The organism is Stenotrophomonas sp. RIT309 (assembly GCF_000632045.1).
Taxonomy (GTDB): Bacteria; Pseudomonadota; Gammaproteobacteria; order Xanthomonadales; family Xanthomonadaceae; genus Stenotrophomonas; species Stenotrophomonas indicatrix.
Map to the genome: position 1 here is coordinate 1 of NZ_JFYS01000020.1, position 54,788 is coordinate 54,788.

At 66.6% G+C, this 54,788-nt stretch carries 57 protein-coding genes and 2 tRNA genes (1 of these 59 running past the window's edge); 33 read left to right on the plus strand and 26 right to left on the minus strand.

Going from position 1 to position 54,788, the window contains the following annotated elements; all coding sequences use genetic code 11:
- Positions 1 to 467 precede the first annotated feature (467 nt).
- On the minus strand, positions 468 to 2,006 hold the full coding sequence (locus tag BW38_RS08615) for a GGDEF domain-containing protein (RefSeq protein WP_032976627.1): 1,539 nt from the start codon (positions 2,004 to 2,006) through the stop codon (positions 468 to 470).
- Between the two features lie 106 nt (positions 2,007 to 2,112).
- Between BW38_RS08615 and BW38_RS08610 the strand changes: the two genes are divergently transcribed.
- From BW38_RS08610 to BW38_RS08600, 3 genes are all read left to right on the plus strand, one after another.
- Positions 2,113 to 2,748: an NAD-dependent epimerase/dehydratase family protein gene (locus BW38_RS08610; RefSeq protein WP_032976628.1), complete on the plus strand. Its 636-nt coding sequence runs from the start codon at positions 2,113 to 2,115 to the stop codon at positions 2,746 to 2,748.
- Positions 2,748 to 3,455, plus strand: coding sequence for a YafY family protein (locus BW38_RS08605; protein WP_032976630.1), 708 nt, complete (start codon positions 2,748 to 2,750; stop codon positions 3,453 to 3,455). The genes BW38_RS08610 and BW38_RS08605 overlap by 1 nt, the downstream gene beginning before the upstream one ends.
- Positions 3,456 to 3,717: 262 nt before the next feature.
- Positions 3,718 to 4,104, plus strand: coding sequence for a VOC family protein (locus tag BW38_RS08600; protein WP_032976631.1), 387 nt, complete (start codon positions 3,718 to 3,720; stop codon positions 4,102 to 4,104).
- Between the two features lie 184 nt (positions 4,105 to 4,288).
- Here BW38_RS08600 and BW38_RS08595 read toward each other — a convergent pair whose 3' ends face one another.
- Genes BW38_RS08595 through pdhA form a run of 4 tightly spaced genes read right to left on the minus strand, consistent with a single transcriptional unit; the run spans position 4,289 to position 8,177 of the window.
- Positions 4,289 to 5,683 carry a dihydrolipoamide acetyltransferase family protein gene (locus BW38_RS08595; RefSeq protein ID WP_032976632.1) on the minus strand — a complete coding sequence of 465 codons (1,395 nt, stop codon included), beginning with the start codon at positions 5,681 to 5,683 and terminating at the stop codon, positions 4,289 to 4,291.
- Positions 5,680 to 6,033 (minus strand): SH3 domain-containing protein, encoded by a 354-nt coding sequence (locus BW38_RS08590; protein ID WP_025874583.1) that lies wholly within the window; start codon positions 6,031 to 6,033, stop codon positions 5,680 to 5,682. The genes BW38_RS08595 and BW38_RS08590 overlap by 4 nt, the downstream gene beginning before the upstream one ends.
- Position 6,034: 1 nt before the next feature.
- Entirely contained in the window at positions 6,035 to 7,102 is a 1,068-nt protein-coding gene (locus BW38_RS08585) for an alpha-ketoacid dehydrogenase subunit beta (protein WP_025874584.1), read from the minus strand.
- Entirely contained in the window at positions 7,095 to 8,177 is a 1,083-nt protein-coding gene (pdhA, locus tag BW38_RS08580) for a pyruvate dehydrogenase (acetyl-transferring) E1 component subunit alpha (protein WP_032976633.1), read from the minus strand. Before pdhA ends, BW38_RS08585 begins: the two co-directional genes overlap by 8 nt.
- A 325-nt stretch (positions 8,178 to 8,502) precedes the next feature.
- Here pdhA and BW38_RS08575 point away from each other — a divergent pair, with 325 nt between their 5' ends.
- From BW38_RS08575 to BW38_RS08565, 4 genes are all read left to right on the plus strand, one after another.
- A complete protein-coding gene (locus BW38_RS08575; RefSeq protein WP_032976634.1) occupies positions 8,503 to 9,378 on the plus strand; it encodes a tryptophan 2,3-dioxygenase family protein in 876 nt (291 codons plus the stop codon).
- Between the two features lie 179 nt (positions 9,379 to 9,557).
- Positions 9,558 to 11,057, plus strand: coding sequence for an oligopeptide:H+ symporter (locus tag BW38_RS08570; protein WP_025874587.1), 1,500 nt, complete (start codon positions 9,558 to 9,560; stop codon positions 11,055 to 11,057).
- A gap of 16 nt (positions 11,058 to 11,073) precedes the next feature.
- Positions 11,074 to 11,676, plus strand: a complete 603-nt coding sequence (locus tag BW38_RS0120750; protein WP_025874588.1) for a thioredoxin family protein — start codon at positions 11,074 to 11,076, stop codon at positions 11,674 to 11,676.
- A gap of 120 nt (positions 11,677 to 11,796) precedes the next feature.
- On the plus strand, positions 11,797 to 12,936 hold the full coding sequence (locus BW38_RS08565) for a hypothetical protein (protein ID WP_032976635.1): 1,140 nt from the start codon (positions 11,797 to 11,799) through the stop codon (positions 12,934 to 12,936).
- A 131-nt stretch (positions 12,937 to 13,067) separates the two neighbouring features.
- Here the strand turns inward: BW38_RS08565 and BW38_RS08560 are convergent, their stop codons facing one another.
- On the minus strand, positions 13,068 to 13,295 hold the full coding sequence (locus BW38_RS08560; RefSeq protein WP_025874590.1) for a hypothetical protein: 228 nt from the start codon (positions 13,293 to 13,295) through the stop codon (positions 13,068 to 13,070).
- Positions 13,296 to 13,836: 541 nt separating this feature from the next.
- Positions 13,837 to 14,331 carry a MarR family winged helix-turn-helix transcriptional regulator gene (locus BW38_RS08555; protein WP_049467584.1) on the minus strand — a complete coding sequence of 165 codons (495 nt, stop codon included), beginning with the start codon at positions 14,329 to 14,331 and terminating at the stop codon, positions 13,837 to 13,839.
- A gap of 129 nt (positions 14,332 to 14,460) precedes the next feature.
- Here BW38_RS08555 and hppD point away from each other — a divergent pair, with 129 nt between their 5' ends.
- A complete protein-coding gene (gene hppD, locus BW38_RS08550) occupies positions 14,461 to 15,573 on the plus strand; it encodes a 4-hydroxyphenylpyruvate dioxygenase (RefSeq protein ID WP_170919610.1) in 1,113 nt (370 codons plus the stop codon).
- A gap of 78 nt (positions 15,574 to 15,651) precedes the next feature.
- Positions 15,652 to 16,950: a homogentisate 1,2-dioxygenase gene (gene hmgA / locus BW38_RS08545; protein ID WP_032976636.1), complete on the plus strand. Its 1,299-nt coding sequence runs from the start codon at positions 15,652 to 15,654 to the stop codon at positions 16,948 to 16,950.
- A 124-nt stretch (positions 16,951 to 17,074) separates the two neighbouring features.
- Here the strand turns inward: hmgA and BW38_RS08540 are convergent, their stop codons facing one another.
- The gene (locus tag BW38_RS08540) at positions 17,075 to 17,611 is read right to left on the minus strand and encodes a hypothetical protein (protein ID WP_032976638.1); all 537 of its coding nucleotides are present in this window, start codon (positions 17,609 to 17,611) and stop codon (positions 17,075 to 17,077) included.
- Positions 17,612 to 17,735: 124 nt separating this feature from the next.
- On the opposite strand from BW38_RS08540, the gene BW38_RS08535 reads away from it, so the two are divergent.
- Together BW38_RS08535 and BW38_RS08530 are read left to right on the plus strand one after the other, a co-directional pair.
- A complete protein-coding gene (locus tag BW38_RS08535; protein WP_032976639.1) occupies positions 17,736 to 18,380 on the plus strand; it encodes a hypothetical protein in 645 nt (214 codons plus the stop codon).
- A gap of 73 nt (positions 18,381 to 18,453) precedes the next feature.
- The gene (locus BW38_RS08530) at positions 18,454 to 19,413 is read left to right on the plus strand and encodes a sodium:calcium antiporter (RefSeq protein ID WP_032976640.1); all 960 of its coding nucleotides are present in this window, start codon (positions 18,454 to 18,456) and stop codon (positions 19,411 to 19,413) included.
- 108 nt (positions 19,414 to 19,521) lie between these two features.
- Here BW38_RS08530 and BW38_RS08525 read toward each other — a convergent pair whose 3' ends face one another.
- The 8 genes from BW38_RS08525 to BW38_RS08490 all read right to left on the minus strand — a co-directional run bounded on the left by BW38_RS08525 (position 19,522) and on the right by BW38_RS08490 (position 27,732).
- Positions 19,522 to 19,908 (minus strand): Na+/H+ antiporter subunit G, encoded by a 387-nt coding sequence (locus BW38_RS08525; protein ID WP_025874597.1) that lies wholly within the window; start codon positions 19,906 to 19,908, stop codon positions 19,522 to 19,524.
- Complete coding sequence (locus BW38_RS08520; RefSeq protein ID WP_025874598.1) at positions 19,905 to 20,189, minus strand: K+/H+ antiporter subunit F; 285 nt, start codon at positions 20,187 to 20,189, stop codon at positions 19,905 to 19,907. The genes BW38_RS08525 and BW38_RS08520 overlap by 4 nt, the downstream gene beginning before the upstream one ends.
- Positions 20,186 to 20,692: a Na+/H+ antiporter subunit E gene (locus tag BW38_RS08515; RefSeq protein ID WP_032976641.1), complete on the minus strand. Its 507-nt coding sequence runs from the start codon at positions 20,690 to 20,692 to the stop codon at positions 20,186 to 20,188. Before BW38_RS08515 ends, BW38_RS08520 begins: the two co-directional genes overlap by 4 nt.
- The gene (locus tag BW38_RS08510) at positions 20,689 to 22,224 is read right to left on the minus strand and encodes a monovalent cation/H+ antiporter subunit D (RefSeq protein ID WP_032976642.1); all 1,536 of its coding nucleotides are present in this window, start codon (positions 22,222 to 22,224) and stop codon (positions 20,689 to 20,691) included. The genes BW38_RS08515 and BW38_RS08510 overlap by 4 nt, the downstream gene beginning before the upstream one ends.
- Positions 22,221 to 22,598, minus strand: coding sequence for a Na+/H+ antiporter subunit C (locus BW38_RS08505; protein WP_025874601.1), 378 nt, complete (start codon positions 22,596 to 22,598; stop codon positions 22,221 to 22,223). The genes BW38_RS08510 and BW38_RS08505 overlap by 4 nt, the downstream gene beginning before the upstream one ends.
- Complete coding sequence (locus tag BW38_RS08500) at positions 22,598 to 25,426, minus strand: monovalent cation/H+ antiporter subunit A (protein ID WP_032976643.1); 2,829 nt, start codon at positions 25,424 to 25,426, stop codon at positions 22,598 to 22,600. Before BW38_RS08500 ends, BW38_RS08505 begins: the two co-directional genes overlap by 1 nt.
- Positions 25,427 to 25,758: 332 nt before the next feature.
- The gene (locus BW38_RS08495; protein ID WP_025874603.1) at positions 25,759 to 26,244 is read right to left on the minus strand and encodes an Mpo1-like protein; all 486 of its coding nucleotides are present in this window, start codon (positions 26,242 to 26,244) and stop codon (positions 25,759 to 25,761) included.
- A gap of 561 nt (positions 26,245 to 26,805) precedes the next feature.
- The gene (locus tag BW38_RS08490) at positions 26,806 to 27,732 is read right to left on the minus strand and encodes a phosphoribosylaminoimidazolesuccinocarboxamide synthase (protein ID WP_032976644.1); all 927 of its coding nucleotides are present in this window, start codon (positions 27,730 to 27,732) and stop codon (positions 26,806 to 26,808) included.
- A gap of 144 nt (positions 27,733 to 27,876) precedes the next feature.
- Between BW38_RS08490 and BW38_RS08485 the strand changes: the two genes are divergently transcribed.
- The 5 genes from BW38_RS08485 to yegS all read left to right on the plus strand — a co-directional run bounded on the left by BW38_RS08485 (position 27,877) and on the right by yegS (position 31,280).
- Positions 27,877 to 28,206, plus strand: a complete 330-nt coding sequence (locus BW38_RS08485; RefSeq protein ID WP_025874605.1) for a DnaJ domain-containing protein — start codon at positions 27,877 to 27,879, stop codon at positions 28,204 to 28,206.
- 57 nt (positions 28,207 to 28,263) lie between these two features.
- Entirely contained in the window at positions 28,264 to 28,938 is a 675-nt protein-coding gene (gene rpe, locus BW38_RS08480; RefSeq protein ID WP_025874606.1) for a ribulose-phosphate 3-epimerase, read from the plus strand.
- 57 nt (positions 28,939 to 28,995) lie between these two features.
- Complete coding sequence (locus BW38_RS08475; RefSeq protein ID WP_032976645.1) at positions 28,996 to 29,475, plus strand: GNAT family N-acetyltransferase; 480 nt, start codon at positions 28,996 to 28,998, stop codon at positions 29,473 to 29,475.
- 26 nt (positions 29,476 to 29,501) lie between these two features.
- Positions 29,502 to 30,089, plus strand: coding sequence for a hypothetical protein (locus tag BW38_RS08470; RefSeq protein WP_032976646.1), 588 nt, complete (start codon positions 29,502 to 29,504; stop codon positions 30,087 to 30,089).
- A 258-nt stretch (positions 30,090 to 30,347) separates the two neighbouring features.
- Positions 30,348 to 31,280, plus strand: a complete 933-nt coding sequence (yegS, locus tag BW38_RS08465; protein WP_032976647.1) for a lipid kinase YegS — start codon at positions 30,348 to 30,350, stop codon at positions 31,278 to 31,280.
- 8 nt (positions 31,281 to 31,288) lie between these two features.
- On the opposite strand, the gene BW38_RS08460 is transcribed toward yegS, so the two are convergent.
- Positions 31,289 to 32,155 carry an ankyrin repeat domain-containing protein gene (locus BW38_RS08460; RefSeq protein ID WP_051585041.1) on the minus strand — a complete coding sequence of 289 codons (867 nt, stop codon included), beginning with the start codon at positions 32,153 to 32,155 and terminating at the stop codon, positions 31,289 to 31,291.
- 11 nt (positions 32,156 to 32,166) lie between these two features.
- A complete protein-coding gene (locus BW38_RS08455; protein WP_051585043.1) occupies positions 32,167 to 33,030 on the minus strand; it encodes an ankyrin repeat domain-containing protein in 864 nt (287 codons plus the stop codon).
- 323 nt (positions 33,031 to 33,353) lie between these two features.
- Here BW38_RS08455 and BW38_RS08450 point away from each other — a divergent pair, with 323 nt between their 5' ends.
- The 7 genes from BW38_RS08450 to BW38_RS08420 all read left to right on the plus strand — a co-directional run bounded on the left by BW38_RS08450 (position 33,354) and on the right by BW38_RS08420 (position 41,235).
- On the plus strand, positions 33,354 to 35,513 hold the full coding sequence (locus BW38_RS08450) for an XVIPCD domain-containing protein (RefSeq protein WP_235189960.1): 2,160 nt from the start codon (positions 33,354 to 33,356) through the stop codon (positions 35,511 to 35,513).
- Between the two features lie 176 nt (positions 35,514 to 35,689).
- Positions 35,690 to 37,165, plus strand: coding sequence for an anthranilate synthase component I (gene trpE / locus BW38_RS08445; RefSeq protein WP_032976649.1), 1,476 nt, complete (start codon positions 35,690 to 35,692; stop codon positions 37,163 to 37,165).
- A gap of 67 nt (positions 37,166 to 37,232) precedes the next feature.
- Positions 37,233 to 38,015, plus strand: a complete 783-nt coding sequence (locus BW38_RS08440) for an SIMPL domain-containing protein (RefSeq protein WP_032976650.1) — start codon at positions 37,233 to 37,235, stop codon at positions 38,013 to 38,015.
- A 2-nt stretch (positions 38,016 to 38,017) separates the two neighbouring features.
- Positions 38,018 to 38,605: an aminodeoxychorismate/anthranilate synthase component II gene (locus tag BW38_RS08435; RefSeq protein WP_032976652.1), complete on the plus strand. Its 588-nt coding sequence runs from the start codon at positions 38,018 to 38,020 to the stop codon at positions 38,603 to 38,605.
- 16 nt (positions 38,606 to 38,621) lie between these two features.
- Entirely contained in the window at positions 38,622 to 39,653 is a 1,032-nt protein-coding gene (trpD, locus tag BW38_RS08430; RefSeq protein WP_025874615.1) for an anthranilate phosphoribosyltransferase, read from the plus strand.
- A gap of 74 nt (positions 39,654 to 39,727) precedes the next feature.
- The gene (trpC, locus tag BW38_RS08425; protein WP_025874616.1) at positions 39,728 to 40,522 is read left to right on the plus strand and encodes an indole-3-glycerol phosphate synthase TrpC; all 795 of its coding nucleotides are present in this window, start codon (positions 39,728 to 39,730) and stop codon (positions 40,520 to 40,522) included.
- Entirely contained in the window at positions 40,519 to 41,235 is a 717-nt protein-coding gene (locus BW38_RS08420) for a haloacid dehalogenase-like hydrolase (protein WP_032976653.1), read from the plus strand. Before trpC ends, BW38_RS08420 begins: the two co-directional genes overlap by 4 nt.
- Before the next feature lie 151 nt (positions 41,236 to 41,386).
- Here BW38_RS08420 and BW38_RS08415 read toward each other — a convergent pair whose 3' ends face one another.
- On the minus strand, positions 41,387 to 42,148 hold the full coding sequence (locus BW38_RS08415) for a sulfite exporter TauE/SafE family protein (protein ID WP_025874618.1): 762 nt from the start codon (positions 42,146 to 42,148) through the stop codon (positions 41,387 to 41,389).
- A 137-nt stretch (positions 42,149 to 42,285) separates the two neighbouring features.
- Positions 42,286 to 42,975: a cAMP-activated global transcriptional regulator CRP gene (crp, locus tag BW38_RS08410; RefSeq protein ID WP_025874619.1), complete on the minus strand. Its 690-nt coding sequence runs from the start codon at positions 42,973 to 42,975 to the stop codon at positions 42,286 to 42,288.
- 150 nt (positions 42,976 to 43,125) lie between these two features.
- Between crp and speD the strand changes: the two genes are divergently transcribed.
- Both speD and sugE read left to right on the plus strand, forming a co-directional pair.
- The gene (gene speD, locus BW38_RS08405) at positions 43,126 to 43,920 is read left to right on the plus strand and encodes an adenosylmethionine decarboxylase (RefSeq protein WP_025874620.1); all 795 of its coding nucleotides are present in this window, start codon (positions 43,126 to 43,128) and stop codon (positions 43,918 to 43,920) included.
- A gap of 165 nt (positions 43,921 to 44,085) precedes the next feature.
- A complete protein-coding gene (gene sugE / locus BW38_RS08400; protein ID WP_032976654.1) occupies positions 44,086 to 44,406 on the plus strand; it encodes a quaternary ammonium compound efflux SMR transporter SugE in 321 nt (106 codons plus the stop codon).
- Positions 44,407 to 44,500: 94 nt separating this feature from the next.
- Here the strand turns inward: sugE and coq7 are convergent, their stop codons facing one another.
- Entirely contained in the window at positions 44,501 to 45,145 is a 645-nt protein-coding gene (gene coq7 / locus BW38_RS08395) for a 2-polyprenyl-3-methyl-6-methoxy-1,4-benzoquinone monooxygenase (protein WP_032976655.1), read from the minus strand.
- 196 nt (positions 45,146 to 45,341) lie between these two features.
- On the opposite strand from coq7, the gene rplM reads away from it, so the two are divergent.
- Both rplM and rpsI read left to right on the plus strand, forming a co-directional pair.
- Positions 45,342 to 45,770, plus strand: a complete 429-nt coding sequence (gene rplM, locus BW38_RS08390; RefSeq protein ID WP_025874623.1) for a 50S ribosomal protein L13 — start codon at positions 45,342 to 45,344, stop codon at positions 45,768 to 45,770.
- A 2-nt stretch (positions 45,771 to 45,772) separates the two neighbouring features.
- Positions 45,773 to 46,165, plus strand: coding sequence for a 30S ribosomal protein S9 (rpsI, locus tag BW38_RS08385; RefSeq protein ID WP_005411311.1), 393 nt, complete (start codon positions 45,773 to 45,775; stop codon positions 46,163 to 46,165).
- 302 nt (positions 46,166 to 46,467) lie between these two features.
- Here the strand turns inward: rpsI and BW38_RS08380 are convergent.
- Together BW38_RS08380 and BW38_RS08375 are read right to left on the minus strand one after the other, a co-directional pair.
- Positions 46,468 to 46,541: transfer RNA gene (locus tag BW38_RS08380), tRNA-Gln, on the minus strand.
- Positions 46,542 to 46,593: 52 nt separating this feature from the next.
- Positions 46,594 to 46,670, minus strand: a tRNA-Met gene (locus BW38_RS08375).
- A gap of 121 nt (positions 46,671 to 46,791) precedes the next feature.
- Between BW38_RS08375 and BW38_RS08370 the strand changes: the two genes are divergently transcribed.
- The 4 genes from BW38_RS08370 to bfr all read left to right on the plus strand — a co-directional run bounded on the left by BW38_RS08370 (position 46,792) and on the right by bfr (position 48,670).
- Positions 46,792 to 47,415 (plus strand): RNA pyrophosphohydrolase, encoded by a 624-nt coding sequence (locus BW38_RS08370; protein WP_025874624.1) that lies wholly within the window; start codon positions 46,792 to 46,794, stop codon positions 47,413 to 47,415.
- Entirely contained in the window at positions 47,412 to 47,714 is a 303-nt protein-coding gene (locus tag BW38_RS0120755) for a hypothetical protein (RefSeq protein ID WP_235189961.1), read from the plus strand. Before BW38_RS08370 ends, BW38_RS0120755 begins: the two co-directional genes overlap by 4 nt.
- A gap of 135 nt (positions 47,715 to 47,849) precedes the next feature.
- On the plus strand, positions 47,850 to 48,059 hold the full coding sequence (locus BW38_RS08365; protein WP_032951724.1) for a bacterioferritin-associated ferredoxin: 210 nt from the start codon (positions 47,850 to 47,852) through the stop codon (positions 48,057 to 48,059).
- Between the two features lie 140 nt (positions 48,060 to 48,199).
- Positions 48,200 to 48,670 (plus strand): bacterioferritin, encoded by a 471-nt coding sequence (bfr, locus tag BW38_RS08360; protein ID WP_025874625.1) that lies wholly within the window; start codon positions 48,200 to 48,202, stop codon positions 48,668 to 48,670.
- Between the two features lies 1 nt (position 48,671).
- On the opposite strand, the gene BW38_RS08355 is transcribed toward bfr, so the two are convergent.
- The 3 genes from BW38_RS08355 to BW38_RS08345 are packed head-to-tail and all read right to left on the minus strand — an operon-like array spanning position 48,672 to position 53,434.
- Entirely contained in the window at positions 48,672 to 50,876 is a 2,205-nt protein-coding gene (locus BW38_RS08355) for an ATP-binding protein (protein ID WP_032976657.1), read from the minus strand.
- Positions 50,877 to 52,772: an EAL domain-containing protein gene (locus tag BW38_RS08350; RefSeq protein ID WP_032976658.1), complete on the minus strand. Its 1,896-nt coding sequence runs from the start codon at positions 52,770 to 52,772 to the stop codon at positions 50,877 to 50,879.
- Positions 52,773 to 52,816: 44 nt separating this feature from the next.
- Complete coding sequence (locus BW38_RS08345) at positions 52,817 to 53,434, minus strand: DUF4126 domain-containing protein (protein ID WP_025874628.1); 618 nt, start codon at positions 53,432 to 53,434, stop codon at positions 52,817 to 52,819.
- Positions 53,435 to 53,612: 178 nt separating this feature from the next.
- Between BW38_RS08345 and BW38_RS08340 the strand changes: the two genes are divergently transcribed.
- Together BW38_RS08340 and BW38_RS08335 are read left to right on the plus strand one after the other, a co-directional pair.
- Positions 53,613 to 54,356, plus strand: coding sequence for a DUF6776 family protein (locus BW38_RS08340; RefSeq protein ID WP_025874629.1), 744 nt, complete (start codon positions 53,613 to 53,615; stop codon positions 54,354 to 54,356).
- A gap of 4 nt (positions 54,357 to 54,360) precedes the next feature.
- On the plus strand, positions 54,361 to 54,788 hold the 5' portion of the coding sequence (locus BW38_RS08335) for a polymer-forming cytoskeletal protein (protein WP_025874630.1). 37 nt of this gene lie beyond the right edge of the window; only the first 428 of its 465 coding nucleotides appear in the window; its start codon is at positions 54,361 to 54,363; the stop codon falls past the right edge of the window.

Sequence of the window (54,788 nt, forward strand, 5' to 3'; positions counted from 1 at the left end):
CGTGCCAACCAAGGTTGGCACCTACCCAGCGGTTTCCGGCGCCTTGCCCGGTAGAGGCCGACCTTGGTCGGCGGTTTGTTGCCCGTACGTGCCAACCAAGGTTGGCACCTACCCGGCGGTTTCCGGCGCCTTGCCCTGTAGAGGCCGACCTTGGTCGGCGGTTTGTTGCCCGCGCGTGTCAACCAAGGTTGGCACCTACCCAGCGGTTTCCGGCGCCTTGCCCGGTAGAGGCCGACCTTGGTCGGCGGTTTGTTGCCCGCGCGTGCCAACCAAGGTTGGCGCCTACCCAGCGGTTTCCGGCGCCTTGCCCGGTAGAGGCCGACCTTGGTCGGCGGTTTGTTGTCCGCGCGTGCCAACCAAGGTTGGCACCTACCCAGCGGTTTCCGGCGCCTTGCCCTGTAGAGGCCGACCTTGGTCGGCGGTTTTGTTCCCGCAAGCGCCAACCAAGGTTGGCACCTACCCGCGAGCTAGCCCGCGTGTACCCGGTTCTTGCCTTGGCGCTTGGCCGCGTACAGCGCGTCATCGGCGCGCCGCAGCAGCGTATCGGCATCGTCTCCCGGCTGCCATTGCGCCAGGCCCGCGCTGAAATGCACGGGGATGCGCCGCTCCTGCAGGGTCAGCACGCGATGCGCCAGTGAGCGCTGCAGCCGCTGCACCGTGGCCATGCTGTCCGCGCCGGGGGTTTCGGGAAGCACCAGCACGAATTCGTCGCCGCCCAGCCGGGCGATGCCATCAGTGGCACGCAGCAGCAGGCGGCACACCGCCACCAGGTGCTGCAGCAGCGCGTCGCCGCCGGCATGGCCGTGTTCGTCGTTGGTCTGGTGGAAATCATCCAGGTCGATCACCGCCAGTCCGAGCGGCGAGTGGTTGCGTGCGGCGCGGGCCAGCTCGCGCTGCAGCAGTTCATCCAGGCCACGCCGGTTCAGGGCCTGGGTCAACGGATCGATACGCGCCAGATCGCCGGCCGCGCGCAGATCCTGCTCCAGCTGGTTGATGCGCTGTTCGGCGCGTTCCACTTCCTGCCGCGCGCTGGCCAGGTGATCGCGCGCCTGCGCCGCCTGCTGCTGCACTTTGCCGGTGTCCTGCATCACTTCCTGCAGCAGGTGGTTGAGGTCGGCGATGCTGCGCGCCTCGCGCAACTGCAGCGCGTAGCTGCCGATGCGGTCGTGGTATTCACCGGTGCTGGCAGCCATGCCATCCATGCGCTCGATGAACTCGCCCATCAAGCTACGCATGGCCGCTTTCGAATCGTCGATTCCCTGCCGCAGCAGGCCCTGCTTGTAGATCACCTCGCGCAGTTCGGCGCGGGTGCGCTCGACCGATTCGGCTTCCAGCGGCCCGGCCAGCAGCTGGCGCACGGCGGCGATCTGGCCCTGCAGCCAGCTGCGGTCATCCAGCAACTCGCTGACGTTCTCCAGCAGCAGGGCGAACAACTCAAGCAACAACGCCTGCTGTTCCTGCCAGCTTTCGGCGCGCACGCCGATCTGGTGGCCCAGCTCGCGCGCGCCCTGTTCGATCGGTTCCAGTGCCGCGCCCGGTTGCCATTGGCGCAGGCGTACGGCCAAGGCCTGCGCCTGCTCGCGCAGGTCGGGATCGTGCTGCAGCAGCGCGACCACCGCGCCGCCCAGCAGCAACCGCAGCTGCTCGGACAGGCGCAGGCTGTCGGGCTGCCCATCGGGCGAGTGCTGGTCGATGGTGCGGATGTATTTATCGATCAGCTGCCGCATCGCCCGGCCATAGCGCGGCCAGTCGGCACTGGCCTGCGCCGATTGCAGGCGATCACCCATGTCGCCCAGCTCACCCGGCAGGGTGGCCATGCCATTGGCGAAGGCGGCCAGCAGCGGCTCGGGGGCATCGGCCCCGGCAAACAGCTGCTGCAACGCCACGCTGCTACCGCCCTGCAGTACCACCCGATCGCCGCGCCCGTCATCGACCACCGCGCGCACGCGCGCAGGCGGCCCGATGGCGGTGCCGGGGGCAGGGCGGGGGTCGGGCTGGTCCGTCATGGAACGCATCCTGGGATGGCAGGGGGGCTGGTCACAGCATATCGGCGCAACCGGCGGTGGCTTGAACCGATAGGATGGGCGACAGGATGCCGCAGTGGAGGTGGGTATGCGTGTGATGTTGCTGGGGGCGACGGGACTGGTCGGAGGCCACGCCCTGTCGCAGCTGCTGGCCGCCCCCCGCTGCAGCGCCGTGGTCGCGCCCAGCCGTCGCCCGCTGGCTGCGCCGCACGGGAAACTCCACAACCCGGTGCTCGACTTCGCCCGGCTGCCCGATGCGCCGGACTGGGCCCGGGTGGACGCGGTGGTCTGCGCCCTGGGCAGCACCATCGCCCAGGCCGGCAGCCGCGAGGCGTTCCATCGCATCGACCACGACTATCCGCTGGCCTTCGCCCGCCTGGCCCTTGCGCAGGGTGCCCAGGCCTTCGCGCTGAACTCGGCCGCAGGCGCCAACCCGCGTTCGTCGATCTTCTACAGCCGGGTCAAAGGCGAGCTTGAGCGCGACCTGCGCGCGCTGGGTTTCCCGTCGCTGACGCTGGTGCGGCCGGGGCTGATCGGCGGTGAGCGGCAGGAGGTCCGCCGTGGCGAACACTTCGCGCTGCAGGTGCTGGGTGTGCTGGGGCCGGTGTTGCCACGTGCGTGGCGGATCAATCCGGCACCGGTGATTGCCCACGCGCTGGTGGATGCGGCGCTGGCGGCAAAGCCGGGCGAGCGCGTGGTGCCGTCGCGCGATCTGGTCGGCTGATGTCCCGCGCGCTGCGCCTGAACCAGCTGCTGCAGGTGCTGCGCCGCCATCGCCGGCCGGTGGCCGGGCAGGCGCTGGCCGAAGAACTGGGCATCAGCCTGCGTACGCTGTACCGCGATATTGAAACGCTGCGCGAGCAGGGCGCCGATCTGCGCGGGGAAGCCGGTGTCGGCTACCAGCTGGAACCGGGCGATGTGCTGCCGCCGCTGACCTTGCCACCGGCCGAGATCGACGCGCTGGTGCTCGGCCTGCGCTGGGTGGCGGCACGCACCGAGCCGGCCTTGGCCGAGGCTGCACGTGATGCCCTGGCGCGGATCGCGCACGTGCTGCCGGCGGCGCGACGCGATGCGCTGCGTGACAGCGGCCTGCGGGTGGGGCCATCGCGAACGACGGCCAAGGTACCCCCGGCGCGGCTGCAGGCCGTACGCGAAGCGGTGGGCACGCAGCAGCGGCTGCAGTTCGCCTATGAAGATGCGCAGGGCCGGCGTACCGAGCGCGTGGTCTGGCCGTTCGCACTGGGGTACTTCGATGAAGTGCCGATGCTGGCGGCGTGGTGCGAGGGCCGCGAGGACTTCCGTCATTTCCGCCTGGATCGCATTCGCCATGTGCGTGCGTTGGAAGAGCACTACCTGGTGCCACGCGCGACCTTGTTGCGGCGCTGGCAGAAGGCGCAGGGCATCGCTCCGGATTGGCTGGACCTTTCGTGACGAGGCCGAGCTTGCTCGACCGCTTCTGGTCGTTGCTCTGGCTTTGGTAGGTGTCGAGCTTGCTCGACGCTCTTGCTCTTCGCTCTCTGCGCTCGGTAGGTGTCGAGCTTGCTCGACGCTCTTGCTCTTCGCGGAGAGCAGTCGAGCAAGCTCGACATCTACCAAAGCCAGAGCAAAGGCAGTCGAGCCTGCTCGACACTGCTGACAGGATCTGTCAGCAGGGCAGGGCCACCATGACCGCTCCCAACCACGGAGCTTTCCCATGTTCAAGCCAAGCACCCTGCTGCAGTACGTGCGCGACGTTGCCACCAGTGCCACCTTCTACAGCGGCATCCTCGGCACGGCACCGGTCGAACAGTCACCCGGCTTTGCCCTGTTCCTGCTCGGCGATGGCGCCGCACTCGGCCTGTGGCAGCGCGATGACGTGCAGCCGCCGGTGGATGCGGAGGGCGGTGCAGCCGAGCTGGCGATGGTGGTGACCAATCCTGATGAAGTGCGGCAGTTGCACGATGCCTGGCGCGCACTCGGTGTGCAGATCGCCCAGGCGCCGGTAACGCTGGAATTCGGGCACACCTTCGTCGGTGTCGACCCCGATGGCCACCGCCTGCGTGTCTACAGCCGCGCCGAGGGCATGGTCGCGCGCGATTGATCCAGGAATTTCGTATAGCAGAGCCCAAGCTCGGCTTGTTTCATGCCTTCATCCACGCATGGCGTGGATCTACTGAAAAGCAGCCGAGCATGGCTGGGCGACATAGTGGAGCAGGCACAAAAAAACGCCGGGCAATGCCCGGCGTTTTTCAACTCATGTGCCAACCAAGGTTGGCACCTACCGGTCAGCTGGCCAGCGCCAGATCGTCCATCATCGCGCGCAGGAAGCGGGCCGCTTCACCGCCGGTGGCGGCGCGGTGGTCGAAGGTCACCGACAGCGGAATGACCTTGTGCGCTTCCACGCCGCCCATCACCGGGGTCATCTGGTGGCGGGCACGGCCGGCACCGACGATGGCCACGCACGGTGGCACCACGACCGGGGTCGCGTAGCGGCCGGCGAACATGCCGAAGTTGGACAGCGAGATGGTGTAGCCGCTCAATTCCGAGGCCGCGATCGAACGCGCTTCCACCTGCTCGCGCAGACGGTTCACGCCTTCGCGGATGCCACGCGCGTCGAGCATGTCGGCGTTGCGCAGGGCCGGTACGAACAGGCCGTCGTCGGTATCCACGGCGATGCCGATGTCCACCTGCGCGTGCAGGGTGCGGGTCAGCGCTTCACCGTCGAACCAGGCGTTCATCGCCGGCACCTTCTGCGCGGCGACCACGATCGAGCGCACCAGGCGCGCGGTGACGTCGTTGCCCGGCAGCCAGGCGTGGATGTCGGCGTCGTCGTTCAGCGTGGTCGGCACGACCTTGCTGTGCGCATCGGCCATGACGCGGGCCATGTTGCGGCGCACGCCCTTCAGCGGTTCCGGCTGGCCCTTGGCGACCACGCCCGGCGGCTGGGTGCGCATCGGCTTGCCGGCAGCGGACAGCGGGGTGCGTGCGTCGGACTGTACCTGTGCGGCCACCTGGGCCGGCGCCGGTGCGGCGGCAGCCGGTGCAGCAACCGCTGCCGGTGCCGCGCCGATCTTCGCGCTGCCGTCGGCGGCGGCCTGTTTGACGTCGGCCATGGTCACCGCGCCATCGGCGCCAGTGGCACGTACGCGGCTCAGGTCCACGCCCAGCTTGCGCGCGGTGGCACGCACCGCCGGCACGGCCTTGACGCCGCCCACGGCCAGCGCCTGTTCGGCATGCACAGCGTTGGAGCTCTGCATCGCGCCGACCACGGTGCCGGCGTCATCACGCTCGGCGGCAGCCGGCTTGGCTTCTTCAGCGGCCACCGGGGCGGCTGCGGTCGGCAGCGGCGGCGGCGTCGGTGCTGCCGCAGCAGCCGGAGCGGCATGGCCGTGGCTGTGGCCGGTGTCCTGGCCATCAGCGCGCTGCGGCAGGTTCGGGTCCAGCGCGAAGCTGGCCAGCACCGCGCCGGTCGGGATGATGTCGCCGGCAGCGCCGGACAGCTTCAGCACCGTGCCGGAGAACGGCGAGGGCACTTCGACGACGGCCTTGGCGGTCTCCATCGAGACCAGCGGCTCGTCCAGCTTGATCACATCGCCTTCCTTGACGAACCACTCGACGATGGTCGCGTCCGGCAGGCCTTCGCCCAGGTCGGGCAGGTTGAAGTTCTTGGTCTGGCTCATTTGCAGTTCTCTTCCAGCAGTTCCAGTTCGCGGGCAGGCAACCAGCCCGTCGCGCCATTGGCGCGCTCGGACCACCACCACCCGCCGTGTTCGTGATGAAGCTTGACCATCTCGCCGTTCTCCACATCCAGCTCGCGGGCGTCGTAGTCGCGCAGGGCTTCGGCGCGACCATCGTCCAACAGCTGCAACCACGCTACCGGTGCCCATCCGGCGCGCCCATCGCTGGTGCGCACCCAGGCAAACGCCGGCCATTCCTCGTCACGTACACCTACTTCGACGATCTGGCCGGTGCGGAACCGGAGCGGGTTGGGATACTGGCTGCGGTAAGCCCCGAGAAGGCGGGCCCGCATGTCAGCCTGCCGCCACCGCGCGCTTGGCCGCCGCCACGATCCGCTCCACGCTCGGCAGATACTTCATCTCCAGGCGGAACAGCGGAATGTGGGTGTCGTAACCGGTGACGCGCTCGACCGGAGCCAGCAGGTCGTAGATCGATTCCTCGGCCAGGCGTGCGGCGATTTCCGCGCCGAAGCCCGCGGTCTTCGGGGCCTCCTGCACGATCACGCAGCGGCCGGTCTTGGCCACCGACTCGGCGATGGTGGCAAAGTCCAGCGGACGCAGCGTAGCCACGTCGATGACTTCGGCACTGATGCCTTCGCCGGCCAGCTTGTCGGCCGCTTCCAGCGCTTCCTTCACCTGCGCACCCCAGGTCACCAGGGTCACGTCGGTGCCATCGCGCAGCACGAAGCACACGTCCAGCGGCAGGGCTTCGCCGTCGTTGACGACCACTTCCTTGTACTGGCGGTAGATGCGCTTGGGCTCCATGTAGATCACCGGATCCGGCTCGCGGATCGCGGCCAGCAGCAGGCCATAGGCGCGCTGCGGCGAGGACGGCAGCACCACGCGCAGGCCCGGCACGTTGGTGAAGATCGCTTCGTTGGCCTCGCTGTGGTGCTCCGGCGCACGGATGCCGCCACCCCACGGCACGCGCAGCACCATCGGGCAGTGCAGGCGGCCACGGGTGCGGTAACGCAGGCGCGCGGCGTGGCAGATGATGTGGTCGACCATCGGGTACATGAAGCCATCGAACTGCGCTTCGGCCACCGGCTTCATGCCCTGTGCGGCCAGGCCGATGGTGAGGCCGGCGATGGTGGTTTCATCCAGCGGGGTGTCGAGGATGCGGTCGGCGCCGAAGCGCTGCTGCAGGCCGGCGGTGGCGCGGAACACGCCGCCGTTGACGCCCACGTCTTCGCCCAGCACCAGCACCGACTTGTCGTGCTCCAGCTCCCAGGCCAGCGCCTGGGTGATGGCTTCGATGAGGGTGATCGGGGTGTCGGTCATGTTCTGTTCTCCGCGCGCGACGGCAGCGCTGTCGGCGGCGTTGGTGTGCGCGCTGGACGCGCCGTTCTTGATCTCATCCATGGCGCTGCTCCAGGGCGATCGCCTGGGCACGCTGGGCCAGCAGGTCCTGCGGCGGGTCGGCATAGAGGAAATCGAACATCGCCTCGACCGGCTGCACCGGCGTGTTGAGGTACAGGTTCACTTCCTCGTCCACGCGCTTGCCGCACTCGGCGGTCCAGGCAGCTTCTTCTTCCTCGCTCCAGACACCGGCGTTGGTCAGGTACTTGCGCAGGCGCAGCATCGGCTCGCGCTGCCAGGCATCCTTCACTTCGGCGTCGTCGCGGTAGCGACGGGCGTCATCGGCGGTGGTGTGGTCGGACAGGCGGTAGGTCATCAGTTCCAGCACGGTGCCGCCGTCGCCGGCCAGCGCACGCTCGCGCGCCTGCAGCATGGCGGCCATCACCGCGATCAGGTCGTTGCCGTCCACCTGCAGGCAGTGCAGGCCGCCGGCCAGGCCCTTCTGTGCCAGCGTCTCGGCACCGGTCTGCGCCGAACGCGGGACCGAGATGGCCCAGCCGTTGTTGACGATGCACAGGATCAGCGGCAGCTTGTAGGCACCGGCCGAATTCAGGGCCGCGTAGAAGTCGGTCTTGGAACTGCCACCGTCGCCGCATACGGCCACCGCGATCTGCGGTTCCTTGTTGAGCTTGAACTTCAGCGCAGCGCCTGCGGCGTGCAGGCACTGGGTGGAAATCGGCACGCAGAACGGGAAGTCCTTGGCGGCATTGCCGCCGTAGTCGTTGCCGCGCTCGTCGCCGCCCCAGTACATCAGCACGTCGTGCGGGCGCACGCCACGCATGAACATCGCGCCGTACTCGCGGTAGGACGGTGCGAACACGTCGTCCTTCTGCATCGAGGCGCCGATGCCCACATGCGCGGCTTCGTGGCCGAGGCATGCGGCGTAGGTGCCCAGCTTGCCGGTGCGCTGCAGCGCGATCGACTTGCCGTCGAACACGCGCACGAACAGCATCTGCTTGAACATCGGCAGCAACGCGCGTGGGTCGCGCAGGGCTTCGGGCAGGTCATCGCGGACGAGCGTGCCGTCCGTGTCCAGATACTGCAGGTATTCGATCTTGAACTCAGCGGCAACCGTCATTGCGTACTGCACCTTCGACAGAGAAGTTACAAATGATATGAATCGCCATGTTAAGGAATGCGTACGAAAAAGCCGTCCTGCGGCGCAGCACGGCGCACCGGCCTTTGTACCCCCTTCCGGGCGCATGATGCCAATAACTTCAACGTATTCAGCCATTGCTGCAAAGCATCACAAGCGGCGCTGGGCTGAGCGCCAGTAGAACGGCGCAAACGGTTCCACGCGCAACCACCGTTCCACAGGCCTACCGCACGCCCCGGTACGGTCATCACGGCTGCCAGCGCGGCGGCAACGCGCTACCCTTGCCGCCCCCGATCTGGTCCCGCCCATGTCCGTCGACAACAACCAACGCGATCTCGAAGCCGGTATCCACACCGATCTGCAGGGGCGGCTGACCTACGGCGGCTACCTGCGGCTGGACCAGCTGCTCAGCGCGCAGCAGCCGCTGTCCAACCCGCCGCATCACGACGAGATGCTCTTCATCATCCAGCACCAGACCTCCGAGCTGTGGTTGAAGCTGCTGGGCCACGAGCTGGGTGCGGCGATCGGCTTCCTGCAGCGCGATGAGGTCTGGCAGTGCCGCAAGGTGCTGGCGCGCAGCAAGCAGGTGCTGCGCCAGCTGACCGAGCAGTGGTCGGTGCTGGAAACGCTCACCCCGTCCGAGTACATGGGCTTCCGCGACGTGCTGGGCCCGTCCTCGGGCTTCCAGTCGCTGCAGTACCGCTACATCGAGTTCCTGCTGGGCAACAAGAACGCGCAGATGCTGCAGGTGTTCGAGCACGACACGGCCGGGCAGGCGCAGCTGCGCACCGTGCTGGAGGCGCCGAGCCTGTACGAGGAATTCCTGAAGTACCTGGCCCGCTTCGGCCACGCCGTACCGGCGGTGTACGAGGCGCACGACTGGACCCAGCCGCACGTGGCCGACGACAGCCTGCAGCCGGTCTTCGAACGCATCTACCAGGACACCGACCGCTACTGGCGCGAGTACGCGCTGTGCGAGGACCTGGTGGACCTGGAAACGGCCTTCCAGCTGTGGCGGTTCCGCCACATGCGCACGGTGATGCGGGTGATCGGCTTCAAGCGCGGCACCGGCGGCTCGTCCGGCGTGGGCTTCCTGGCCAAGGCGCTGGAACTGACCTTCTTCCCTGAATTGTTCCAGGTACGCACCACCCTGCAGGCCGCGCCCCCGCCGGATATGGCCTGAGCCCCATTCAGCTTGGCCGCCCGCGGCTGGCTGGATCGTTTCAGATGCAAGTTCAGCGAGCAGGCTGCTACCTGCCTCAAACGGCGTGTATTTGACGTGAAAGCCAGAAGTCGGTGATCCTCGCGCGTTGCTTCACCGCACATCGGACGTGCCTCCATCCACCGAACCAGGAATTCCGCATGAGCGTAAACGCCACTGCGAACACCCCAGAGCCGGCCCTGCCGGACTTCAACACCACGATGGGCCATCCGCGCCCGTTGTGGATGCTGTTCATGACCGAGTTCTGGGAGCGCTTTGCGTTCTACGGCATCCGCTGGGCGTTGGTGCTGTACATCGTTGCCCAGTTCTACAACGGCAACGCCGCCGGTGAAGGCGACGCCAGCCGCATCTACGGCGCCTACCTGGCGCTGGTGTATGCCGCGGCGATCTTCGGCGGTTACGTCGCCGACCGCGTACTGGGTTACCAGCGCTCGATCCTGACCGGCGCGATCATCATGGCCGTCGGCCTGTTCATGATCTCGCTGCCGCAGGAGCACATCTTCAAGCTCGGCCTGGCCACGATCATCGTCGGCAACGGTCTGTTCAAGCCCAACATCTCGACTATGGTCGGCAAGCTGTACGGCCTGAAGGACGAACGCCGCGACTCGGGCTTCACCATCTTCTACATGGGCATCAACATCGGCGCGATGATCGCCCCGGTGCTGACCGAGTACCTGGCCCGCAAGGTCTTCGGCACCTCGGAAATGCCGTCCTACAAGGTCGTGTTCATCGCTTCCGGCGTGGGCATGCTGATCTCGCTGGTGTGGTTCTACATCGGTCGTGCCGGCCTGAAGGGCATCGGCGCACCGCCGGCCGGTGCCGAAGGCTTCGGCCGCATCGTCATGGTGCTGGTCGGTTCGCTGTTCGCCATTCCGGTGGCCTACTTCCTGCTCGCCACCGGCGCCACCGCGCTGGCCTGGATCCTCGGCGTGATGTTTGCCGCGCTGGCCGTGCTGCTGCTGGTGGAAGGCATCCGCGAGGGCAAGGTGCAGCGCGACCGCGTGATCGCCATGCTGATCATCTTCGCCTTCAACGTCATGTTCTGGATGTTCTTCGAACAGGCCGGCAGCTCCTTCACCTTCCTGGCCGAGAACATCGTCAACCGCCAGCTGGGTGAGTGGACCTTCCCGACCGCGTGGTTCCAGTCGGTCAACTCGGTGGCGATCATCACCCTGGCGCCGATCATCGCCTGGATCTGGGTGGCCCTGGGCCGCGCCAATCCGTCCATTCCGCGCAAGTTCGGCCTCGGCCTGCTGTTCAACGGCGCGGCCTTCGCCCTGCTGATGTTCGCCCTGTCGACCATGGTCGTGGACGGCAAGATCCCGTTCTGGACCCTGTTCATGGTCTACGTCATCCAGTCGGTCGGTGAGCTGTGCCTGTCGCCGATCGGCCTGTCGATGGTGACCAAGCTGGCCCCGGTGCGCCTGGTCGGTTTCGGCATGGGTGGCTGGTTCCTGTCCACCGGCATCGGCAACAACCTGTCGGGCATCTTTGCCGGTGCGGTCAGCGGTGAAGGCGGCATGACGGTCGAATCGGCCCTGAAGGGGTATACCTTCGGGTTCTGGGCCTTGATCGGTTCGGGTGTGGTCCTGTTCCTGGTCGCGCCGCTGATCAACAAGCTGATGCATGGCGTGAAGTAATGAGAGGGTAGTGGGCATGCGTACATCGTTCGGTGGTGCAGTGGTGGCAGTGGTGTGTGCGGCGCTGATCGGCGCCTGTTCGCAGCCTCAACCTCCCGCGGCCCCCGAGCCCACGCAGCCCCTCGACACCCGCCCCACCGAGCCACCGGTCGCTGACCCCAGCGAACCGGTGGCCTCGGGCAACACCCCGGCGGCGGCCGACATCGCCGCCATTGCCGGGCTTGGCGCGCAGTTCGACCCGGCCCGCAATCCCGTTGCCGACCTGGAAACGGCCAAGGTCGAGGCCCAGCGCGGCAACAAGCGCATCATCCTGGAAGTGGGCAACGCCGCGTGCGAGCCCTGCCATGCGCTGGATGAAGCCGTGGAAGGCAATGGCGATCTGCGCCGCTTCCGTGATGCCCACTACGTGTGGGTGAAGGTCAACGACAGCGCCGAGAACCCGAACGCGGCGTTCCTCGGCCAGTTCCCGCCGCTCGAAGGCGAGCACCCGCACCTGCTGGTGATCGATGCCGACGGCACCCTGCTGGCGCCGCAGCCCAGCGAAGCAATGCGCAAGGGCAATGCGGTGCAGACCGCACGCGTGATGGCGTTCCTCAAGCAGTGGGCGCCTGACCGGTAGCGCCCGGCGTTTCCCGCCCGCTGCCCGGACATCCACGCGTGGCGTGGATCTACAGATCATTACCCTTCGGCCGTTAATGGCAAGGACCTCACTGCGCCACCCGGCGCGACCGGAGCGCCCATGCACAGCGACCACGCCGAACGCCTGCCCGAACCTGCCAGCCCGTTGGCCGAAGGAGAGGCACCCGATGGCGTGAGCCTGCCTGCGCAGGAAGCGCTGCTGGATGACGCCGGCACCGGCGACGACACGCTGGAGTTGGCACCGCCGCGGCATCGGCTGCCGCAGATCGCCCTGCCCGACAACGTGGTGCTGAAAGGCGCGGTGCAGAAGCTGGTGGAACAGAAGGCGCGGCTGGATCGACTCGCCGCCGAAGGACAGCTGGCCGGCCTGCTGCCGCCGGAATGGCACGGCAACGGCGTGCGTGCGATCGACCTGTCCAGTTTCGTGCAGGGCGTGCTGCCGTTCCTGCAGCCCGCTGAGCGTGGTGAAACCGCACCGGCCCGCCTGCCGGTGCGCCATGTGCTGGGCGACGACAGCCGCTGGGGCCTGGCCGATGTGCCCGAACCGAAGTCACTGGCCTGGTACCTGGCCAGTGATGACCGCGCCAACGCGGGCAGCAAGGATGTCGCCGAGGCCTATCTGGTCGGCGCGCTTGGCTTGGCCTGGATGCAGGAAGGGCGTAGCCGTCCCGGCTTCCTGCGTGCGATGGAACAGGACAGCCTGGCGGCCCGGGTGACCATGCTGGGCTACCCGCCGCCGAGCGAGCTGGCGTTGTACAGCGTGACCGCACACGGCCAGCCGCAGATCTGGTGTGTGCATGGGCGGCGCAGGCTGCGTCCGCTGGTGGCGCCATGGCTGAGCGTGCCGCTGCTGACCGCCTATGGCGTGCCGGCACCGGTGGCGTGGCCGGGCAGCTTCCCGCCCGTCGAGGCCGTGGCCGAGGCGATTGCCGCCGCCCGTCCGGGCAAGCTGCTGCCGGAAGTGGATCTGGGCAGAGTGGTAGCGAAGATCGCCGAAGATGCCTCGTCCGAAGCGTGGCAGCCGGTCAGCCTGCTGCAGCTCAACACCTGGTCGCCGCGCTGGCCGTTCTTCCTGGGCACCTTCGTCGGCCTGCCGTCGCTGCTGCTGGTCACTGCCGCACTGGCGTTGCCTGGGGCGGTCGAAGCGGCCACTGTCGCCGCCTCGCTGGGCTTTGCCGGTGGCGCCATCGGCGCGCTTGCGGTGCCGTGGATCCATGCGCGGCGCAAGCATCTGAGCTGATCGAGTGGGTCATCCACGCATGGCGTGGATCTACTGGGAAGCGCCATAGCGCACCCACCTATGGTGCGGATCCATCCGTGTGCGTGATGCGGTAGATCCACGCCATGCGTGGATGCTCCTCCATCCGCATCTCAGGGTTCGGCAATCACCCGCAACGCACTGGCATAGCCCTTGGCGAGACTGGTCAGGTCAAGCAGCCGGTTCAACGACAGCAGCAGGCCTGGCTGGCAGGCCTTCAGGCGATGATGCTCAAGCCAGGCCTCGGTGACGTTTTCCAATGTGGCCAAGGCCTCATCGATGCGCTGCAGGTCGGCATCGCGGTCGATGGGCCCGGTGGTGGGGTGATGGGGGCGTGTCATGGCGAAGCTCCGTGGCGGGCCGCCGGGAAGGCGGCAGGCGATGCGTGGTTGAAAGACCGTGATCCGAAGGAGAACGGCGGCCATGCGGCCCCACGCACCGCCCGCCAAAGCAGGGCAGCGCGAGTCGTTGCCGCCCGCGATGGGCGGCGACGGGTGCGGCGTGGTTTCCTTCGGATCATCGGGCTTTCAACCCCGGCAGCGGAGCGCCGCTGCGTTCCCACCCTCAGGCCTGTGCAGCCCGCCGTCCAATAGGCAATGCCACTCGATGCGCGAATGTCGATACAGCCGCTCTGTGGATCAGGACTCTACCGGCCCCATTCCGAGACATCAGGCGGTAAACGCGACATGTCGAGTCGAACCCGGCCGAAAGACCGTTCGTCGGCGGGCAATGAACGCCGCGCGTTGCACGTCATCAATGATCTGCGCCTGATCGATCACAGTGCAGTCCGCGACATCATCCACATCCACGCCTGGCGTGGATCCATGTGTCGACCAAGGTCGACACCTACCAAGAGCGGCGGCGGGGGGCGCCGCCCCGGGGTCAGACCCCTTCGCCCATCCGCTCCAGGCCATCGCCGGCCAGGCGCAGGATCAGCTTCTCCAGCACCTGCTCCTCTTCCTCGCTCAGCACCGACATCAGCTTGCGGGTGATCTCGATCACCATCGGCGCGATCGTCTCGTATACCTCGAACCCCGCCGCCGACAGCGCCAACACCGAACGGCGGCGGTCATCGCCATGCGTCTCACGCTTGATGAAACCGCGCTCCAGCAGGCGGGCCACCGCGCGGCTGACCGCGACCTTGTCCATCGCCGTGCGGTCGGAGACCTCGCTGGCGGACGACCCGGGGTACAGCGCCAGGATGGTGATCACCCGCCACTCCGGAATGGCCAGGCCATAGCGGTCGCCGTACAGCTTGGCGATGTTGCCGCTGACCCGGTTAGACAGCACGCTCAGCCGGTACGGCAGGAACTGTTCCAGGTCGAGCAGGACGTGGGAGGCACGCAGGCGGGTGGAAACGGGATCGGCGGGGCTCATGTTGCGGTGCACCTTGCTGGTGGTTTCAAGTGTAACTATAAGTGTTGGGTCCGTACCCTGCATTCTCGCCGGGTCCAACCCCGCCCGCACCTGGTTTGTGCCGATGCGGCACCGATTCGGAGCCACGCCATGAATACCGCAGTCCCGTCCGCCTCGCATCCCAACCCCGGCATGCAGGTCACCACCTTCGAAAACCCGATGGGCATCGACGGCTTCGAGTTCGTCGAATTCGCCGCACCGGCCGGCCGTGGTGCCGAGCTGCACGAGTACTTCCGCAAGATGGGCTTCAGCGCGGTGCTCAAGCACAAGCAGCGTCCGATTACCGTCTATCGCCAGGGCGACGTCAACTTCCTGGTCAATGAAGACCCCGATTCGTTCGCCGCCGACTTCGCTGAAAAGCACGGCCCGTGCGCCTGCGGCTTCGCCATCCGCTTCAAGAAGCCGGGCGCGGAGGTCTACCAGACCGCGCTGGGCAATGGCGCCGAAGCCATCGCCTTCAAGCCGGAGAGCAAGGCGGTGAACGCCCCGGTCATCAAGGGCATCGGTGACTGCATGCTGTACCTGGTGGACCGCTACGGCGATGCCGGCAGCATCTTCGATGGCGACTACGAGCTGATCGCCGGCGCCGAGCTGCGCCCGAAGGGCTTCGGCCTGACCTTCATCGACCACCTGACCCACAACCTGTACTTCGGCAACATGCAGCAGTGGTCGGATTATTACGAGCGCCTGTTCAACTTCCGCGAGATCCGCTACTTCGACATCAAGGGCCTGAAGACCGGCCTGGTGTCCAAGGCGATGACCGCGCCGGATGGCATCGTGCGCATTCCGCTGAACGAATCGTCCGACCCGAAGAGCCAGATCAACGAGTACCTGGATGCGTACAAGGGCGAGGGCATCCAGCACATCGCCTGCTTCACCGAGAACATCTACGAAACGGTCGAAGCCATGCGCGCGCAGGGCGTAGATTTCCTCGACACGCCGGAGACCTACTTCGATGTGATCGACCAGCGCGTGCCCAACCACGGTGAGGACGTCGCCCGCCTGGCGAAGAACAAGATCCTGATCGACGCCGACCCGGAAACCCACCAGCGCAAGCTGCTGCAGATCTTCACCCAGAACTGCATCGGCCCGATCTTCTTCGAGATCATCCAGCGCAAGGGCAACGAAGGCTTCGGCGAAGGCAACTTCACCGCGCTGTTCGAGAGCATCGAACGCGACCAGATCCGCCGCGGCGTGCTGTAAGGTTTCCACAACGGCACCTTCTCCACCGGTAGCGCCGGGCCATGCCCGGCGGCTTTCCCCAGGCTTCCAGGAACCCCCATGTCTCCCTCCATCACCGCCCGCGGCTACCAGTCCGGTTTCGGCAACGAGTTCGCCAGCGAGGCCGTGCCCGGTGCGCTGCCCGTCGGCCAGAACTCGCCGCAGAAGGTGGCCCATGGCCTGTATGCCGAGCAGCTGACCGGTACCGCATTCACCGCACCGCGCGGCAGCAATCGCCGCAGCTGGCTGTACCGGATCCGTCCGGCGGTTACCCACGGTGAGTTCACTCCCTTCGCGCAATCGCAGCTGCAGTGCGATTTCAGTGCACAGCCGGCTTCGCCGAACCAGCTGCGCTGGAGCCCGCTGCCGCTGCCGGAACTGCCCACCGATTTCGTCGAAGGCCTGTACACGATGGGCGGCAACGGTTCGCCCGACGCGCATGCTGGTGTCGGCATCCATCTGTACGCGGCCAACCGCGACATGGTCGGCCGCTACTTCTACGACGCCGACGGCGAACTGCTGATCGTGCCGCAGCTGGGCAGCCTGCGCCTGCTCACCGAGCTGGGCGTGATCGAGATCGAGCCGCAGCAGATCGCGGTGATTCCGCGCGGCGTGCGCTTCCGCGTCGAACTGCCGGATGGCCCGAGCCGCGGCTACATCTGCGAGAACTTCGGCGCACTGCTGAAGCTGCCCGACCTGGGCCCGATCGGTTCCAACGGCCTGGCCAATCCGCGCGATTTCGAGACTCCGCATGCCGCGTTCGAAGACGTCGACGGCGATTTCGAACTGATTGCCAAGTTCGACGGCCGCCTGTGGCGTGCGCCGATCAATCATTCGCCGCTGGACGTGGTCGCCTGGCACGGCAACTACGCGCCGTACCGCTATGATCTGCGCCGCTTCAACACCATCGGCTCGATCAGCCACGACCACCCGGATCCGTCGATCTTCCTGGTGCTGCACTCGCCCAGCGACACCCCGGGCACCAGCAACATGGACTTTGCGATCTTCCCGCCGCGCTGGCTGGTGGCGCAGAACACGTTCCGCCCGCCGTGGTTCCACCGCAACATCGCCAGCGAATTCATGGGCCTGGTGCATGGCGCCTACGACGCCAAGGCCGAAGGCTTCGTGCCGGGTGGCGCGTCGTTGCACAACTGCATGAGCGGCCACGGTCCGGATGCCCCGACCTTCGACAAGGCCTCCAATGCGGACTTGTCCAAGCCGGATGTGATCAAGGACACCATGGCCTTCATGTTCGAGACCCGTGGGGTGATCCGCCCGACCGCGCAGGCGCTGGCAGCAAGCCACCGACAGGGCGATTACCAGCAGTGCTGGAACGGCCTGCGCAACAATTTCCGTTGATCGTCTGCATCCACGCATGGCGTGGATCTACTGCACCACGCACACGGATGGATCCGCGCCATGTGCGGGTGCGCTATCGCGCTTCCCAGTAGATCCACGCCATGCGTGGATGCTGTTCACCGGTTCAGGCAATGGCCGCGAACGCACTGCAATGCTCCACCGGCAGCGCCTCCATCAGCCGCTGCCGCACGCGCTGGCAGTACCCTTCCGAGGTCAGCGCCGGCAGCACCTGCAGCGCCGATTGCATCACCCGCAGCACCTCGCCTTCGGCACGCGCCTGCTGCAGGTCGCGGAACAGCGCCGCTGCGTTGGGATGCCGCTGCATCTCCAGGATTCCCAGCACATAGATGCGCGCGGCGACCAGCGAGCGGCGGCGCTCGACCGGCGCCGCAGAAGCGGCAGTGACTGACGGCGCCAGCGGAGCCGCCATCGCAACCGACGCAGGTGGCGTGGAGGCGGGTGCGTCCGCAGCGGTCACCAGGTAGCCGCCCTGGATCAGCTGGATCACCATCGCTGCCGCGTCCTGCCCAAGCAGTGCGGTCAGCTCGGCGATGCTGCGCTGGCCATCACACAGGATCAGCAGGCGTCGCTGGCGCATGTCCAGCGGTGCGCGGTGGGCCTGCAGCGCGGTTCGGGCGAGGTCGGTCTTGCGCGGTTGCATGGGGAGGACAGCCAAGTCGGTGCTCGCCCAGCCTGAATGAGGGCGATGAAACCGCGATGACAATGCAGCGCCTGCACGCCGGCTGCGGTAGCGTGCACCCACCCTGTGCCAAGGATCCGCACCGATGAAGCATCTCCCGATGGCCGGCCTGCTGCTGTTGTCGTTGGCCGCCTGCAACCGTAGTCCCGACACCGCCGCCCCGGCAGCTGCGCCCGTGGCCACCGCACCGGCGAAGGATGCCTCCGTCCCCGCTGACGCCGACCTGGCCACCGCTTCGCCGGTGGATCCGCGCAGCGACAGCCCGGCACGCCTGGATGGCTTCGGCGGCGCCACGCTGGGCGCAGGCATCGCCGAGGTCCGCAGTGGCTTCGGCGCCCCCTTGCAGGGTCTGGGTACCGACGCCACGGGCAAGCCGCTGCCTGCCGACGATGCCAATGAAGGCTGCTACTTCCTGCGCCCGCAGGGGGCCGAAGACCCGCGCCTGATGTTCGAGGCGCGCAAGCTGGTCCGCTACGACGTACGCAGCCCGTCCATCGTCGCTCCCGGTGGCGGCCGGGTCGGCATGACCCTGGGCGAGCTGCAGGTGCTCTATCCCGAGCGCGCCGACGTCGGCCCGGACAAATACGACGACAAGGCCCAGCACCTGCGCGTGCGCCCGGCGCAGGAGGGGGCGGCGATCATCGATTTCGCCCTCGGCGCTGACGGCAAGGTCGGCGTCTGGCGGGTCGGCAGGACCCCGCAGGTGGACTACGCCGAAGGCTGCGGCTGATCGGCCATCCTCGGCTCACCCGCCGCGGGTGGGCCGAGCGTAGAATCGCGCCACGACCGCTGGGGAGCGCCCGATGATCGCTATTGCCATTGCCTGGTTCCTGCTCGGCCTGCTGCTGCTGGCCTTGGGCGGGGACTCCATCGTCAAAGCCGTGTCCGGCCTGGCGCAGCGTTTCGGCGCCAGTGCATTCACCGCAGGCCTGCTGTTGCTGGGTATCACCACCTCGCTGCCGGAGCTGGCGGTCAACGCCCGCGCGCTGGTGGTGGGCCAGCCGGAGCTGGCCTTGGGCAATGCCGTCGGCAGCAGCGTGGTCAATCTCGGCCTGACCCTGGCGGTGGCCGCGATGGTCGCGCCGTTGCTGCTGCGCGCGCGCCTGCAGGCCGTGCTGTGGTGGGGGCTGCTGGCCGCGGGCCTGCTGCTGATCGTGTTCGGGCTCGATGGCCGCCTGCTGCGCTGGGAGGCCGGCGTGCTGGTGGCCGGGTTCGTGGTGGTGCAGTTCCTGCTGCTGCGTCGCGGACGCCATGAGAGCGCCGAGGTACAGGCGATCATTGCCGAGTCGGCCCTGAGCCGCACCAGCCTGCCGTTGAACCTGCTGCGCCTGCTGGTTGCCGCACTGGCGTTGTATTGGGGCGCGCGCCTGGTGGTCGGTGCCGCCGCTGATTTCGGCGCCGCGCTGGGCTGGACGCCGCTGCTGGTGGGTCTGCTGCCGGTGGCGATCGGCACTGCGTTGCCGGAGGTGGCGGCCGCGGTCGCGGCAGCACGCCGTGGTCACGGCGACATGGTGCTGGGCCACGTGCTCGGCTCCAGCGTGGTCAACCTGATGCTGGTGATCGGTGCGATGGGGCTGCTGCAGCCGCTGGCGTTGCCGGCCTCGTTCGTGCGCCTGGAACTGCCGGCGGTGCTGGCCTTCGCACTGGTGCTGTACCCGATGCTGCGCGGCGACCTGCGCATCAGCCGCATCGAAGGTGCGGTACTGCTGGGCGCGTTCGTGGCCTGGCTGGGGCTGGAAATCGCGCTGGTCACACCGGTCTGAGGTAGTGCCGGCCGCTGGCCGGCAACCTCGGCGAACTCGCAGCCGGGCAGGGCCTGGCTCTACTGGCGGTTATCCGGGGTCGTGCCGACCAACGGTCGGCACCCACCGTCAACGCGCGGTGGTTTCCTCTTCGCGCTCCGGTTCCGGCGGCGGCAGCTGCTCGTCTTCGGCACGCTCGTTGCCCGGCAGGCTGGGGCGCGTTTCCATCAGCAGCGACAGTGCGGCCTTGGCCATCAGGTGCGCGCTGATCGGTGCGGTGATGAACAGGAACACGGTGATCAGCAGCTCGCGCGGCTGCGGGTCCTGGCCCAGGAAGATGTGGTAGCACACCGAGCACACCAGCACGCAGCCCACGCCCAGCGTGCTGGCCTTGGTCGGTGCGTGCAGGCGCTTGAAGAAGGTGGACAGCTTCACCAGGCCCAGTGCGCCGACCAGGATGAAGAAGCAGCCGAACAGCAGCAGGATCGACAGCGCGATCTGGATGAAGGTGATCATTCGACGATGTCCCGGCGCAGCACGAACTTGCTCAGCACCACGGTGCTGCCGAAGCCGAGCATGGCGATGATCAGCGCCGCCTCGAAGTAGATCGCCGAATTGAGGTACATGCCGAACAGCATCAGTTCGGCGATGGCGGTCACCGACAGCGTATCCAGTGCAAGGATGCGGTCGGGCACGGTCGGCCCGCGCAGCAGGCGCCAGGTGGCCAGCAGCATGGCCAGGCCGACCACGTGCATGCACACCACCAGGGTGGTCTGGATGATCTGGAATCCAGTCATGGGAAGATCTCCATCAACGGGGCTTCATAACGGCGCTTGATCGTGTCGATCAGCTCCTGCGGGTCTTCCAGGTGCAGCACGTGCACCAGCAGGAATTTGCGGTCGTCGCTGAGGGCGGCCGACACCGTGCCGGGAGTCAGGGTGATCATGCTGGTCAGCGCGGCGATGCCGTGGATGTTGGCGATGTCCAGCGGCAGCCAGATGAAACCAGGGTGGATGTACTTTTCCGGGCCCAGTACCTGGATGGCCACGCGGATGTTGGACATCAGGATGTCCCACAGGGTCACGAACAGCAGCTTCGGCAGCGGCCGCAGGGTGCCGATGCGGGCGAACTCGCGGTCCAGGCGCGCGGCGAACAGCGGAATGACCACGCCCAGCAGCAGGCCCAGCAGGAACTGGCCAAGCGTGAAGCTGTCGGACATCAACAGCCAGAACACCACCACCATCACGCTCAGCGCGGGCGAGGGCAGCAGGCGGCGGATCGGGGAACGCTTGGCGGTCATGGCTGGCGGATCTCCGGCGTGGTCGCGCGCAGCTGCTGCGCGTAGTCGCCCGGCTGCAGCAGCTGGGTGGCGATGGCGTCGGTGTGCTGCATCAGCGGGGCAGCGAACAAGGTCATGCCGATGCCGTACGCCAGCAGGATGCAGGCCGCAAACAGCTCCACACGGCGCAGTGGTGCCTTGCGCGGTGGCGGTGCATCGGGATCGGGCAGCGGCACGCGCCAGAACAGGCGGATGCCGCCGCGGGTCAGGCCCATGATGACCAGCAGGCTGCTGACCAGCACTGCGGTCCACACCGCGCCGGTGTACTGCGCCGGCATGCCGGCCAACAGCGCGGCCTTGGCCAGGAAGCCGGACAGCGGCGGCAGGCCGGCCACCGACACCGCCGCAATCAGGAACAGCACGGCCGGGGTCTCCTTGCCGGGCATCGGTGCGATCACTTCCTTGCGGTCGCTGGCGCCGCCACGGCGGCGTCGGATCAGGTCGGCGACCAGGAACAGTGCGGCGGCGACGAAGCTGCTGTGCGGCAGGTAGTACAGGCCGGCCGACAGCACCTCAGGCGTGCCCACCGAGAAGGCGATGAACAACGTGGCCGCCGAGACGATCACCAGATACGAAATCAGCACGCGCAGGCGCGCGGCGGCCAACGCGCCCAGGCCACCCAGCACCAGCGTCGCTACGCCGGCCCACAGCAGCCAGTCGCGGCCGTAGCCGGCCATCGCCCCCGCATCCTCGCCGAACCACAGCATCTGGATGCGCAGCACGGCATACAGGCCCACCTTGGTCATGATCGCGAACAGCGCCGCCACCGCAGCCGGCGCACGCGCATACGATTCGGGCAACCACAGGTACAGCGGCATCAGCGCGGCCTTGGCACAGAACACCAGCAGCAACAGGCCCATCGTCGCCTTCACCAGGGTCAGCTGCGCAGGCGGCACTTCGGCGATGCGCTGCGAGAGCTCGGCCATGTTCAATGAACCCAGCGAGGCGTACAGCAGGCCCAGTGCGATCAGGAACAGGGTCGAGGCGGTGACGTTGAACACCACGTAGTGCAGGCCGATGCGCATGCGCAGGCCACGGCCGCCACTGAGCAGCAGGCCGTAAGAGGCGATCAGCATCACCTCGAAGAATACAAACAGGTTGAAGATGTCGCCGGTCAGGAAGGCGCCGTTGAGGCCGACCAGCTGGAACTGGAACAGCGCATGGAAGTGCGGTGCGCGCCGGTCCCAACCCGAACACGCATGCAGCAGGCAGGGGATGGCCAGCAGCAGGGTGGTCAGCAGCATCCACGCCGACAGCCGGTCGGCCACCAGTGCGATGCCCAGGCGCGACGGCCAGTCACCCAGCAGGTACACGCGGATGTCGCCGCCAGCGGTGTCGGCGAACAACAGCCCGACCACCACCGCCAGCGCGCCCAGCGCGGTCCACGCCACGGCGCGCTGCACCTTCGGCCCATAGCGGCGGTGTTCGACGAACAGCGACAGCGCAGCGCCGAGCAGCGGTACCAGGATCGGCAGGATCACCAGATGATTCATGCGCGGTCCTCGCCCCGGCGCGGCGGTGCATCGTCGTCCGGCTCGTGCGCGTCCACGTGGTCACTGTGGTTGTCGCTGCGGCTGCGCATGGCCAGCACGATGCTGACGGCGGTCATCGCAAAGGCAATGACGATGGCGGTCAGCACCAGCGCCTGTGGCAGCGGGTCGGTGTAATTACCCAGGTGGCTTTCCACGCCTTCCTGCAGCACCGGCGCCTTGCCCTGCACCACGCGGCCACCGGCGAAGATCAGCAGGTTGGTGGCGTAGGACAGGAAGGTCATGCCGAGGATCACATCGAAGCTGCGCGCGCGCAGCAGCAGGTAGATGCCGATGGCGGTCAGCACGCCGATCGCAGAGGCCAGGGCCAGTTCCATCAGTGCATCTCCCCCGTTCGTGCCGAGCGGCGTTGCAGGTCGATCTCGCCCTTGCGCGCGGTGCGCGTCCGCGAGGGTTTGACGGTGGCCATCATCGACAGCATCAGCATCGCGCCACCGAACACCACCAGGTACACGCCGATATCAAAACCAATCGCGCTGGCCAGCGGTACATCGCCGATCAACGGCAGGTGCAGGTCCAGGTGGCCGCTGGTCAGGAACGGCACGCCGAACAGCATCGACGCGGCGCCACTGAGGATGGCGATCAGCAGGCCGGTACCGATGCAGCGGATGTAGTCGAAGCCGAAGCGTGACTCCACCGAGGCGGTGCCCTGGATCACGTACTGGATCAGCAGCGGCACCGCCAGCACCAGGCCGGCGATGAAGCCGCCGCCCGGCGCGTTGTGGCCGCGCAGGAACAGGAAGATGGAGACCGTCAGGGTCAGCGGGAACATGATCTGGGCCAGATCGGCCGGCACCGGCAGCTTGATCGGCGGACCGGGCATGATCTGCTCCGGCGCCATCCGCGTGCGACGCAGCAGCGCATGCACGACCAGTGCGGCAATGCCGAACACGGTGATCTCGCCGAAGGTATCGAAGCCGCGGAAGTCGACCAGGATCACGTTGACCACGTTCTGGCCGTACGCCTCGGGCAGGGCACGGGCAAGCAGCTCGCCGGCCATGGTGTTCGGCGGCAGGGTCATCGCGCTGTAGGCCAGCGCGCCCAGGCCGGCACCGGCCACGATCGCGATCAGCGCATCACGGCGCTTGCGCCAGCGCGGCCGCTCCGGGCCGGACTGTGCCGGCAGGTAGTTCATGCCCAGCAGCATCAGCACCAGGGTCACCATCTCCACCAGCAGCTGGGTCAGCGCCAGGTCCGGTGCGGACAGGAACACGAAGGTCAGCGCCACCATCAGGCCGACGCCGCCGACCAGCAGCACGGCCAGCAGGCGCTGCTTGTACATGCGCAGGGTCGCCACCGCGCAGGACATCATCACCAGCCACAACGCCCAGCCCAGCAGCGGTATCGGCTGCGGTCTGGTCCATTCCGGCGAGGCCGGGTTGGCGATGTAGGGCGCGGCGGCGACCACGATCGCCACCAGCACCAGGCCCAGCAGCATGCGCTGCAGGCTGCCGTTGGCGATGCCGGCGGTCAACCGCTGCGCACCGGCCGACAGCAGGTCCAGCTGGTGGTGGAAGACGTTGCGTCCCGGCGTGGTGTTGGTTACCGCATGCAGATCGATCAGCTTGCGCAGGCCGAAGTAGAGGGCTACGCCACCGACCACGCCAGCGGCGCTCATCGCCAGCGGCAGGTTGAAGCCATGCCAGATCGACAGGTTGTATTCGGGCATCGCGCTGCCGAGGATCGAGGCGGCTGCCGCGTGCAATACCGGGGCCACGGTCACGGCCGGGGCGATACCCACCGCCACGCAGATCACCACCAGGATCTCCACCGGCACCTTCATCCAGCGCGGCGGCTCGTGCGGCACGCGGTCCAGGCCATGCGGGCCCTTGCCGAAGAACGTGTCGTGCACGAAGCGCAGGCTGTAGGCCACGCCGAACACACCGGCCAGCAGCGCGGCGATCGACACCGCCGTGCGCATGGTGTCGGTGCCGCCCGCCGAGAGCGCTTCGGCGAACAGCATTTCCTTGGACAGGAAGCCGTTGAGCAGCGGGATGCCGGCCATCGCCAGCGAGGCGATGATCGCCAGCGCGCTGGTGAACGGCATCAGCCTGCGCAGGCCACCCAGCTTGCGCATGTCACGGGTGCCGGTCTCGTGGTCGATGATGCCGGCGGCCATGAACAGCGAGGCCTTGAAGGTGGCGTGGTTGATGATGTGGAACACGCCGGCGACCACCGCCATCGGCGTGGACAGGCCGAACAGCAGGGTGATCAGGCCCAGGTGCGAGATCGTCGAATAGGCCAGCAGGCCCTTCAGGTCATGCTGGAAGATCGCGTTCCAGGCACCGATCAGCAGGGTGATCGCACCGATGCCGCTGACCGTATAGAAGAACAGATCGCTGCCGGCCAATGCCGGATGCAGGCGCGCCAGCAGGAACACCCCCGCCTTCACCATGGTGGCCGAGTGCAGGTAGGCCGACACCGGGGTGGGCGCGGCCATCGCATGCGGCAGCCAGAAGTGGAACGGGAACTGCGCGCTCTTGGTGAAGATGCCCGCCAGCACCAGGAACAGGGCATAGGGGTACAGCGCGCTGGCGCGGATCTGCTCGCCGGCGGCCAGCACCACGTCCAGGTCGAAGCTGCCGACGATGCGGCCGATCAGCAGCACGCCGGCCAGCAGCGCCAGGCCGCCGCCACCGGTGATCACCAGCGCCATCCGCGCGCCCTCGCGCGCGTCCTGGCGGTGCGACCAGAAACCGATCAGCAGGAACGAGCTGATGCTGGTCATTTCCCAGAAGACCATCAGCAGCAACAGGTTGCCCGACAGCACCATGCCCAGCATGGCGCCCATGAACAGCAACAGGTAGGTATAGAAGCGGTGCGCGTTGTCCTGGCTGCTGAGGTAATAGCGCGCATACAGCACCACCAGCGCGCCGATGCCCAGCACCAGCCCCGCGAACATCCAGGCCAAGCCATCCAGGCGCAGGGTGAAGTCCAGGCCGATCTGCGGCAGCCACGGCACCATCGTGCGCACCACCTGGCCATCAAGCACCGATGGGGTCAGCCAGGCGAGGATCGCCAGCCCGCCCAACGGCGCCAGCGCCGCCAGCCAGGCAGCAGTCGAGCGCGAACTACGGGGGAAGGCTGCGACAGCCACTGCCATGAGGAACGGCAGGGCCAGCAGCAGGGGCAGGCTGGGGAGCATGCAGGGAATCCATGATTCACGAGCAGGTCAGGGAGCATAACAGGCTGCCAAATGTCGCCGAAACCCATTGAACAGCGATCAATTGCATGTAACGTGCGCTGATTCATTTTTTCTGCGATGCAGCATGCCGCGCGGATGACCCATCAGGACCCGGTGGGCAGGTCCACCCTACGCCCACGCAGGGATAGCGCAGCCCCTGTCGCACAGGGACCGCCGCCGCTGGGCGGGGCAAGGTGAGGAGGTCACCGCGGCAGGCTGGCAGGCGCGCCGTGCAGTGTCGGTGACGGGATCTGCCCGTTCAGGAAACGAAGGCGTCGACGCGGCGACGCTGGTCAGTAGCGCCAGTCGAGCTTGCGATAGGCCTTGGCCATCACCCACGCCGGGCCGATCAGCAGGTAGGTCAGGTCGGTCAGGAAGCTGGGCTTGCGGCCTTCGAACTTGTGGCCGATGAACTGCGCGATCCAGGCGACGACGAAGACGCCGATGGCCAGCGAGCGCAGGTTGTGCAGGCCGATTTCCGCTTCCAGCAGCCGGCACAGGCAGCCGAACACGAAGAACTGGATGAGCATGCCGATGCCCAGCGGACGCGACAGCTTGTTGTAGAAGCACCACGCGCTGAACATCGCGAACGCCGACCAGATGCCGTACTGGAACCAGGTGATCAGCGGCGGCACGCACCACAGCAGGGCCACCACCGACCACAGGATCGCCGGCACCGCCACCACGTGGATGCGCTGGTTGACCACATTGCGGTGGTCGTCGGAGTAGCTGGCGAAATAGCGGTCGATCGGACGCGCAAGCTGGGTGCTGGTCTGCATGTGGCCAGCATACCCCGGGCGGGGCCGGCAGTAGAGCCAGGCCATGCTTGGCTGCAGGTTCGCGGGGTTGCCGGCCAGCGGCCGGCACTACCAACCGCCAGTAGAGCCAGGCCATGCCTGGCTGCAGGTTCGCCGAGGTTGCCGGCCAGCGGCCGGCACTACCAACCGCCAGTAGAGCCAGGCCATGCCTGGCTGCAGGTTCGCGGGGTTGCCTGCCAGCGGCCCGCACTACCAACCGGTAGTAGAGCCAGGCCATGCCTGGCTGCAGGTTCGCCGGGGTTGCCGGCAAGCGGCCGGCACTACCAACCGTCAGTAGAGCCAGGCCATGCCTGGCTGCAGTTTCGCCGGGGTTGCCGGCCAGCGGCCGGTACTACCAACCGGCAGTAGAGCCAGGCTATGCCTGGCTGCAGGTTCGCGGGGATTGCCGGCCAGCGGCCGGCACTGCCAACCGCCAGTAGAGCCAGGCCATGCCTGGCTGCAGTTTCGCCGGGGTTGCCGGCCAGCGGCCGGCACTACCGCACTCAGAACGCCCCCGCCACGCGGGCCGGGGGCGCAGGGGAATCAGTCGACGCTGATCCCGGCCAGGCGCTGCAGCGCTTCGGCGTACTTGGCGCGGGTGCGCTCGATGATCTCCGCCGGGATGCTCGGGCCCGGAGCGGTCTTGCCCCAGTCCAGCGTCTCCAGGTAGTCACGCACGAACTGCTTGTCGTAGCTCGGCGGGCTGGTGCCCACTTCGTACTCGTCGGCAGGCCAGTAGCGCGAGGAATCCGGCGTCAGCATCTCGTCCATGATGTACAGGCGACCGTCGGCGTCGGTACCGAACTCGAACTTGGTGTCGGCCAGGATGATGCCGTGCTCGCGTGCGTAATCGGCCGCGAACTTGTAGATGCGCAGCGTCGCGTCGCGCACCCGCTCGGCCATCTCCGCACCGACCGTCTTCACCATCGCGTCGAAGTCGATGTTCTCGTCATGGTCGCCAACGGCGGCCTTGGTCGAGGGGGTGAAGATCGGCTCGGGCAGCTGCTCGGCCTGGCGCAGGCCGTCGGGCAGCTCGATGCCGCTGACCTTGCCGGTGCGCTGGTAGTCCTTCCAGCCGCTGCCGATCAGGTAGCCACGGGCGATGGCTTCCACCGGTACCGGCTTCAGCTTGCGGGTGACCACCGCGCGCTTGGCGTACAGGGCCGCGTCCACGCCCTCGGGCAGCACGCTGGCCACATCGATGCCGGTCAGGTGGTTGGGCATCAGGTGCGCGGTCTTGGCGAACCAGAAGTTGGACACCTGGCAGAGCATCTCGCCCTTGCCCGGGATCGGGTCGGGCAGGACCACATCGAACGCCGACAGGCGATCGGTGGCGACCATCAAGAGGTAGTCCCCCGGTGGGGTACCGGCCGGCAGTCGCTCGCGCGGGATATCGAACACATCACGCACCTTGCCGCGGTGGCGCAAGGGCAGGCCGGGGAGATCGGATTGCAACAGCGTGGTTGGCACGGGCACTCCTGGGGCTTCGTCGAGACGGCTGCCCAGGGGACCCGGCGGGCCCGCAACTGGTCAGCGGGCGGCCTAGTGTAAAGCGGTCCGGGCCCGCTGTGACGTAAAATGAGCGTCCATTTCGTCGGCCGACCCCGGAGCGCCATGCGCTGGTACGGAAAACTGCTCGGATTCATCGCCGGCGCCCTGCTGTTCCGGCCCAATCCGCTGTTCGGCGCGGTGGTCGGCCTGTTGCTGGGGCATGCCTTCGACAGCGACTGGTTCCGCCTGAACAAGGAGAACCCGTACCGCGAGCTGGGGCTGACCTCCGAGGCCACCGATGCCGAGGTCGAGCGCGCCTACCGCAAGCTGATCTCCCAGTACCACCCCGACAAGCTGGGCGGCGCCGCCCCCGAGCTGCAGCAGCAGGCCGAGCAGAAGTCGCGGCGCATCAACGCCGCCTACGACCGCATCAAGACCCTGCGCAAGCGCTGACCCCATTGCCCCGCCTGCGGGCGGGAGACCCCTTTCCCCGTTCCGAAGGCCCCGGCCATGTCCAACTGCCTCATCGCTCCTTCCATCCTCTCGGCCAACTTCGCCCGCCTGGGCGAGGAAGTCGACAACGTCCTGGCCGCGGGTGCCGACTGGGTCCATTTCGATGTGATGGACAACCACTATGTGCCCAACCTGACCATCGGCCCGATGGTCTGCCAAGCCCTGCGCAAGCACGGCGTCACCGCGCCGATCGACGTGCACCTGATGGTCGAGCCGGTCGACCGCATCATCCCGGACTTCGCCGAGGCCGGTGCCACCTACATCAGCTTCCACCCGGAGGCCAGCCGCCACGTGCACCGCACCATCCAGCTGATCCGCTCGCTGGGCTGCAAGCCGGGCATCGTGCTCAACCCGGCCACCCCGGTGGACATCCTCGACTGGGTGCTGGACGACCTCGACCTGGTGCTGCTGATGTCGGTCAACCCGGGCTTCGGCGGCCAGGCCTTCATTCCGTCGGCCTTGGACAAGCTGCGCGTGGTGCGCCAGAAGATCGATGCCAGCGGCCGTGACATCCGCCTGGAGATCGATGGTGGCGTGAAGGCCGACAACATCGGCGAGATCGCCGCCGCTGGCGCCGACACGTTCGTCGCCGGCTCGGCCATCTTCAACGCCAAGACCAGCTACCAGGACGTGATCGCGCAGATGCGCGCCAACGTCGCTGCAGCGCGCTGACAAAAAGGGGACGGAGGGGATTAAGCTCGTTCAATTCCCTCCGTTCCCTCTTCGCCCATGGCACTGTTGAACATCCGCCCGGCCACCGTCGCCGACGCCGGCCTGATCCTTCGGTTCATCCGCGAACTGGCGATCTACGAGAAGGCCGAGCAGTCGGTGCAGACCGACGAGATCGGCATCGCCGAAAGCCTGTTCGGCGCCGACGCCACCGCCCGCGCGCTGGTCTGCGAGGCCAACGGTGAAGCCATTGGCTACGCGGTGTATTTCTACAACTATTCCACTTGGCTGGGGCGCAAGGGCATCTATCTGGAAGACCTGTACGTGAGCCCGGAAAAACGCGGCTCCGGCGCGGGCAAAGCGCTGCTGAAGTACATCGCCCGCCAGGCGGTAGCTGAAGGTTGTGGTCGCTTCGAATGGTCAGTGCTGGACTGGAACACGCCGGCCATCGAGTTCTACACCGCAGCCGGCGCCAGACCGCAGGACGAGTGGACGGTGTACCGGTTGGAAGGTGAGGCGCTGAAGACATTCGCCGGGTAGGCCGTTTCCTGGTGACTGGTGTGCCGATGAAATACGCCATTGCCGCACTCCGCCAGCGGCTGCCGGCCCCGATTGCTGTCTGCAGGCAGGCGCTGGAGGCTTCCGGCGGTGACCTGTCACAGGCGCACGCCTTGGTGGTTGATCAGCTCGTGGCCGATTACGGGCACCGCACAGGGTTGGGTGCCGCCGAGGCGGCCATCGAGCTGCAGGCCGCTGGCCATGACGTGGAACACGCCATGGTGCTTTGGCGTCGCCGCCACCCATCGCCGCCGCCGCGGCCATTCGCGGCGCTTGAAAAGGGATGGGCGCTGGCAGCGGAGCTGGCTTCGGTGGGCGCCGGGTTGCGCTGCTTCGCCCATGTCATTCCTGGCGAACAAGACACCTACGAGCTGCGCTTGATCACCCATGCCGCACGCTTCACCGAGACCGCCTATGGCTTCGACTACGACTACGCCATGCAGGACGCGCAGACGCGGGTGGAACGCAGGTTCGTGACCGGAGTTCCGGCGCTCGACCTTCTGTTGCAGGAGTACGCAATTGATGAAGCGATGTTGTGCAGCATCGATGCCTTCGACAGCTGCCTCCTGCACGGTCCCATCGAGGCTTACCTGTGAGCCGGCCTCTACACCCGCGCGATGGGTAAAAAAAAGCCACGCCAAACACTGGCGTGGCCTTGCTGCATGCGTGGGAGGCTGATCCTGCCTCCATCCGTCGTCCCTGCTATGGCCTTCCATTCTCCCGGTGGCCGATGACACCTGCATGACATGCCGCGCGGGCGAGCCCAGCGCCCTGACCTGAACGGTGGCCGCTGCCTTTCACTGGCCCCGAACGCGCGGTTGCTAGCCTGTGCCGCCCTTCCCTGGAAGCACCGCATGAGCACCCCCCGCTGGCGCCTGATCCTCAACGGCAAGTCCGCAGGCAACGATGACCTGCGCGAGGCCGTGGGCCACTGGCGCGAACGCGGTGTGCAGCTGGAAGTGCGGGTGACCTGGGAAGACGGTGATGCCGAGCGCTATGTCGCCGAGGCCATCGACCACGGCGTGGACGTGATCGTGGCGGCCGGCGGCGACGGCACGCTCAGCGCGGTCGCCGAGACGCTGGCGCATCGCGACGAGCCGGCTGAGGCGCTGCCTTCGCTCGCGCTGGTCCCGATGGGTACCGCCAACGATTTCGCCACCGCTGCCGGCATTCCGGTGGAGCCGCAGGAGGCCTTCGCACTGGTTGCCGGCGGCCACCCACGCCCCATGGACCTGCTGCGCGTCGATGCCGACGGCAAGCCATGGTGGTGCGCAAACCTCGCCAGCGGTGGCTTCGGTACCCAGGTCACGGTGGAAACCGATGCCGGCTTGAAGAAGATGCTCGGCGGACTGGCCTATGTCATCACCGGTATCGCCAAGCTCGGCCGCATCGAACCCATCACCGCACGCCTGAGCGGGCCGGACTTCCAGTGGGAAGGTGGGTTCATCGCGCTGGGTATCGGCAACGGCCGTCAGGCCGGTGGCGGCCAGCAGCTGTGCCCCCAGGCACTGATCGATGACGGCCTGCTGGACGTCACCGTGGTGCCGGAACTGGAGGGTGAAGTCGCAGCCACCCTTGGACAGATGCTGACCGGCGGCAAGGAGGCGGCGCTGGAACGTGTCGCCACGCGCGCGCAGCTGCCGTGGCTGCAGATCGACGCACCGCAGCCGTTGACGTTGAACCTGGATGGCGAACCGGTGCAGGCACGCCGCTTCCGCATCGACTGCGTGGCGGCCAGGGTGCGGATGCATCTGCCGGATGACTGCGTGCTGCTTTCCGGCAGCTGACACAGGAATCAGAGCAGCGGAATGTCTTCTTCCTTGCTCGGGAATTTGAAGGCCTCGCGCTTCCTGCGGATGTGGTCGGGCATCGGCGGGCGGGGGATGTTGCGCTCAGCCAGCCATTGCTGGCATTTCTTCTGCCACGGCAGGTTGTCGGGTGTGGTGATTTCCCAGTAGATGTCCTCGACCATCAATTGCCGAGCCGTCCTGCCAGAGTTCTGGGGCACGCGCTCGGGTATGGTGGGATCTGCGCCATGCTGCAGCAACCAGTAGGCGTAGTCGAATCCGCCTCTTCCCGTGTACCAGCTCAGCACGGTGTCATCCCCCAGGCTTCTGCGGTTGGATTCATTCACGTCTGCGCCGTTCTTGACCAGGGTCTGGACATTCTTCCACTGGTTTCCACTGATGAAGGCTTGGAAGAGAAGCGTTTCATTGTTGGCATTTCGTGTATTGGGATTTCCCCCGTGCCTCAGCAGCAGCTCCAGGAAGCGGGAGTCGTCCATCTTGGCTGCGTAGACCATGGCGTTGCTGTAACCAAGTCTGCGTCCATCGACCGTCTTGTATGCGCGTGCATTCGGATCTGCGCCGTTGTCCAAGAGAGCGCGCAACCCATCAAGATTCTTCGCCCGGAGGGGCCACGCCACCAAGGGGATGCCAGCATCGCGAGCGAAGACCTTGTCGGGATCGACGCCTTCGTCCTTTACCAAGCGCGTGATCGTGTCGGCATCCCCTTGCTCGCTGGCAACGGCCAGCTCAAGCGCCTTGCCCTTGAAGTAGCTGCTGGCACCATGCGTTGACTGTGGCGTGCAGCCCGGAATCAGAAACAGCGCTGCTGCCAGAAGGGCGGGATACGCAATGATGCGTCGCAGGTGAACGTCCATGTCAGAGCTCCTTACAGCAGCGGAATGTCTTCTTCCTTGCTCGGGAACTTGAAGGCCTCGCGCTTCCTGCGGATGTGTTCGGGCATCGGCGGGCGGGGGATGTTGCGCTCAGCCAGCCATTGCTGGCATTTCTTCTGCCACGGCAGGTTGTCCGGCGTGGTGATTTCCCAGTAGATGTCCTCGACCATCTTCTGCCGGCCAGGCTGGCTGGACCCTTCCGGCTTTGCAATCGCTGGATCAGCACCATGTTCCAGTAGCCAGTATGCGTAGTCGAAGCCGCCTCGCGTCGTGTACCAGCTCAGGACCGTGTCATCGCCCAGGTCCAGGCTTGATTCATTGATGTTGGCCCCGTTCTCAATCAGTACCTGGATGTTCTTCCACTGATTTCCGCTGAGGAATGCCTGCAGCAGTAGAGTCTCGTTGGCTGAGTTGCGGGTGTTGGGGTCTCCGCCATGCTTCAGGAGCAGCTCCAGGAAGCGAGGGTCGTCCATCTTTGCCGCGTAGACCATCGCATTGTTGTAACCAAGCCTGCGCCCGTCCACCGTCTTGTATACGCGTGCATTCGGATCTGCGCCGTTGTCCAGGAGAGCGCGCAACCCATCAAGATTCCTCGCCCGAATGGGCCACGCCATCAGGGGGATTCCAGTGTCACGAGCGAAGACTCTGTCGGGATTAACTCCTTCGTTCTTTATCAGGCGCCGAACGGTGTCCGAATCGCCATGCTCGGTTGCTATCGCAAGCTCGAGGTTTTTTCCGTCGAAGTACTGTTCGGCGCCATGGCTCGATGAAAAGGCGCATCCGCTCACCATCAGAAAGATGGCGTAGAGCACTATCGGGAACGTCCTTTTCAAACTTTCAAAAACATGAATGGGCATGTTGATTCCGCAACGGTGCTCGAGACGTGACATTAGCAAACGGATCTGATAATCGATATGTGTCGCGGGGGCATGTCCCCTCAAGGTGGATGGAGCTTGCCATGAAGGATCACGACATTGACGCGCGGGCACGCGCAGTCCAGGAACAGCGCGAGCTTGTGGAGCAGTTGCGCGCAAGCGGCCACAATGAAGATGCAGATCGCTTGCAGGAGACATACCACGCACGTGAGATGTCTGGACTTGCCTCCGATGTGTATCAGTCAGCCAAGCATGCTGGCGAACCGCCGGCGGGCTGGACTCGCGCAAGCACGGATCCTGCAGCTTTGCGTGCGGCGGGCTTCGAACTGTCGGACGCAACCGTCCGCGACCTGTTACAGCCACCTGAATCGGGATTCCGTGCCGAAATCTACATCCCGGACAAGCGCGTCTTCGGCGAGGATGCGAAACCTGTCGTGGTCTACAAGGGATCTACGGGTGAGATTGTTGATCCTCTGGCGCCCGATGGAAAACGCGAATCCGGTGGCGAGGATTTCCTCAACAACGGTCAGCAGGGCATTGGCATGCGCAGCGATTACTACGATCGCGCCATGCGTCTTGCCTCCATCGTCAATCAGGAGCGCCCCGGTGGCTTCGAAATCGCCGGTCACTCCCTCGGTGGCGGCATGGCGTCCGCCGCGTCCGCAGTCACCGGCGCACGTGCCACCACGTTCAACGCCGCCGGCCTGCATCCGGCTACCCCGGCACGTTTCGCCAAGGACAACGGCCTGCCAACCTTCGATACGCAGCAGACCGTGCACACCTATCAGACCACCGGTGAAGTGCTGAACGATGTGCAGAACGGCATGCACCGCCTGAGCGAGCAGCAACGTCGTGGCTACGGCGTGCTTGCCAACGAGCTGGGCATGGTGCTGAAGGATCCGGCCATGCAGAAGGTCGTCGGTGAAAAGCTGCGCGAGATGCTGCCCCCAGGAGCGCAGACCTCCGCCGCACAGTTCATCGAACAGCTGGCGAGCCAGCCTGGCCAGCAGGCGTTGCGCGATATTCCGCTCGCGGCAGGGCGCCTGGAATTGTTGCTTGAGCCCAAGACCCGCGATGCGCAAGGGGCACTCGTCGATCGCCCGCACGTGGCGCCGCCCAGCCAGGTGGCGGAACTGGCGGGGCCGTTGTCCACCGTGCTGCACGCCACGGCCTACGGCATGCGTAGCGGTCGCCTGGCCGGCGAGCAGGTCGAGCGGGCGGGCGCTGCCACTGCCCAGGTGCTGGACAGAACGGGCGATGGCGTCGAGCGTGTGCTGAAGACCGAAGGCATGGTCATCGGCCAGGTGGTGAACATGGGCTCGGCCAGCCTGCAGTTGGGTACCCGGGCGACGAGCACGGTGGTTGCTTCGGGGCGCGAACTGACCGGAAGCATCGAATCCACCCTGCACCGCGTCGAATCGCAGACCCGCTCCCATGGCCTGTCCGCACTGTCGTGGGTCGCTGGCCGGGTGGGCGCGGACAACGTCGCCGGCAGGCTTGCCAAGCAGGCCGAAGACGTCCGTGACCACGGCGAGCAACATGCGCAGCATGCGACGAAGCAGGCCCTTGCTGATGCCGCAGGCACGCGCGCGGCGGGCGAGCGCGTGGCCGCCGCCATCAACCACGACGGCCAATGGGTCGCTGGCAAGCTGCAGAACGGGTTCGCCACCGCCGGCGCCCATGTTGACCGCGGCTATGACCTGGTGGCCTCCCATGTGAAGGGCATTACTGCCAAGGCGCCGATCACACTGTCCGCGGTAGGGGGTGCTGCGGTGGGCATCGGGGCTGCCGCTGCGACCCACTTGCCGACCGGCAACCTGGCGTTGGACGCAGCGAAGCTGCACAACCTCGACAAGTCCGAACGCGTCATCCGCGGAATGATGCCGGCCTTCAGTGAGGCGACCGCCCGCCATGGCATGGATCCGACGGTCATCCCCAGCCTGGACTCGGAACTGATCAAGCAGGAGGCCGCCGCCCGGAAACTGGTCGAGCGGCCCCCGCACGTCCAGCCTGCCGCCGAAAGCCGGCAGGCCAGCCGTGCCGCCGAACCCTCGGCGCAGGCGATCGGCATCGACCATCCCTCCCATGCCGGCAACCCCCTGTTTGTGGGTGCCCAGACCGGGGTCCACGCGCTGGACCGCGCCCACAACCGGGTGCCTGACCTGCAGAGCGACCAGCTCGCCGGCGCACTGGCCGTGCAGGCCAAGCGCGAGGGGCTGGAGTCCATTTCCCACGTGGTGCTCAGCGACGACCACAGCCGCGCCTTCGCGGTGGATACGCCTGACCTGAACGCCGCGCACCGTCGACATGCCCACGTCGAAGTGGCGGCGGGCATGGCCCAGCCGTTGAGCGCGAGCACCGCCCAGATGGACGCGATCAATGCCACTCGCGAGCAGGCGCAGGGGGTGTCGCTGGCCCAGCAGCAGGTGCACGAGACCCAGGAACAGGCACGGCGGATGGGCTAGGGCGGCGTAAACCGCCCGTCGCCAAAGGGTTTCCCTGCGGCCAAAGCTGCGATACAGTCATTGGGTGTCCAGCCTGACGACCCCGCATACCCTTTCTTCCGCACGCCGTTGGTGGCGATGGTGGCCTGTTGCCGTCGTCCGTCCCCATAACGCTGTGTCCCGGAAGGAAAGTCGTCTTGATCTCGCACGCTCAGTTTCAGCAGCAGGCCGCTGAAGGCCACACCCATATTCCCGTTGTCCGCGAAGTGCTGTCCGACCTGGACACGCCGCTTTCGGTCTATCTGAAGCTCGCCGACGGCCCCAATACCTACCTGTTTGAATCCGTCGAAGGCGGCGAGCGCTTTGGTCGTTACTCGATCATTGGCCTGCCGGCACGTCGCGTGTACGCCTTCCACGGCCACACCCTGACGGTGCGCGAGGACGGCCAAGTGGTGGAAACCCGCGAGGTGGCCGATCCGTTTGCCGAGGTCGAGGCGCTGCGCAGTGCTCACTCGGTGCCGAAGCTGGAAGGCCTGCCGGGCTTCACCGGTGGCCTGGTCGGCTGGTTCGGGTTCGAGTGCATCGGCTACATCGAGCCGCGCCTGGCATCGCCGGCCGGCCGCGACGAACTGGGCACTCCGGACATCCTGCTGCTGCACTCCGATGAGCTGGCGGTGTTCGACAACCTGAAGGGCCGGCTGTACCTGATCGTGCACGCCGACCCGCGCGTCGAAGGCGCCTTTGAACAGGCCCAAGCGCGCCTGGACGCATTGGCGGCCAGGCTGCGCGCGCCGGGTGCCGGCTATCCGGCACCACTCACCAGCGACGTGCTGGACGAGTCCGATTTCGTTTCAGGTTTCACCCGCGAAGGCTTCGTCGATGCGGTCCAGCGCAGCAAGGAGTACATCCGTGCCGGCGACATCTTCCAGGTGGTGCTCAGCCAGCGCCTGAGCGTGCCATTCAAGGCGCGCCCGGTGGATGTGTATCGCGCGCTGCGTGCACTGAATCCGTCGCCGTACATGTATTTCCTCGATGTCGGCGACCTGCAGGTGGTCGGCTCCTCGCCGGAAATCCTGGTGCGTCTGCAGGACGGTGAAGTGACCGTGCGCCCGATCGCCGGCACCCGCCCGCGCGGCGCCACGCCGGAACTGGACCAGGCGCTGGAAGTCGAGCTGCTGGCCGATCCGAAGGAACGCGCCGAGCACTTGATGCTGATCGACTTGGGCCGCAACGACGCCGGCCGCGTGTCCAAAGCCGGTACCGTGGAAGTGGGCGAGCAGTTCGTGATCGAACGCTACAGCCACGTCATGCACATCGTCAGCGAAGTGACCGGGCAGCTGCAGCCGGGCCTGAGCTACGCCGACGTGCTGCGCGCCACCTTCCCGGCCGGTACGGTCAGCGGCGCGCCGAAGATCCGCGCGCTGGAAGTGATCCGCGAACTGGAACCGATCAAGCGCAATGTCTACGCCGGCAGCATCGGTTACATCGGCTGGCACGGCGATGCCGATACCGCGATCGCGATCCGCACCGCCGTGATCAAGGACGGCCGCCTGTACGTGCAGGCCGGCGCCGGCATCGTCTACGACTCGGACCCGGACAAGGAATGGGACGAGACGATGAACAAGGGCCGCGCGCTGTTCCGTGCCGTCGCCCAGGCCGCCAAGGGCCTGTGAGTTTCCCCGTGCTGTGGCCTGCGCCGCAGCACCCCTCGCTGTTTCCGTTCAAGACAAGGAGTACCGCATGAAGCTGCTGAGCGCATTGCTGTGGTCGTCGCTGCTGGCCACGATGGCCCCGTCTGCCTGGGCGCAGGCCAACACCATTCCCTCGCAGCCGCACCTGCTGGTGAAGGGCGAGGGCGCGCGAACGGTGATGCCGGACCGGTTCACCGTCGAACTGCTGGTCAAGTCCACCGATCTTCAGCCGGATACAGCGCGCTCGCGCGTGCAGGGCAATGTCGATGCGGTGCTGGGTGCGTTCAAGCGCAACCATGCACTTCCGGCAAGCGTGGTGGCGGACAACCTGACCATCCAGCCGGACTACCGCTACAGCGTGCAGGGCAAGCAGGAATACTTGGGGACACGGGTGAGCCGGCGGCTGAAAGGCAGCTTCGGCACCACCGGCGACCTGCAGGCCTTCCTGCGCGCGGTCGATGCCAGCGATGACCTGCAGATCAGCAGCATGCGGCCTGGCTACTCGAAGGAAGCCGCACTGCGTGGCGAACTCAAGGCCGAAGCGGCAACGCAGACACGCGCCTCCGCCAAGCACCTTGCCACGGCCTATGGCGCGCGCATCACCGGCCTCTACAGCATCTCCGACGTGGCCCCGAACTTCGCCTACGGCGTGCAGGCAGGCAACTGGCCCCGCAGCGGCGATCTGGTGACGCCGCCTTCGCCGCCCTCGCCCGAGGCGCCGATGAACAGCATCGAGACCACGGGCTCGCGCCTGTCCGAATCCATCGAAGCCGGCCCCATCACCTACACCGAAAACGTGTACGCCATTTTCCTGATAAGCGACGGAACCTGACCATGTTGTGGATGATCGACAACTACGACAGCTTCACCTACAACCTCGTGCAGTACCTGCAGACGCTGGGTGCCGAAGTGAAGGTGGTGCGCAACGATGCGATGAGCGTGGACGAGATCGCCGCGCAGAAGCCCGAACGCATCGTCATTTCGCCCGGCCCGTGCACGCCCAACGAAGCGGGCGTGTCGCTGGAGCTGATCCGGCGCCTGGGCCCGACCACGCCGATCCTCGGCGTGTGCCTGGGCCACCAGGGCATCGGCCAGGTCTACGGCGGCACGGTCATCCGCGCCGGCAACATCATGCACGGCAAGACCTCGCCGATCCGCCATGAAGGCAAGGGCGTGTTCGCCGGCCTGCCGGACGGTTACCAGGCCACCCGCTACCACTCGCTGGTGGTGGACAAGCACAGCCTGCCCGACGCGCTGGAAGTGACCGCGTGGACCGAGAACGAGGATGGCTCGATCGAAGAGATCATGGGCCTGCGCCACCGCCAGTTCCCGGTGGAGGGCGTGCAGTTCCATCCCGAATCGATCCTCACCGAGCATGGTCACGCGCTGCTGCGCAATTTCCTGCAGCGCCCGGCTGCCTGATCCAAGGAGTATTCCGATGAGCTTCTCCCCCCAGGAAGCCCTGCAACGCACCATCGAACACCGCGAAATCTTCTTCGACGAAATGGTCGACCTGATGCGGCAGATCATGCGCGGCGATGTTTCGCCGATGATGACCGCCGCCATCCTCACCGGCCTGCGCGTGAAGAAGGAAACCATCGACGAGATCGCCGCCGCGGCGACGGTGATGCGCGAATTCGCGCTGGCTGTGCCGGTCGCCGATACCACCCACCTGGTCGACATCGTCGGCACCGGTGGCGATGGCTCGCATACGTTCAACATCTCAACCTGCGCGATGTTCGTTGCTGCTGCCGCCGGCGCGCGCGTAGCCAAGCATGGCAACCGCAGCGTGTCGTCCAAGTCCGGCAGCGCTGATGCGGTCGAGGCATTGGGCGCGGCGATCGAGCTGCAGCCGGCGCAGGTGGCGGCGGCCATCGAACAGACCGGCATCGGTTTCATGTTCGCGCCGATCCACCATCCGTCGATGAAGGTGGTGGCGCCGGTGCGTCGCGAGATGGGCGTGCGCACCATCTTCAACATCCTCGGGCCGCTGACCAACCCGGCCAGCGCACCGTCGGTGCTGATGGGCGTGTTCCATCCCGACCTGGTGGGCATCCAGGCGCGCGTGCTGCGCGAGCTGGGTACCGAGCGTGCGATGGTGGTCTGGGGCCGCGACAACATGGACGAGATCTCGCTGGGCGCCGGCACCCTGGTGGGTGAGCTGCGCGACGGCAAGGTGCGCGAGTACGAGATCCATCCGGAAGACTTCGGCATCGCCATGTCGGCCAGCCGCAACCTGCGCGTGGACGGCCCGGAGCAATCCATTGCCATGCTGCGCGCGGTGCTCGACAACGAGCCGGGTCCGGCGCTGGACATCGTCGCCCTGAATGCGGGCGCAGCGTTGTACGTGGCCGGCGTAGCCAGCGATATCGGCGACGGCCTGGCCCGTGCCCGCGCGGTCATCGCCGATGGCAGCGCCCGTGCCCGCCTGCAGCAGTATGTCGATACCACCCGCGCGCTGGTTGCCTGAGCGCGCGGTTCAGCCTGACCCACCCGATGGCCGATAATGGTCGTCCTCACCGCCCCAGCACCGACCCGACGACGATGAGCGATATCCTGCAGACGATCCTGGCCCGCAAGGCCGAAGAAGTAGCCCAGCGCCGCGCCCAGCGGCCGCTTGAGGAGCTGCAGGCCGCGCTGGCCGATGCGCCACCGGTGCGCGGTTTCGTGCGCGCGCTGCAGGCCGCGGTGGCCAATGGCGATCCGGCGGTGATTGCCGAAGTGAAGAAGGCCAGCCCGTCCAAGGGCGTGATCCGCCCCGACTTCCGCCCGGCCGACATCGCGGTCAGCTATGAGTTCGGCGGCGCCAGCTGCCTGTCGGTGCTGACCGACGTGGACTTCTTCCAGGGCGCCGACGTCTACCTGCAGCAGGCCCGCGATGCCTGCACGCTGCCGGTGCTGCGCAAGGACTTCGTGATCGACGCCTACCAGGTGGTCGAGGCGCGCGTGCTCGGCGCCGACTGCATCCTGCTGATCGTCGCCGCGCTGGACGATACGCAGCTGGCCACGCTGTCCGAACTGGCGATGTCGCTGGGCATGGACGTGCTGGTGGAAGTGCACGACATCGACGAACTGGAGCGTGCGCTGCAGGTGCCGGCGCCGATGATCGGCATCAACAACCGCAACCTGCGCACCTTCGAGGTGTCGCTGCAGACCACGCTGGACATGCGCCTGGCCGTGCCGCGCGATCGCCTGCTGGTCACCGAGAGCGGCATTCTCGGCCCGCAGGACGTGGCGTTGATGCGCGATGCCGGCATCCACGCGTTCCTGGTCGGCGAGGCCTTCATGCGCGTGGAAGAGCCGGGCGAGGGTCTGCGTCAGCTATTCTTCGCAGCATGAAAACGTACTATCCAACGCCGCGCGAGGATGCGCCGCTGGTGGTCTTCGACTTCGACCACACCCTGTATGACGGCGATTCGGGCACCCACCTGTTCGCCTCGCTGATCAAGCGCAACCCGCTGCGGATGCTGGCGGCGCTGCTGGTCACCCCGATCGCCGGGCCGATGGTGGCGATGCTGCCGACCCGCCGTGCCGGTATCTCGGTCTATGTCTGGATCGGCAGTTTCGGGCTGCACCGCGCGCGTGAGTTCAACAGGGTGATCGACGCCTACGTGCTGCGCAACGAAGCGCAGATGCGCGCCAAGCTGTTGCCACAGGCGCTGGAGGTGTTCGCCGCGCATCGTGCCAAGGGCGACCGCGTGGTGGTGGCCACCGGTGCGCCGCCGGAGTTGGCCCGTGCGATCCTGGCCTTTGTCGCTCACCAGGACGTGCCGGTGATCGGCACCGAAGTGGGGCCGCGTCTGGGCGGGGTAGGGCCGACCCGTCACTGCCACAACGAAGAGAAGATGCGCATGCTGCGCGAGCGCGGCTACGGCGACATCGACATCGCCTATTCCGACAGCACCGCCGATCTCCCGCTGCTGCTGGCGGCGAAAGCGCCGGTGGTGGTCAATCCGAAGCCTGCCAAGGTGGAATTCTTCCGCCGCGTGCTGCCGGCCGGCACCCGCATCCTCAACTGGGGCTGCGTGGACCGCGGTGGCGACAAGGCGTAATCGATCCCGCCTGCCCGCCGGGCAGGGACCCGGTAGTGCCGGCCGCTGGCCGGCAACCTGGCAAGCGTTTCCGCAGTTCATGAGGTTGCCGGCCAGCGGCCGGCACTACCGAAGCCCGCGCGGGTAGCGCCGGGCCACGCCCGGCGGGCGGTCAGCGGCCCAGGTACCCGAACAGTGCATGGCCCACCTGGAACAGGCTGATGCCCAGCACCAGCACGCCCACTGCGACCAGCACCCAGCGCTCCTTCACCCGCTTCACCAGCACCGCCGCCACCGGCGCGGCCATCATGCCGCCGATCAACAGGCCGGCGACGATCTGCAGGTGCTGCACCCCCATCGACAGCAGGAACGTGGCCGAAATGGTCAGGGTGACCACGAACTCGGCCGCGTTGACGGTGCCGATGGTGGTCCTGGCCTGGCCACCGCGGGCGAGCAGGGTGGAGGTGGCCACCGGGCCCCAGCCGCCGCCGCCGCTGGCATCGAGCAGGCCAGCGAAGAATCCCAGCACCGGCACCCGGCGGATCTCGCCCTTGGGCATCCAGCGGCCGGCCGCGCGGGCCAGGATGATGATGGCTAGCACCAGCAGGTACAGGTAGATCAGCGGGCGGATCAGGTCGCCAGGGACCTGTGTCAGGACGTACGCGCCGAGTGCACCACCCAGTGCGCCGGGCAGCGCGAGGCGGAAGAACAGGCGTTTGTCGACATTTCCTGCTACCAGATGCGACACACCGGATGCGCCGGTGGTGAACACCTCAGCGGTATGGACGCTGGCGCTGACCTGTGCGGGAGGCAGCCCCATGCTGAGCAGCACCGATGAAGAAACCAGCCCGAATGCCATGCCCAGCGCACCATCGACCAGCTGTGCGCCAAGGCCGATGAGGATGAACCACCAGAATTCGCTGCTCAGTTCCATGGATCGAGCCTAGCGGAAGCGGGTGTGCGGGACATGCGATGGCACGTCGCACGTATGGCGACCCGCCGGGCATGGCCCGGCGCTCCCGGCGCAGATCCTGTGGTAGCGCCGGGCCATGCCCGGCGGACACCGGGTGGTCAACGGGTGCCGTACAGCACCACGGTCTTGCCGCGGGCGTGCAGCAGGCCGTCGGTCTGCAGCTTCTTCAGCACCCGGCCGGCCATTTCGCGCGAGCAGCCGACCAGGCGGGCCAGTTCCTGGCGTGAGACGCGCAGCTGGCTGCCCTGCGGATGGCTCATCGACTCCGGCTCCTGCGCCAGATCGTGCAGGGTGCGCACGATACGGTCGGTGACATCCAGGAACGCCAGGCGGCTGGCCTTGCGGCTGGTGTCCAGCAGGCGCTTGGAGATCTGCTGGCCCAGCGCGTACAGCAGGCGCGGGGCATCGGCCGACAGCGGGCCGAGGAACAGCTGATGCAGGCGCTCGTAGCTGATTTCGGCCAGCTCACAGGCGGTGCGGGTGCGCAGGATCACCTCGCGGCGGTCCGACTCCACGAACAGGCCCATCTCGCCGACGAACTCACCGGCGCCGAAATAGCCCAGCACCAGCTCGCGGTCCTCCTCCTCCTCGGCCATGATCGAAACCGAGCCGCTGATGACGTAATACAGGGTTCCCGCCGGGTCACCGGGTCGGAAGACGTCGGTACGGGTGGGATAGCGCCGCCTGTGGCTGTGTGCCAGGAAGCGGTCGATTGTTGCGATGTCCAAGGCCAATGGGCTGCTAGCTAGGCGCACGGTTGACACGATAGGGGCGCTCCCTCTGCGCATGAACGGATTCACGGGGTCGATAGCGGAGCTTAACCAGCGCAATTGTTAAGGGCAAACAGTGTGCCAGAACCTGAGCGTCTTCACGTTCCCCCTGGAGACACTTATGCCGCATAATTCCCCCTTTCCCTTCTTACACAGGAATCGACCGCCGTGGTCAAGCCGTTGCCTCGCCTGAGGTTGCAGGGTTTCAACAACCTCACCAAGGCGCTGAGCTTCAACATCTATGACGTGTGTTACGCGCGCACCGAAGAGGAGCGTCAGCGTTACATTGAATACATCGATGAAGAGTACAACGCCGACAGGCTTACTCAAATCTTGACCGATGTCGCTGAGATCATCGGCGCCAACATCCTCAACGTGGCGCGCCAGGATTACGATCCGCAGGGTGCCTCGGTGACGATCCTGATCTCCGAAGAGCCGGTGATCGACAAGAAGCAGGCCGGCAAGGAGTTGATTTCCGATGCCGTGGTCGCGCACATGGACAAGTCGCACATCACCGTGCACACCTATCCGGAAACGCACCCGCAGGAAGGCATTGCCACCTTCCGCGCCGATATCGACGTGGCTACCTGTGGCGTCATTTCGCCGTTGAAGGCACTGAACTACCTGATCGAGAGCCTGGAATCGGACATCGTGATCATGGACTACCGTGTCCGTGGCTTCACGCGTGATGTGAAGGGCAAGAAGCATTACATCGATCACAAGATCAACTCGATCCAGAACTTCCTGGCCAAGAACATCAAGTCGCGTTACGAGATGTTCGACGTCAATGTCTACCAGGAAAACATCTTCCACACGAAGATGCACCTGAAGGACTTCGACCTGGACCAGTACCTGTTCGAGGAAAAGGCCAAGAACATCTCGTTCAAGGAACGCATGAAGATCGAAGCGCTGCTGCGTCGTGAGATCGAAGAGCTGTTCCACGGCCGCAACCTGGCTGAGTGACCCATGTGCGATGCCGGTAGGCATCGCCACCCAGGCGGGACGCCCCGCCCCGTGGAGCCTGCGCTTGGCGCAATCTTCAGTTCCACGGCGATGTACCGACCTACGGCCCGGTGTGAAAACACCGGGCCGTTTCGTTTTTCCCAAAAAGGTAAGGAGCCCCCACCCATGCCCTGGATCTACCTGCTGCTGGCCGGTCTGTTCGAGATCGGATTCGCCCTTGGAATGAAGTACTCCGAAGGTTTCAGCAAACCCGTGCCGACCGCCCTGACGGTGGTGTCGGCGCTGATCAGCCTGTACTTGATGAGCCAGGCGATGAAGAACATTCCGGTCGGCACGGCCTATGCGATCTGGACCGGCATCGGCGCCATGGGCGTGACCATACTGGGCATCTACCTGTTCAACGACAGCGCCTCGCCGGCACGCTTGGCCTGCGTGGGCCTGATCGTGGCCGGCGTGATCGGCCTGAAGCTGGTGTCACCCAATTAATCCCGGTAGTGCCGGCCGCTGGCCGGCAACCTCATGACCTGCGGCAACCCATGCGGGGTTGCCGGCCAGCGGCCGGCACTACCGTCAGGTGGCCTCACAGCCGGTAGGCAATGGTCTTCATCACCCTGGAGGCCAGCGCCATCGCGCCCGGAATCGGGAACGGCAGGCGGCGCGCGCCGGCCTGCTCGGCATGTTCGGCATGCCGGGCCTCGTCTTCCTTCATCACCCGGATGACCGCGCGGCTGCGCAGGTCGCCGGCCGGCAGGTCGACCAGGTGTTCGTCCAGATGGGCTTCCACCTGGCGCTCGGTCTCGACCACGAAGCCCAGGTTCCAGCCGTCGCCGCGCAGCCCGGCCAGGGTGCCGATGGTGTAGCTGCCGGCGTACCAGAGCGGATTGAACAGGCTGGGGCGGCTGTCCAGCTCGCTCAGGCGGGTGGCGCACCAGGCCAGGTGATCGGTCTCTTCCTGGGCCGCTTCCAGCAGATGTTCGCGGGTCGCCGGGTCGCGTGCCACCGCGGCCTGGCCGAAGTACAGGCCCTGGGCGCAGACCTCACCGACATGGTTGATCCGCATCAGCCCGGCCGCGTGGCGACGCTGGGCGCTGTCCATGCCGGGCTCGCCGGTGTCCGTGGCCGGATAGGGGCGGCTGGCCGGCGGGTTGCCGAACACCGTGTCCAGGGCGCGCTGCGCCTCGGTCAGCAGATGGTCCAGCGGAGTGGTCTGGCGAAGCACGGTCATGGCGGCACGGCGTGGAGCGGGGGAAGCCCGATTCTCGCCCGGCCCCGGTCCCCTGCCAACCCGGGGCGGGCGCCGGCTTGCACCCGCCAGCCAAGCTGCGTACAATGCCGCCCCTTACGCTCCACCTTTCACAACGCGTGGCAGAGTTCCGGCGAGTCCTTCGCCGCAATGAGCCCGACCTAACCAAGAGTTCTTCATGAGCACTTTCACTGCCAAGAACGAGACCGTCCAGCGCGACTGGTACCTCGTCGACGCCGAGGGCAAGACCCTGGGCCGTCTCTGCACCGAGCTGGCCCGCCGTCTGCGTGGCAAGCACAAGCCGGTCTACACCCCGCACGTTGATACCGGCGACTACCTGGTCGTCATCAATGCAGAAAAGATTGTCGTCACCGGCAAGAAGCTGCAGGACAAGATGTATCACCGTTTCACCGGTTACATCGGCAACCTGAAGACCGAATCCCTCGCCCAGGCGCTTGAGCGCCACCCGGAGCGCGTGATCGAGACCGCCGTCAAGGGCATGCTGCCGAAGGGCACGCTGGGTCGCCAGATGTACCGCAAGCTCAAGGTCTACGCCGGCACTGAGCATCCGCACGCCGCACAGCAGCCGCAGGTTCTGGATATCTAATCATGGCTATCACTCAAAACTACGGCACTGGCCGCCGCAAGTCCTCCACCGCTCGCGTGTTCCTGCGCAAGGGTTCGGGCAACATCACCGTCAATGGCCGTCCGCTGGACGAGTTCTTCGGCCGTGAGACCGCTCGCATGATCGTGCGCCAGCCGCTCGAGCTGACCAAGAACACCGAGAGCTTCGACATCCTGGTCACCGCCGCTGGCGGCGGCACCACCGGCCAGGCCGGTGCGATCCGTCTGGGTATCGCCCGCGCTCTGGTCGAGTACGACGAGACCCTGAAGTCCGAGCTGCGCAAGGCTGGCTTCATGACCCGCGACGCCCGCGAAGTCGAACGTAAGAAGGTCGGTCTGCACAAGGCCCGCCGCGCCACCCAGTTCTCCAAGCGCTGATTTACCGCGCCTGGTTGGGCTCCTTCGGGAGCCCGCTGGATGGAAAAGCAAAAGCCCGGCTTCGGCCGGGCTTTTGTCGTTCTGGGGTTGCGCATTTCAAGGTTGCCGGCCAGCGGCTGGCGATGGGGTGGGGTCAGGGCCTTTTCCTTTGGAAAAGGATCCGACCCCGGATCCCTCTCTGGAGGAGAGCCCCCTTGTTGTTCAAGGGGGCGCGCCGACAGGCGCGGGGATAAGGTGGGATGCGTGACCAAATTAAAAAGAAAAAGGCCTGATCTTTCGATCAGGCCTTTTTCTTTTTAATTTGGCTGCCCCTGATGGATTCGAACCACCGATGCCTGAGTCAGAGTCAGGTGCCTTACCGCTTGGCTAAGGGGCAATGTAACGTGTAACTATTTTCTCACTTTTCACGTTGAAAAACAACTTCAACGTGGTGGCTATGGGTGGACTCGAACCACCGACCCCAGCATTATGAGTGCTGTGCTCTAACCGGCTGAGCTACATAGCCTTGGTGAGCCCGCTATTTTGCTGATGTGTACAAGGATTGTCAACACCTTTGTATCGTGCTTGTGGCCCGACAGACGGCATGGGATAGTCCCAACCAGTAGATTTTCTTAGGAGTCCGCATCGTGATCGATCCGGACGGCTATCGACCGAACGTCGGCATCGTGCTGATGCGGCAGGACGGGCAGGTGTTCTGGGCACGACGTGTGCGCCGGGATGGCTGGCAGTTCCCGCAGGGTGGCATGAACACCGACGAGACGCCTGTCGAGGCCATGTATCGTGAACTGCAGGAAGAGACCGGGCTGTTGCCGGAGCACGTTGAGGTGCTTGGGGCGACACCGGGCTGGCTGCGTTACAAGCTGCCGGCGCGTGCCATCCGCCGCAATGAACGCCAGGTCTGCATCGGCCAGAAGCAGGTCTGGTTCCTGCTGCGCCTGACCGGTGATGAAGCCCACGTCAGCCTGGACCATACCGACTCGCCTGAGTTCGATCATTGGCGCTGGGTCGACTTCTGGTATCCGGTGGAGCATGTGGTGGTGTTCAAGCGTGGCGTCTATGCGCGCGCCCTGCGACATCTGGCGCCGTTGGCCCAGGGGGTGGCGGGGCAGGGCATCAGTGCCATGCCCAAGAGCGCTGCCGAGGCCTGGATGCCAGGCCACGCGGCCGGCCACGACAGGCCCAGGAAGCGCACGCCCATGCGCGGCGGGTACTGGCCGCGGAAAGCAAAGGGTGAACCGGGAGCTGTTTGACGGGCACGTTGCGCAAAGAGCGGGCCAAACGGTCGCAACGCACGTCTGCCGGGTATTTCCGGCAGCAACTGGCTGTCCGTCTGGCAAGCCTCCCCTGGCTGTTGTTGAGCGTGGTGGTCCTCGGCGGCATCGCATGGATGCCGCTTGCGCTGGGCGTTTGCCTCGCCTTCGCGACCTGTGCGGGTGCGCTGTTCCTGGCGGACTACCTGCTGCGGCTGAGAGCGGCAGGTGGTGGTGTGCAGTGGCTGATCGTCTTCTTCAGTACACCGGTGCTGGCGCTTGGGCTGTTGTGCCTGTAGCCGCCTCGTACCGGGTGGATTCGACGGCACTCTGAACCGTATCGAGAATGGTTCAGGTCTCTGATTGACAACCATTCTCGTTTCCATTGGAATAGCGACCAGGCCGCTACTGGCCTGCTGCCTTGGTTCCCGCCCGTGTACGTCTGCATCTGCAACGGTGTTACCGACCACCAGATCCGCGAAGCCGCCAGCCATGGCGTCACGTCGGTGGCCGAGCTGACCATGCGCACCGGATGCGGCGCCACCTGCGGTTCCTGCCTGGACATGGCCGGCGAACTGCTGGCCAAGGCGCGTGCCACCCACGATCTGCCGTTGCCGGTGTTGGGCCTGGCGCAGGTCGCCTGAGTCGTTTCGCGGCGCGTTGACGCCACGCTCTCCTGGTCTTCATTGCTGGCCGCAGTGGCCAATGCGCACGATTCGCGTTCCTTCACGCGCGCGCGCAAGGCGCTACAGTGCCCGCGATTTCAGCGTGCAGGAGCATCCCCATGAAGGGCGACACCAAGGTCATCGAATTCCTCAACAAGGTCCTCTACAACGAGCTGACCGCGATCAACCAGTACTTCCTGCACGCCAAGATGCTCAAGAACTGGGGCATCAAGGAACTGGCCGAACACGAGTACAAGGAATCGATCGAGGAAATGAAGCATGCCGACATGCTTGCCGATCGCATCCTGTTCCTTGAAGGCCTGCCGAACTTCCAGGCGCTGGGCAAGCTGCGCATCGGTGAGAACCCGACCGAGATCCTGCAGTGCGATCTGTCGCTGGAACGCGATGGCGTAGTCACCCTGCGCGAGGCCGTGGCCTATGCCGATTCGGTCGGCGACTATGTCAGCCGCCAGCTGTTCGTGAAGATCCTCGACTCCGAGGAAGAGCACATCGACTGGCTGGAAACCCAGCTGGAGCTGATCGAGCGCATCGGTGAGCCGAAGTACCTGCTGAGCAAGCTCGAAGAGTGATTCAACGGGCCTGGCCGGCGAGGTAGCCGGTCAGCGCCACGCGCGCGCGGGCGAACTCCGCCACCAGCAGCGCCACTGCCACGGCAGGGCGCTGCAGGCTGCCACTGCGGGCTTCGAGTTCGATCCGCCGCGCCACCGCTGACAGCGACAGCGCGCCGACGTTGGCGCTGGAGGATTTCAGGCTGTGCGACAGCGCCTGCAGGCGTTCGATGTCGTTGCCCTGCGCCGCCTGCTGCAGCTGCTGCACCAGCTGCGGTGCATCTTCCAGGAACACCGTTACGATCTGCGCGGCGGCATCGCCGATCACCGCCTGCAGTTCATCCAGCACACTGCGATCAAGCACCGGCTGTGGAATCGGGATCGCGCGCGTTCGTTCATCGTCCAGGCTTTCGCCGTCGGGCACGCTCGGGGTTGCGGCAGGTTGCACGGGTTCCGGCAGCGGTGCATGTCCGCGATCCACGGAAACCCGGCCCCAGCGCTGCAGCAGCGCATGCAGCGCTTCACGCGTGATCGGCTTGGAAAGATAGTCGTCCATGCCCGCCTGCAGGCAGCGTTCGCGATCACCGGCCATGGCGTTGGCGGTCATCGCGATGATCGGCAACCGCGTGCGCCCCGCTTCGGCTTCCTCCCTGCGCCAGCGCTGTGTCGCGCTGTAGCCGTCGAGCACCGGCATCTGGCAATCCATCAGCACCACGTCGATTCCACCTTCGCGCAGCAGTGCGAGGGCCTGCTCGCCGTCGGCGGCATTGCGCACCCGGCACTGGAAGACCCGCAGCAGGTGCTCGGCCACCATCCGGTTGACCGTGTTGTCTTCAACCAGCAGCACATGCAGATCCAGCGGTGGCAGCGCGGCGGCCGGCCTGGCGTCTTCGGCGTTGGCCAGCAGCGCTGCGGGGCGCGCGGTAGCGGTTGGCTGCGCCAGCAGCGCGTGCAGGTCGGCATCGTTGAATGTGCTGTGCAGCTGCTGCTGGCGCGGCCGTGCTGCAACCGGATCATCCTGCAGCCACAGCACCTGCAGTGCGTCGTCGGCACCGCGCTCGGCCAAGGCGCGCTGCAGGGCCACCTCGCCATTGCGGCGGTGGCGCGCGTCGACCAGCAACCATGCCGGTGTGCTCTGGCCCGGGCGTGGTGCTGCGCGCAGGCGTTCCATTGCCTCATCAATGCTGGCCAGCGGCTGCACCTGCAGGCCGTGGTGCGCGGCGATGCGTTCGACGCGTGGCTGCAGCTGTGCATCGGCGGTGTACAGCAGCAGCGCTGCCGGCGAGCGGGCCAGCGCCGGCAGGTCGCCGGGAACCTTCAGCAGCGGTATTTCAAACCAGAAGGTTGCGCCCTGGCCTGGGGTGGAATGCACGCCGATATCGCCATGCATCAGGTCGGTGATGCGCTTGCAGATGGCCAGGCCCAGGCCGGTGCCACCGTAGATGCGGGTGGTGGACGCGTCGGCCTGGCTGAAGGACTGGAACAGCCGGGCCTGCAGGGCCTCATCGATGCCGATGCCGGTGTCGACCACTTCGAAACGCAGCTGGTGCTGGGCGGGGCCTTCGCCCAGCCGCTGCACGCGCAACTGCACCTGGCCGCGTGCGGTGAACTTGATGGCATTGGCCAGCAGGTTGCCCAGGACCTGGCGCAGGCGCACCGGGTCGCCGCGTACCGGCAGGCGCACGGCCGGATCCAGTTGCAGGCTCAACGTCAGGCCCTTGGCCTCGGCGGCGCGCTGCAGCAGCTGCACCACGCCATCGAGCAGTTCGCGCAGGTTGAAGCTGGTGATCTCCAGCTCCAGCGCCTGGGCTTCCAGGCGCGAGTAATCGAGGATGTCATCGACGATGCGCAGCAGCTGCTGCGAGCTGGCCGAGGCGGTGGCCAGCATCTGCCGCTGGTCTTCGCCGAGCGGGCCGCGGGCAATCAGCTCCAGCATGGGCAGGATGCCGTTGAGCGGCGTGCGGATTTCATGGCTCATGGTGGCCAGGAATTCGCCCTTGGCCAGCACGGCTGCTTCTGCAGCCTGCTTGGCCTGCAGCAGCTGATGTTCCAGCTGGCTCTGGCGCTCGGTGGTGCGCCGCAGCTGGTCGCGTTCACTGGTCAGGGTGATGCGTTCGCGCTGCAGTGCCGCCAGCGCGCGATTGCGCGAACGCAATCGCAGGCCCAGTACCAGCAGGGCGACGATGGCCAGCGCCAGTAGCGCCAACAGCGCGACCGTCGGTGACACTCAGAGCACCGCGTTGTGGAAGTCGAAGTTCAGGTCGCTGCCGGCCGACTGCACCATGTTGCCCTGGATGTAATCGACACCGCCGACCCACATCGCGGCCGCTGCCTGCGGGTCCTCGATCTGCTGGCCGATGATCTGCAGGCCGGCTGCATGCGCCTGCTCGATCGATCGGCGCAGTTCTTCGCGCGTGTCGGGGTTGGAGTGGCTGCTGGAAAAGCGTGCGGCCATGCGCACGAACGACAACGGCAGCTGGGTGAGCAGGGCCAGGGCTTCGCTGCCCGGTTCGAACTGGCTCAGGCAGAAGCGCACGCCGACGCTGGCCATGCGCTGGCAGAACTGCTGCAACGGCACGGTGTGGATCAGCGCGTCGGGCAGGCGCACGTCGATCACCAGCGCGCTGCCGGGCAGGCGGCGTTGCTGCAGTGACTCCAGCAGCCAGTCCGCGAAGGCATCGCGCTGCAGGGTACGCAGCGACTGCGAGACGAACAGGTTCAGCGGCTGGGTGGCGTGGCGATACAGGTCCAGCAGGCCCATCGCATGCTCCAGCACCTGCTGGTCGAGGTCGGCGATGCGGCCGGCCGCCTCGGCTGCCGGAATCACCTGGCCGGCGGTCAGTACGCTGCCATCGGTCCGGCGCAGGCGCAGCAGCAACTGGTACTGCGCGCTGCTGCCGCCGGCGACGGCGACGATCGGCTGGTAAGCGAGCTCGAGCTGGCCTTCCAGCAACGCCAGGTGCTCCTGCTCGGTCGTGACCTGGCGATGCACGTGGCCGGCCACGCCGGCGCTGAGCAGGCGTGCCTGCAGGGTGGTACGTTCGACCGCTTCCAGGGCGCTGCTGGCATCGTCGAAACCCGGCGACAGCGGCGCGTAGCCGACCACGCCACGCAGGTGTACCGACTCGTCGTCGCGGATCACGAAGGCGCGCGCGGACAGCTGCTCACGCAGGGTGCCGGCGATCGCTTCCAGGCTGTCCTCATCGGCGTTGCGCGCCAGCAGCAGGAAGCTGTTGTCGTTCAGGCGCGCCAGCAGGTGCGGATGGCCAGCCTCGGCAAGGCGTTGCCCGGCCTGCACCATCAGCCGCTCGAAGGCCGCATAGCCATAGCGCTCGCGCAGGCCCAGCGCGCTGGAGATTTCCACGAAGAACACGCCACCGCGGTCGTGCTGCGCCAGCGTCGCGTTGAGTTGCTGCAGCACGTGGTGGCGCGTGGGCAGCCCGGTTTCGGGGTTGCTGGTGGCCGGTGCACCGTTGGCACCGGGCAGGGTCGCTGCCTGCGCGCGTGCGCGGCGGATACGGTTGGCCACCGCGGCAATCAGGTGGCGCGGCCGGATCGGCTTGCTCAGGTAATCGTCGGCACCGCAGTCGAGCACTTCGAACTGGCGCTCCGGATCCGGGTCGCCGCTGAGGAAGACGATCGGCAGCAGCTGCATGCCGGGCTGCTGGCGGATCATCGCGGTCAGCCGCATGCCATCCAGCCCGGGCAGGTGCAGATCCATCAGGATCAGGTCAGGGCGTTGCTCGCGGATGGCCTGTTGCACGCCATCGGCATCGCCGAGCACGATCGCCTGCATGCCGGCGCCATGCAGCACGCTCTGTGCGAACAGCGCCTGGGCACGATCGTCTTCGACGATCAGCACGCGGTAGGGCGAGTCGGCATCGACAGGCGGGATGTCACTGTTGCCCGCCTCGGGCAGTGCGGCGGTGGAGGGCAGGGGCGGCGGAGCCGCCAGTCGGGCGCCGTCGCCGGGCACCGACAGGGCGGGTGTCTCTGACACCGCCGGTACTGCTTCGGCAGGCGTTGCCGCGGCCAAGGGGGCGGCCCAACGTTGCCAATGATCGGCCGGAGGGGTTTCAGCGCGTCCCGGGCGGGGGCCCGCGGCGGATTCGTTTGCGGCCATCGATGCTCCTGGTGTTCGCGGCCATTATGCGACAAGCCTGCCGATCAGCCGGTACGCGGTTGCCGTTGTCCGTCGTCGCTGCCGCCACGTGCCAACCAGCGCACGCTTTTCCACAGGGTGCGCCAGACCAGCCAGACCAGCAATGCGCCGGCCAGGCTGCAGGCCAGCACCACCACCAGCGCGATCCATGGATGCGCCAGCGCGAGCGCCAAGCCGCCGATCACCACGGTATCTTCGGCCGCAGAGGCGACCCAGTTGCTGGCCGGTTCCGGTGAGGTATTGAGCAGGGCGCGGGTGCCGGCCTTCAGGCCATGGCTGGCCAGCGCAACGCCCGCGCCGGCGACCAGTGCACCGGTACCCAGGTCGCCATCGGGCGACAGTGTCGCTGCCGCGAGGAAGGCGCCGGCGGGCACGCGCGCCAGGGTCTGCACCAGGTCCCAGGCTGAATCCACGCCGGGAATCTTGTCGGCGAAGAATTCGGCAATGGCCAGCGCCGCCGACGTGCCGAGCACCCACCACGACTCGGTGGCCTGCAGCGCCGGTGGCAGGTCGACCCAGCCGAGCAGGCCGGCGATGCCGACGCCGAATACGGTGAGGTAAACGCGGATGCCGGCCAGCCAGGCCAGCAGGATGCCGATCACGAACAGGTGGGCTTCGGTCATGGCGGGCTCCGGCGGCGGAACTGTGCGGGGTGCCACACTATCGACCATGGAGTGGCTGAATGCCACCGCCCGGTACCGGCCGGCACCGGGGAAACCTGCCGTTCCTGTCATACACTAGCCCGTCGTTTGCCCCAGGGGCCGTACTGGCGGCGCTTCGGCGCTGCCACGGAGACTACCCATGAACAACCGCCCTCCCATGCGCGTGCAGGTCCGCCTTCCCGGTGCCGCGCAACCACCCGCCGACCGCCGTCGCCTGCTGGTGATCGCCGGCATCTGGCTGCTCAGCCTGGTGCTTGCGGTGCTGGGTGGCTGCTGGCTGGGCACGCCGCGCGGTGAACAGGGCCAGCGCGTGCAGGCTGCCGAGAAGCGCGCCGATACGCTGCAGACGCAGCTGACCGAACTGCGCCAGAAGCAGGCCACGCTGGAAGCGTCGGACCGCATCAGCCGCGCCGCCAACAACGAAGTGCAGTCCTCGTTGGCCGAGCGCGATGAAGAGATCGCCGGCCTGCGCGCTGACGTCGCCTTCTACGAACGCCTGGTGGGCTCGACCAGCCAGCGCAAGGGCCTGAACACCCATTCGATTGAATTCAGCCCGGAATCGGCCGGCACCTGGCAGTACAGCGTGGTGCTGACGCAGAACCTCAACCGCGGAGCGATCAGCCAAGGGCAGATGCGTTTCACGGTGGAAGGCGTGAAGAACGGCAAGCTGGCCACCATCAGCTGGGACGAGCTGCACCAGCGCAGCAAGGTGCCGGGACAGGATTACTCGTTCCGGTACTTCCAGCAGCTCACCGGCAGCGTGATGCTGCCGGCTGACTTCACCCCGCAACGGGTGAAGGTGACATTGGGGAGTGGTGCGGGGGGCACCACGCAGGTATTCGACTGGAAACAGGCCGGCGCACCGGCCAGCAAAGGGGAGTAGGCAGATGTTCGGAAGCAGCAAATCCAGCCGTGATGGCCAACTGGTGGTGGATGCCCTGATCGGCAACCAGGTGGTGATCCGTGGCGATGTGGAATTCAGTGGTGGCCTGTACGTGGAAGGTCGCATCCACGGCAAGGTGATTGCCCAGGAGGGCGCCAGCGCGGCGACCCTGACCCTCGCCGAGCATGGCGTGATCGAAGGCGAGATCCGCGCCCAGGTGGTGGTCATCAGTGGCCGCCTGGACGGCGATGTCCATGCCACCGAGAAGGTCGAACTGACCCCGAGTGCGCGGGTCAACGGCAACGTTCACTACCAGGTGGTGGAAATGAATGCGGGTGCCCAGCTGAACGGCCGGCTGATCCATGCCAGCGCCCCGATGCAGGCCCTGCCGGCGCCGGAAGGCGAAGCGTCCGCTGACGGCAAGGGCGACAC

Coding starts and splice junctions, on each gene's coding strand:
- BW38_RS08615 (WP_032976627.1), bottom strand. CDS start 2,006: ATGACGGACCAGCCCGACCCCCGCCCTGCCCCCGGCACCGCCATCGGG.
- BW38_RS08610 (WP_032976628.1), top strand. CDS start 2,113: ATGCGTGTGATGTTGCTGGGGGCGACGGGACTGGTCGGAGGCCACGCC.
- BW38_RS08605 (WP_032976630.1), top strand. CDS start 2,748: ATGTCCCGCGCGCTGCGCCTGAACCAGCTGCTGCAGGTGCTGCGCCGC.
- BW38_RS08600 (WP_032976631.1), top strand. CDS start 3,718: ATGTTCAAGCCAAGCACCCTGCTGCAGTACGTGCGCGACGTTGCCACC.
- BW38_RS08595 (WP_032976632.1), bottom strand. CDS start 5,683: ATGAGCCAGACCAAGAACTTCAACCTGCCCGACCTGGGCGAAGGCCTG.
- BW38_RS08590 (WP_025874583.1), bottom strand. CDS start 6,033: ATGCGGGCCCGCCTTCTCGGGGCTTACCGCAGCCAGTATCCCAACCCG.
- BW38_RS08585 (WP_025874584.1), bottom strand. CDS start 7,102: ATGGATGAGATCAAGAACGGCGCGTCCAGCGCGCACACCAACGCCGCC.
- pdhA (WP_032976633.1), bottom strand. CDS start 8,177: ATGACGGTTGCCGCTGAGTTCAAGATCGAATACCTGCAGTATCTGGAC.
- BW38_RS08575 (WP_032976634.1), top strand. CDS start 8,503: ATGTCCGTCGACAACAACCAACGCGATCTCGAAGCCGGTATCCACACC.
- BW38_RS08570 (WP_025874587.1), top strand. CDS start 9,558: ATGAGCGTAAACGCCACTGCGAACACCCCAGAGCCGGCCCTGCCGGAC.
- BW38_RS0120750 (WP_025874588.1), top strand. CDS start 11,074: ATGCGTACATCGTTCGGTGGTGCAGTGGTGGCAGTGGTGTGTGCGGCG.
- BW38_RS08565 (WP_032976635.1), top strand. CDS start 11,797: ATGCACAGCGACCACGCCGAACGCCTGCCCGAACCTGCCAGCCCGTTG.
- BW38_RS08560 (WP_025874590.1), bottom strand. CDS start 13,295: ATGACACGCCCCCATCACCCCACCACCGGGCCCATCGACCGCGATGCC.
- BW38_RS08555 (WP_049467584.1), bottom strand. CDS start 14,331: ATGAGCCCCGCCGATCCCGTTTCCACCCGCCTGCGTGCCTCCCACGTC.
- hppD (WP_170919610.1), top strand. CDS start 14,461: ATGAATACCGCAGTCCCGTCCGCCTCGCATCCCAACCCCGGCATGCAG.
- hmgA (WP_032976636.1), top strand. CDS start 15,652: ATGTCTCCCTCCATCACCGCCCGCGGCTACCAGTCCGGTTTCGGCAAC.
- BW38_RS08540 (WP_032976638.1), bottom strand. CDS start 17,611: ATGCAACCGCGCAAGACCGACCTCGCCCGAACCGCGCTGCAGGCCCAC.
- BW38_RS08535 (WP_032976639.1), top strand. CDS start 17,736: ATGAAGCATCTCCCGATGGCCGGCCTGCTGCTGTTGTCGTTGGCCGCC.
- BW38_RS08530 (WP_032976640.1), top strand. CDS start 18,454: ATGATCGCTATTGCCATTGCCTGGTTCCTGCTCGGCCTGCTGCTGCTG.
- BW38_RS08525 (WP_025874597.1), bottom strand. CDS start 19,908: ATGATCACCTTCATCCAGATCGCGCTGTCGATCCTGCTGCTGTTCGGC.
- BW38_RS08520 (WP_025874598.1), bottom strand. CDS start 20,189: ATGACTGGATTCCAGATCATCCAGACCACCCTGGTGGTGTGCATGCAC.
- BW38_RS08515 (WP_032976641.1), bottom strand. CDS start 20,692: ATGACCGCCAAGCGTTCCCCGATCCGCCGCCTGCTGCCCTCGCCCGCG.
- BW38_RS08510 (WP_032976642.1), bottom strand. CDS start 22,224: ATGAATCATCTGGTGATCCTGCCGATCCTGGTACCGCTGCTCGGCGCT.
- BW38_RS08505 (WP_025874601.1), bottom strand. CDS start 22,598: ATGGAACTGGCCCTGGCCTCTGCGATCGGCGTGCTGACCGCCATCGGC.
- BW38_RS08500 (WP_032976643.1), bottom strand. CDS start 25,426: ATGCTCCCCAGCCTGCCCCTGCTGCTGGCCCTGCCGTTCCTCATGGCA.
- BW38_RS08495 (WP_025874603.1), bottom strand. CDS start 26,244: ATGCAGACCAGCACCCAGCTTGCGCGTCCGATCGACCGCTATTTCGCC.
- BW38_RS08485 (WP_025874605.1), top strand. CDS start 27,877: ATGCGCTGGTACGGAAAACTGCTCGGATTCATCGCCGGCGCCCTGCTG.
- rpe (WP_025874606.1), top strand. CDS start 28,264: ATGTCCAACTGCCTCATCGCTCCTTCCATCCTCTCGGCCAACTTCGCC.
- BW38_RS08475 (WP_032976645.1), top strand. CDS start 28,996: ATGGCACTGTTGAACATCCGCCCGGCCACCGTCGCCGACGCCGGCCTG.
- BW38_RS08470 (WP_032976646.1), top strand. CDS start 29,502: ATGAAATACGCCATTGCCGCACTCCGCCAGCGGCTGCCGGCCCCGATT.
- yegS (WP_032976647.1), top strand. CDS start 30,348: ATGAGCACCCCCCGCTGGCGCCTGATCCTCAACGGCAAGTCCGCAGGC.
- BW38_RS08460 (WP_051585041.1), bottom strand. CDS start 32,155: ATGGACGTTCACCTGCGACGCATCATTGCGTATCCCGCCCTTCTGGCA.
- BW38_RS08455 (WP_051585043.1), bottom strand. CDS start 33,030: ATGCCCATTCATGTTTTTGAAAGTTTGAAAAGGACGTTCCCGATAGTG.
- BW38_RS08440 (WP_032976650.1), top strand. CDS start 37,233: ATGAAGCTGCTGAGCGCATTGCTGTGGTCGTCGCTGCTGGCCACGATG.
- BW38_RS08435 (WP_032976652.1), top strand. CDS start 38,018: ATGTTGTGGATGATCGACAACTACGACAGCTTCACCTACAACCTCGTG.
- trpD (WP_025874615.1), top strand. CDS start 38,622: ATGAGCTTCTCCCCCCAGGAAGCCCTGCAACGCACCATCGAACACCGC.
- trpC (WP_025874616.1), top strand. CDS start 39,728: ATGAGCGATATCCTGCAGACGATCCTGGCCCGCAAGGCCGAAGAAGTA.
- BW38_RS08420 (WP_032976653.1), top strand. CDS start 40,519: ATGAAAACGTACTATCCAACGCCGCGCGAGGATGCGCCGCTGGTGGTC.
- BW38_RS08415 (WP_025874618.1), bottom strand. CDS start 42,148: ATGGAACTGAGCAGCGAATTCTGGTGGTTCATCCTCATCGGCCTTGGC.
- crp (WP_025874619.1), bottom strand. CDS start 42,975: ATGCGCAGAGGGAGCGCCCCTATCGTGTCAACCGTGCGCCTAGCTAGC.
- sugE (WP_032976654.1), top strand. CDS start 44,086: ATGCCCTGGATCTACCTGCTGCTGGCCGGTCTGTTCGAGATCGGATTC.
- coq7 (WP_032976655.1), bottom strand. CDS start 45,145: ATGACCGTGCTTCGCCAGACCACTCCGCTGGACCATCTGCTGACCGAG.
- rplM (WP_025874623.1), top strand. CDS start 45,342: ATGAGCACTTTCACTGCCAAGAACGAGACCGTCCAGCGCGACTGGTAC.
- rpsI (WP_005411311.1), top strand. CDS start 45,773: ATGGCTATCACTCAAAACTACGGCACTGGCCGCCGCAAGTCCTCCACC.
- bfr (WP_025874625.1), top strand. CDS start 48,200: ATGAAGGGCGACACCAAGGTCATCGAATTCCTCAACAAGGTCCTCTAC.
- BW38_RS08350 (WP_032976658.1), bottom strand. CDS start 52,772: ATGGCCGCAAACGAATCCGCCGCGGGCCCCCGCCCGGGACGCGCTGAA.
- BW38_RS08345 (WP_025874628.1), bottom strand. CDS start 53,434: ATGACCGAAGCCCACCTGTTCGTGATCGGCATCCTGCTGGCCTGGCTG.
- BW38_RS08340 (WP_025874629.1), top strand. CDS start 53,613: ATGAACAACCGCCCTCCCATGCGCGTGCAGGTCCGCCTTCCCGGTGCC.